Annotated in this window: 43 protein-coding genes and 1 pseudogene (2 of these 44 running past the window's edge); 31 read left to right on the forward strand and 13 right to left on the reverse strand. The window is 45.9% G+C overall.

All coding sequences use genetic code 11. From position 1 onward, the window contains the following. From mraY to mutT, 13 genes are all read left to right on the forward strand, one after another. Nucleotides 1-358, forward strand: partial view of a phospho-N-acetylmuramoyl-pentapeptide-transferase gene (mraY, locus tag IUA53_RS04835; RefSeq protein ID WP_044057848.1) — the 3' portion only. The gene continues 725 nt to the left of window position 1, outside the view; 358 of the gene's 1,083 nt are visible here — the last part of the coding sequence; the start codon falls outside the window, past its left edge; the stop codon is at nt 356-358. Nucleotides 359-373: 15 nt separating this feature from the next. Continuing rightward, nucleotides 374-1,696 carry a UDP-N-acetylmuramoyl-L-alanine--D-glutamate ligase gene (gene murD / locus IUA53_RS04840; protein WP_196898552.1) on the forward strand — a complete coding sequence of 441 codons (1,323 nt, stop codon included), beginning with the start codon at nt 374-376 and terminating at the stop codon, nt 1,694-1,696. Continuing rightward, nucleotides 1,693-3,081 carry a cell division protein FtsW gene (ftsW, locus tag IUA53_RS04845; protein ID WP_196898554.1) on the forward strand — a complete coding sequence of 463 codons (1,389 nt, stop codon included), beginning with the start codon at nt 1,693-1,695 and terminating at the stop codon, nt 3,079-3,081. Before murD ends, ftsW begins: the two co-directional genes overlap by 4 nt. Next, nucleotides 3,074-4,150 carry an undecaprenyldiphospho-muramoylpentapeptide beta-N-acetylglucosaminyltransferase gene (gene murG, locus IUA53_RS04850; protein ID WP_196898556.1) on the forward strand — a complete coding sequence of 359 codons (1,077 nt, stop codon included), beginning with the start codon at nt 3,074-3,076 and terminating at the stop codon, nt 4,148-4,150. The genes ftsW and murG overlap by 8 nt, the downstream gene beginning before the upstream one ends. Further along, a complete protein-coding gene (gene murC / locus IUA53_RS04855; protein WP_044057844.1) occupies nt 4,150-5,598 on the forward strand; it encodes a UDP-N-acetylmuramate--L-alanine ligase in 1,449 nt (482 codons plus the stop codon). The genes murG and murC overlap by 1 nt, the downstream gene beginning before the upstream one ends. Further along, entirely contained in the window at nt 5,595-6,578 is a 984-nt protein-coding gene (locus tag IUA53_RS04860) for a D-alanine--D-alanine ligase (protein WP_269748618.1), read from the forward strand. The genes murC and IUA53_RS04860 overlap by 4 nt, the downstream gene beginning before the upstream one ends. Nucleotides 6,579-6,582: 4 nt before the next feature. After that, complete coding sequence (locus IUA53_RS04865) at nt 6,583-7,332, forward strand: cell division protein FtsQ/DivIB (protein WP_044057843.1); 750 nt, start codon at nt 6,583-6,585, stop codon at nt 7,330-7,332. Between the two features lie 7 nt (nt 7,333-7,339). After that, nucleotides 7,340-8,569 (forward strand): cell division protein FtsA, encoded by a 1,230-nt coding sequence (gene ftsA, locus IUA53_RS04870; RefSeq protein WP_044057842.1) that lies wholly within the window; start codon nt 7,340-7,342, stop codon nt 8,567-8,569. A gap of 106 nt (nt 8,570-8,675) precedes the next feature. Beyond that, nucleotides 8,676-9,842 (forward strand): cell division protein FtsZ, encoded by a 1,167-nt coding sequence (ftsZ, locus tag IUA53_RS04875; protein WP_044057841.1) that lies wholly within the window; start codon nt 8,676-8,678, stop codon nt 9,840-9,842. A 302-nt stretch (nt 9,843-10,144) separates the two neighbouring features. Beyond that, on the forward strand, nt 10,145-11,056 hold the full coding sequence (gene lpxC / locus IUA53_RS04880) for a UDP-3-O-acyl-N-acetylglucosamine deacetylase (RefSeq protein WP_044057840.1): 912 nt from the start codon (nt 10,145-10,147) through the stop codon (nt 11,054-11,056). A 195-nt stretch (nt 11,057-11,251) separates the two neighbouring features. Beyond that, nucleotides 11,252-12,130, forward strand: a complete 879-nt coding sequence (locus tag IUA53_RS04885) for a M23 family metallopeptidase (RefSeq protein WP_044057839.1) — start codon at nt 11,252-11,254, stop codon at nt 12,128-12,130. 142 nt (nt 12,131-12,272) lie between these two features. Next, on the forward strand, nt 12,273-14,981 hold the full coding sequence (gene secA, locus IUA53_RS04890; protein WP_196898558.1) for a preprotein translocase subunit SecA: 2,709 nt from the start codon (nt 12,273-12,275) through the stop codon (nt 14,979-14,981). Next, on the forward strand, nt 14,981-15,361 hold the full coding sequence (mutT, locus tag IUA53_RS04895) for an 8-oxo-dGTP diphosphatase MutT (protein ID WP_044057837.1): 381 nt from the start codon (nt 14,981-14,983) through the stop codon (nt 15,359-15,361). Before secA ends, mutT begins: the two co-directional genes overlap by 1 nt. 97 nt (nt 15,362-15,458) lie before the next feature. On the opposite strand, the gene IUA53_RS04900 is transcribed toward mutT, so the two are convergent. Beyond that, nucleotides 15,459-16,331, reverse strand: a complete 873-nt coding sequence (locus tag IUA53_RS04900) for an aspartoacylase (RefSeq protein ID WP_044448348.1) — start codon at nt 16,329-16,331, stop codon at nt 15,459-15,461. 385 nt (nt 16,332-16,716) lie between these two features. On the opposite strand from IUA53_RS04900, the gene IUA53_RS04905 reads away from it, so the two are divergent. The 5 genes from IUA53_RS04905 to IUA53_RS04925 all read left to right on the forward strand — a co-directional run bounded on the left by IUA53_RS04905 (nt 16,717) and on the right by IUA53_RS04925 (nt 26,123). Then, nucleotides 16,717-19,683: a SusC/RagA family TonB-linked outer membrane protein gene (locus IUA53_RS04905; RefSeq protein ID WP_196898560.1), complete on the forward strand. Its 2,967-nt coding sequence runs from the start codon at nt 16,717-16,719 to the stop codon at nt 19,681-19,683. Between the two features lie 26 nt (nt 19,684-19,709). Beyond that, entirely contained in the window at nt 19,710-21,425 is a 1,716-nt protein-coding gene (locus tag IUA53_RS04910; RefSeq protein WP_196898562.1) for a RagB/SusD family nutrient uptake outer membrane protein, read from the forward strand. Between the two features lie 41 nt (nt 21,426-21,466). Beyond that, nucleotides 21,467-22,777 (forward strand): sugar porter family MFS transporter, encoded by a 1,311-nt coding sequence (locus IUA53_RS04915; protein ID WP_044057833.1) that lies wholly within the window; start codon nt 21,467-21,469, stop codon nt 22,775-22,777. A 63-nt stretch (nt 22,778-22,840) separates the two neighbouring features. Further along, the gene (locus IUA53_RS04920; RefSeq protein ID WP_196898564.1) at nt 22,841-24,865 is read left to right on the forward strand and encodes a glycoside hydrolase family 32 protein; all 2,025 of its coding nucleotides are present in this window, start codon (nt 22,841-22,843) and stop codon (nt 24,863-24,865) included. 25 nt (nt 24,866-24,890) lie between these two features. After that, nucleotides 24,891-26,123 (forward strand): oligosaccharide MFS transporter, encoded by a 1,233-nt coding sequence (locus IUA53_RS04925; RefSeq protein ID WP_044448344.1) that lies wholly within the window; start codon nt 24,891-24,893, stop codon nt 26,121-26,123. Here the strand turns inward: IUA53_RS04925 and IUA53_RS04930 are convergent. Further along, nucleotides 26,101-27,093 carry a LacI family DNA-binding transcriptional regulator gene (locus IUA53_RS04930; RefSeq protein WP_044448342.1) on the reverse strand — a complete coding sequence of 331 codons (993 nt, stop codon included), beginning with the start codon at nt 27,091-27,093 and terminating at the stop codon, nt 26,101-26,103. The genes IUA53_RS04925 and IUA53_RS04930 overlap by 23 nt on opposite strands. A 280-nt stretch (nt 27,094-27,373) precedes the next feature. On the opposite strand from IUA53_RS04930, the gene IUA53_RS04935 reads away from it, so the two are divergent. Beyond that, nucleotides 27,374-30,811, forward strand: a complete 3,438-nt coding sequence (locus IUA53_RS04935) for a hypothetical protein (RefSeq protein WP_231401259.1) — start codon at nt 27,374-27,376, stop codon at nt 30,809-30,811. 121 nt (nt 30,812-30,932) lie between these two features. Here IUA53_RS04935 and yacG read toward each other — a convergent pair whose 3' ends face one another. The 8 genes from yacG to IUA53_RS04975 form a co-directional block, all read right to left on the reverse strand. Beyond that, nucleotides 30,933-31,160, reverse strand: a complete 228-nt coding sequence (gene yacG / locus IUA53_RS04940) for a DNA gyrase inhibitor YacG (protein WP_044057828.1) — start codon at nt 31,158-31,160, stop codon at nt 30,933-30,935. Nucleotides 31,161-31,196: 36 nt separating this feature from the next. Then, nucleotides 31,197-31,949: a cell division protein ZapD gene (zapD, locus tag IUA53_RS04945; RefSeq protein ID WP_044448341.1), complete on the reverse strand. Its 753-nt coding sequence runs from the start codon at nt 31,947-31,949 to the stop codon at nt 31,197-31,199. Between the two features lie 129 nt (nt 31,950-32,078). Next, entirely contained in the window at nt 32,079-32,687 is a 609-nt protein-coding gene (gene coaE, locus IUA53_RS04950; protein WP_044448340.1) for a dephospho-CoA kinase, read from the reverse strand. After that, nucleotides 32,687-33,592 (reverse strand): prepilin peptidase, encoded by a 906-nt coding sequence (locus tag IUA53_RS04955; RefSeq protein ID WP_044448339.1) that lies wholly within the window; start codon nt 33,590-33,592, stop codon nt 32,687-32,689. The genes coaE and IUA53_RS04955 overlap by 1 nt, the downstream gene beginning before the upstream one ends. Nucleotides 33,593-33,691: 99 nt before the next feature. After that, nucleotides 33,692-34,903 (reverse strand): type II secretion system F family protein, encoded by a 1,212-nt coding sequence (locus tag IUA53_RS04960; RefSeq protein WP_044057824.1) that lies wholly within the window; start codon nt 34,901-34,903, stop codon nt 33,692-33,694. A 114-nt stretch (nt 34,904-35,017) separates the two neighbouring features. Then, entirely contained in the window at nt 35,018-35,449 is a 432-nt protein-coding gene (locus IUA53_RS04965; protein WP_044448336.1) for a pilin, read from the reverse strand. A 315-nt stretch (nt 35,450-35,764) separates the two neighbouring features. After that, nucleotides 35,765-36,628, reverse strand: a complete 864-nt coding sequence (nadC, locus tag IUA53_RS04970) for a carboxylating nicotinate-nucleotide diphosphorylase (protein WP_044448334.1) — start codon at nt 36,626-36,628, stop codon at nt 35,765-35,767. 18 nt (nt 36,629-36,646) lie between these two features. Continuing rightward, nucleotides 36,647-37,165 (reverse strand): retropepsin-like aspartic protease family protein, encoded by a 519-nt coding sequence (locus IUA53_RS04975; protein ID WP_044057821.1) that lies wholly within the window; start codon nt 37,163-37,165, stop codon nt 36,647-36,649. Between the two features lie 111 nt (nt 37,166-37,276). On the opposite strand from IUA53_RS04975, the gene ampD reads away from it, so the two are divergent. The 6 genes and pseudogenes from ampD (at nt 37,277) to lpdA (ending at nt 46,303) form a co-directional block, all read left to right on the forward strand. Further along, complete coding sequence (gene ampD / locus IUA53_RS04980; RefSeq protein ID WP_044057820.1) at nt 37,277-37,819, forward strand: 1,6-anhydro-N-acetylmuramyl-L-alanine amidase AmpD; 543 nt, start codon at nt 37,277-37,279, stop codon at nt 37,817-37,819. 36 nt (nt 37,820-37,855) lie between these two features. Beyond that, nucleotides 37,856-38,725 carry a beta-lactamase regulator AmpE gene (ampE, locus tag IUA53_RS04985; RefSeq protein WP_044448332.1) on the forward strand — a complete coding sequence of 290 codons (870 nt, stop codon included), beginning with the start codon at nt 37,856-37,858 and terminating at the stop codon, nt 38,723-38,725. 337 nt (nt 38,726-39,062) lie between these two features. Then, nucleotides 39,063-39,808, forward strand: a pseudogene (locus IUA53_RS04990) (GntR family transcriptional regulator). 211 nt (nt 39,809-40,019) lie between these two features. Next, nucleotides 40,020-42,695 carry a pyruvate dehydrogenase (acetyl-transferring), homodimeric type gene (gene aceE, locus IUA53_RS04995; RefSeq protein ID WP_044057817.1) on the forward strand — a complete coding sequence of 892 codons (2,676 nt, stop codon included), beginning with the start codon at nt 40,020-40,022 and terminating at the stop codon, nt 42,693-42,695. 20 nt (nt 42,696-42,715) lie between these two features. After that, nucleotides 42,716-44,749, forward strand: coding sequence for a pyruvate dehydrogenase complex dihydrolipoyllysine-residue acetyltransferase (aceF, locus tag IUA53_RS05000; RefSeq protein WP_044448330.1), 2,034 nt, complete (start codon nt 42,716-42,718; stop codon nt 44,747-44,749). A 132-nt stretch (nt 44,750-44,881) separates the two neighbouring features. Further along, nucleotides 44,882-46,303 (forward strand): dihydrolipoyl dehydrogenase, encoded by a 1,422-nt coding sequence (lpdA, locus tag IUA53_RS05005; RefSeq protein ID WP_044057815.1) that lies wholly within the window; start codon nt 44,882-44,884, stop codon nt 46,301-46,303. 235 nt (nt 46,304-46,538) lie between these two features. Here lpdA and IUA53_RS05010 read toward each other — a convergent pair whose 3' ends face one another. Then, nucleotides 46,539-47,612, reverse strand: coding sequence for a LysR family transcriptional regulator (locus IUA53_RS05010; protein ID WP_044448328.1), 1,074 nt, complete (start codon nt 47,610-47,612; stop codon nt 46,539-46,541). A 200-nt stretch (nt 47,613-47,812) separates the two neighbouring features. Between IUA53_RS05010 and IUA53_RS05015 the strand changes: the two genes are divergently transcribed. From IUA53_RS05015 to IUA53_RS05040, 6 genes are all read left to right on the forward strand, one after another. Then, a complete protein-coding gene (locus IUA53_RS05015; RefSeq protein ID WP_044057796.1) occupies nt 47,813-49,084 on the forward strand; it encodes an efflux RND transporter periplasmic adaptor subunit in 1,272 nt (423 codons plus the stop codon). After that, on the forward strand, nt 49,084-52,206 hold the full coding sequence (locus IUA53_RS05020) for an efflux RND transporter permease subunit (protein WP_044057795.1): 3,123 nt from the start codon (nt 49,084-49,086) through the stop codon (nt 52,204-52,206). The genes IUA53_RS05015 and IUA53_RS05020 overlap by 1 nt, the downstream gene beginning before the upstream one ends. A 286-nt stretch (nt 52,207-52,492) precedes the next feature. Further along, nucleotides 52,493-52,795: a DUF1289 domain-containing protein gene (locus tag IUA53_RS05025; RefSeq protein WP_044057794.1), complete on the forward strand. Its 303-nt coding sequence runs from the start codon at nt 52,493-52,495 to the stop codon at nt 52,793-52,795. A 67-nt stretch (nt 52,796-52,862) separates the two neighbouring features. After that, nucleotides 52,863-53,687 carry an HDOD domain-containing protein gene (locus tag IUA53_RS05030; protein ID WP_196898566.1) on the forward strand — a complete coding sequence of 275 codons (825 nt, stop codon included), beginning with the start codon at nt 52,863-52,865 and terminating at the stop codon, nt 53,685-53,687. A 133-nt stretch (nt 53,688-53,820) separates the two neighbouring features. Next, on the forward strand, nt 53,821-54,624 hold the full coding sequence (locus tag IUA53_RS05035) for a DUF481 domain-containing protein (RefSeq protein WP_081869510.1): 804 nt from the start codon (nt 53,821-53,823) through the stop codon (nt 54,622-54,624). Nucleotides 54,625-54,810: 186 nt separating this feature from the next. Then, nucleotides 54,811-55,554, forward strand: coding sequence for a DUF481 domain-containing protein (locus tag IUA53_RS05040; RefSeq protein WP_044057792.1), 744 nt, complete (start codon nt 54,811-54,813; stop codon nt 55,552-55,554). Between the two features lie 105 nt (nt 55,555-55,659). Here the strand turns inward: IUA53_RS05040 and serA are convergent, their stop codons facing one another. Together serA and rpiA are read right to left on the reverse strand one after the other, a co-directional pair. Then, nucleotides 55,660-56,889 carry a phosphoglycerate dehydrogenase gene (gene serA, locus IUA53_RS05045; RefSeq protein WP_044059007.1) on the reverse strand — a complete coding sequence of 410 codons (1,230 nt, stop codon included), beginning with the start codon at nt 56,887-56,889 and terminating at the stop codon, nt 55,660-55,662. A 149-nt stretch (nt 56,890-57,038) separates the two neighbouring features. Then, nucleotides 57,039-57,671, reverse strand: the 3' portion of a protein-coding gene (gene rpiA / locus IUA53_RS05050) for a ribose-5-phosphate isomerase RpiA (RefSeq protein ID WP_196898568.1). The gene runs 24 nt beyond the window's last position; the window shows 633 of its 657 coding nt (coding positions 25-657); the start codon falls outside the window, past its right edge; it ends in the stop codon at nt 57,039-57,041.

The following is a 57,671-nucleotide window of genomic DNA, read 5'->3' on the forward strand; positions in this document are numbered from 1 at the left end:
GTGTACCGCCATCGTGGGAGCCGGGTTAGGCTTTCTATGGTTTAACACCTATCCTGCCCAAGTGTTCATGGGCGATGTTGGCTCCCTTGCCTTAGGTGGCACCTTGGGCGTTTTGGCGGTGTTAGTTCGACAAGAAATAGTGCTGATTATCATGGGGGGCGTGTTTGTTATGGAAACCGTCTCCGTTATTTTGCAGGTGGGTTCATACAAGCTTCGCGGACAACGTATTTTTCGCATGGCGCCCATCCATCACCACTATGAACTCAAAGGGTGGCCTGAACCGCGAGTCATCGTGCGCTTTTGGATCATTTCCATCATTTTAGTGCTAGTGGGCTTAGCCACACTTAAACTTAGATAGAGAGACGAGTATTTAATGAGCTATAACGTGCGTGCACAAACATATGTTGTCGGTGGCCTAGGTGTCACCGGGCAGGCGTGTGTGCGTTTTTTACAGCAGCAAGGGGCGCAAGTTAAAGCCTTTGATACTCGCGCGAGTGTTTCATTACCTAACGAGATAGACGTAGAAGTGACACTAGGTAGCCTAACCGCCGCCTATTTTGATGGTGTCGACGTCTTGGTTTTAAGCCCTGGGCTGTCTCCTGCAATTGAACAGGTGCAGTTGGCGCAACGTGCTGGGGTTGAAGTCATTGGCGACGTAGAGCTATTTGCTCGGTTAAACGAAACCCCCGTTATTGGCATCACCGGCTCAAACGGTAAAACCACCGTGACCTTGCTAACGACGCATATGCTCAACCATTGTGGGCTAAAGGCCGTGGCAGCGGGCAATGTGGGCTTACCCGTACTCGACACATTAGCAAATGACTATGATGTTATTGTGTTAGAGCTCTCTAGTTTTCAGCTTGAAACAACCTCAAGCTTAGCCCTGCAGGCGGCAACTATTTTAAATATCAGTGATGATCATTTAGATAGACACCAGACCTTCGAAAACTACGTGCAAGCTAAACAACGTATATTTCTTCACTGCAACACAGCTGTAGTGTGGCGTGACACAGAACATTGCGCACCTCAAAACACAGTGAATAAACTTAGCTACTATGGGTTGTCTGATGTATCAGAAGGCATTGGGTTTAGAGATAACGCCATTACCTTGCACGGTGAACCGTTACTTGATGCAAACCAAATTCAGCTTGCAGGGACTCACAATGTACTCAATGTGATGGCTTCCCTAGCACTGTGTGAAGGGCTTAAGGCAACCATGAATGTTAATCTGATTGACGCGGCGCAATCGGTGACCACCTTTAAGTCTGCGCCCCATCGTTGTGTTGAAATTGCCAACATTAATGGGGTTCGTTGGATTGATGACTCTAAAGCCACAAACGTAGGGGCAACGCTTGCGGCGCTTCAAGGTTTGGCACCTTTGACTGAAGGTAACATTATTCTTGTTGCCGGTGGCGATGCCAAAGGAGGCGATATTAACCAGCTTGCTGATGTTGTAAAAAACGAAGTGAGCCATATTGTCGCCATGGGCAAAGACGCCCATCAGTTTGCTGCCATGTTTGAACGAACCCAGATAGTAAAAGATATGGACGAAGCCGTAGATTACGCTTATTCCCATGCTAAGCCTAACGATGTGGTGTTACTGTCACCGGCGTGTGCAAGCCTTGATATGTTCGATAACTACATTCACCGCGCGCAAGTTTTTGCCTCGGCCGTCAAACAAAGGAGCCAAGCATGAGTAATGCTCCTATCTCAACGGCTAATGCGCCAACAAAGTTAAGCGAGTTATTCGCCGCCCGTCACGATGAAAATCGTACGCAGCAGCCCTACGACACCAGTTTAATGTTGATTGCACTGGCACTGATGAGCATTGGTATTATTATCGTGACGTCGGCGTCTATGCCTGTTGCAGACAGGTTGCATGACAATCCATTTTATTTTGCTATTCGTCACGGTATTTATATCGTGGGTGCGCTCATTGCTGCCATGACAGTATTACAAGTGCCCATGCGATTTTGGCGCATGAGCAACCCCTACTTGTTGTTGGCCGCCATTGGATTGTTGGTTGCGGTATTGCTAGTGGGCCGTACGGTAAACGGAAGTACCCGTTGGTTAGCACTAGGGCCTATTACGATTCAGGCGGCCGAGCCAGCCAAGCTATTTTTCTTCGCCTATTTAGCCGGCTATTTGGTTCGCCGGTATGAAGAAGTCACGGAAAACCTAAAAGGCTTCATCAAGCCATTAGCGGTATTTTTCGTGTTAGCTATGTTACTGCTTATTCAGCCCGACTTAGGCACTGTGGTGGTGATGTTTGCGACCACTATCGGTTTATTGTTCTTAGCGGGCGCCCGATTATGGCAGTTCTTTGCCTTGGTGTTTGCTGGGCTAATGGCGGTGGTTGCACTGATTGTATTTGAAGAATATCGCTTAAAACGGGTAACGTCATTCTTAGACCCTTGGGCCGATCCTTTTGGTGCAGGCTACCAGCTTACCCAGTCGTTAATGGCTTATGGCAGGGGGAATTGGTTTGGCCAAGGGCTGGGTAACAGCCTACAAAAGCTAGAGTTCTTGCCCGAAGCCCATACCGATTTCGTGATGGCAATTTTGGCAGAGGAGTTAGGCTTTGTTGGCGTACTAACCGTCCTTTGTCTAATTTTGTGCATGGTGATTAAAGCACTGCAAATTGGCAATAAAGCTCTAGAGAAGTTGCGACCTTTTGAGGGTTATCTAGCCTACAGTATTGGCATTTGGTTTAGCTTTCAAACCGCAGTGAATATTGGTGCAAGTGCAGGTATTTTGCCCACTAAAGGGCTCACGCTACCGTTGGTTAGTTACGGGGGCTCGTCACTTATTATTATGTCAGTGGCTGTGGCCATTTTATTACGAATCGATTTCGAGCTTCGCGTAGAAGGTGTACAAGCGCTCGATCGCAATGAGCGAAAGCGCAATAAAGTGAAAGTAAAACCTGAAACCACCGCATCAGACAAGGTGAACGAAACACAAGAGGTCGCCACGCCAGCCACCAAAATTGAAAAGGTAAAGCCTGCTACCGCGGAAGAAGAAGGTAAAGCAGGTATTAAAGCCATACTCGCGAGAGTGGCGCAGGAGGCCGATAATGAATAGACGTTGTCTCATTATGGCGGGTGGTACCGGTGGTCATGTATTCCCTGGCCTTGCTGTCGCAGAAGCATTAGCCCGTTCCGGTTGGCATGTAGAATGGTTAGGCACAGCAGAACGAATGGAAGCTGACGTGGTGCCCAAACATGGCTTCCCCATTCATTTTATTCCTGTGAAAGGAATAAGAGGGAAAGGTCTGAAAGCCAAGTTAACCGGTGGCGTTGCGCTTATCAAAAGTTTGTTTTCGGCACGGCGCATAATCAAGCGCATTCAACCTGAATTAGTGATTGGTTTTGGTGGGTATGCGAGTGGGCCGGGCGGTGTGGCCGCGAAAAGCCTTGGAATTCCCCTCATTATTCATGAGCAAAATGCAGCTGCGGGTATGACCAATAAACTACTCGCTAAGCTAGCCACTCGGGTACTGCTTGGCTTTGATGATGCTAAAGACCAATTTTCAGTGCCTACCGAAAAGCTGCATACTGTAGGAAATCCGGTGCGTGCAGCCATTAGTGCTGTACCTCCGTTACAGTATCGCGAACCGCGTCCTTTAAACTTACTTGTGGTTGGCGGCAGTTTAGGCGCACAAATTCTAAATGAAACCGTACCAGAAGCGGTGAAAGGGTTATCTCATTTAGCCATCCGCCATCAATGCGGAAAAGGAAACCAAGCTACTGTTAAGGGGCTATATCAACAATGGGACGTAAACGCCGAGGTCAGTGACTTCATTGACGATATGGCCGATGCCTACACATGGGCTGACTTTATTGTATGTCGTGCTGGCGCACTGACTGTTGCGGAAGTTGCTGCGGCAGGTCGCGCAGCGATATTCGTCCCTTTGCCACATGCAGTAGACGATCATCAAACGAAGAATGCCCAATCATTGGTAAAGCATAATGCAGCCGTAATGATTGGACAGTCTGTATTAAAAAAAAATTTAGGGCAGGCAATCAGGCAGTGGACTACCCACCCCCTCGATTGCATAAAAACGGGTGAATTGGCGCGAGAACGCGCGAACACCCATGCTACTGAAGAAGTCGTTAGCCACTGCAAAGCAGTGGTGGGAGAAGGGGACTAATGGTTTTTAAAACCCCATTTGAAAGCCCGCAAATGCGTCGGGTGAGCAACATCTTTTTTATTGGAATTGGCGGCGCCGGAATGGGTGGCATTGCTGAAGTGCTACTAAACGAAGGCTATAAAATTGCGGGTTCAGATATTCAAGAAGGGCCAATGACTCAGCGTCTAGCAGAACTAGGTGCTGAGGTGAAAATTGGTCACAGAGCCGAAAACGTAGAGGGCATGGACGTAATCGTCGTGTCGAGTGCGATTAACGAGCAAAATCCAGAAATTATCGTGGCACGAGAACAGCGCATTCCTATTATTCGTCGTGCTGAAATGTTGGCAGAGCTCATGCGTTTTAGACATGGTATCGCGATAGCGGGAACCCATGGTAAAACCACCACAACAAGCTTAATTTCCACAATTTTTGCTGAAGCAGACTACGACCCCACATTTGTCATTGGCGGCCTGTTAAACAGTGCCGGAACAAATGCTAGGTTAGGTAAAAGCCGTTACCTTATTGCCGAAGCCGACGAAAGCGACGCGTCTTTTCTCCATTTGCAGCCTATGGTGTCTGTGGTAACTAACATTGAAGCAGATCATATGGACACGTATGGCGGAGATTTCTCAAAGGTAAAAGACACCTTTGTGGAGTTTTTGTCTAATTTACCTTTTTATGGTCATGCAATTGTCTGTGGCGATGACGCCAATATTCAGGAAATTATCCCCCGTATTGGGCGTAACATCACCACCTATGGGTTTAATGCACACAATGATGTTCGTGCTGACAATATCAGTTTGTCATTTGGTAAGGCGAACTTTACCGTTCATCGGCCAGATAAAGCGCCTTTGGATATTACCCTTAACCTTACCGGCAACCACAACGTACTTAATGCATTAGCGGCCATCGCCGTGGCTACAGACGAAGGTATTGATGACCATGCTATTGTGAAGGCATTGGCAAGCTTCGGTGGTATAGGGCGACGGTTTGAACAACTAGGCAGCTTTGCGACTTCAAAAGGCGAGGTCTGTTTGGTGGATGACTACGGCCACCACCCAACGGAAGTAAAAGCGACCATTGCTGCCGCGCGGGCTAATTGGCCTGATCGGCGGCTAATGATGGTGTACCAACCACACAGGTTCACTCGAACTCGCGATTTGTATGAAGACTTTGTCGACGTGCTTTCAAGCGTCGATGCCTTGCTGCTGCTTGATGTATACGCCGCCAGCGAACAGCCCATTGAAGGAGCCGACAGCAAGTCTTTATGCCGTTCCATTCGTCAGCGCGGTCAAATTGAGCCTGTGTATGTGGGCGACAAAGGCGCGTTGCCGAGCATCCTTGCCAATATGCTGCAAGACGGGGATATTGTGATGACACAAGGCGCAGGTAACATCGGTCAAATTGCCAAACAGCTCGCGCGCTGTGAAATGGAACCTAGCGAATTGCAAAAGGAAGGTAACCGGTGACTAGCTTTTCATTAAAAAACGCCATCGCTGCTGATGTATTTGGCAAAGTTGCCGTCATGTTTGGAGGCGACTCAGCAGAGCGTGAAGTGTCGCTAAGTTCGGGTACCGCTGTGCTAAATGCCTTGTTGCGCCAAGGTGTAAACGCGGTGGCCTTCGACCCCGCCGCCCAACCATTGACAGATTTACTCACCCAACAAATAGACCGCGTACTCATTATGCTGCACGGTCGGGGGGGAGAAGATGGCTCTATGCAGGGGGCATTACAACTGCTAAATGTGCCCTATACCGGCAGCCGTGTATTAGGCTCAGCACTGGCGATGGATAAAATCCATACTAAGCAAGTTTGGCAAAGCTTGGGGCTGCCCACCGCAAAATATGAAATTGCTGATAAAAGGCACTTTGAAGCTGGATCATGCGGCGCTATAATGGATAAATTGGGGAATGAAGTCATGGTAAAACCGGCCAGAGAAGGGTCGAGTATTGGCATGGCAAGAGTGACAAGCGCTAAACAACTCGATATTGCGATTCAGAACGCATTCAAATATGACAATCAGGTTCTGTTAGAGCAATACATTGACGGCCCAGAGTTTACTGTTTCTGTGATACAGGGGCAGGCGTTGCCGTCTATTCGCATGTCCACCCCTCATACGTTTTACGATTACGCTGCGAAATATCAGGATGACACAACGGAATATTTCTGTCCAAGTGGTTTATCGCAAGATCAAGAAGCCCAGTTAGCCGAATTAGCTACCCGTGCATTTGACGGAATTTCAGGTTCGGGCTGGGGGCGTATCGATGTCATGCAAGACAGCCAAGGGCAGTTTTACTTGCTTGAAGCGAACACGGTACCCGGCATGACAGAAAAAAGTTTGGTTCCCAAAGCCGCGAAAGTGGCGGGATTAACGTTTGATGAGCTGGTTATGGCGATTTTAGCAACCAGCATGGAAGATGAACAAGTAACTGTCATGGCAGGAGCATAACAGGGTGACACAGAACGCAGCCAAAACCCGTTCGAATCACGCGCTTTGGGGTGGCGTTGCCTTTTTATGTATTGTTATTGCGGCATTGGTATTTGGCGGGATTAAAGCCAATCAGTATTTGCAAGATGAGCAGCAAATGCCAGTGCAAGTTATCGATTTTTCTGGTGATTATCAATATATCGATATCACCAAACTAGAGCGCCTTATTCGAGAGGCGCAACCGGGCAGCTTTTTTGCCCTTGATGTAAACGATGTGTTTAGGCTAGTGGAAGCGCAGCCTTGGGTTTATCGAGCGTCTGTTCGTAAGAAATGGCCAAACACCTTAAAGATTTATTTGGTTGAGCAGCAGCCAGTGGCAAAATGGAATGAGGATTTGCTCCTCAACCCTTACGGCGATACGTTTAACGCTGAAGGAAAAGCACTGGTTTTACCCCGTTTATACGGGCCAGGCGGTAGCGAAAAAACCGCACTGGAAGGCTTTAACGCCATGCATGCGTTATTGGCTACCACCAATATGGATATTGCAGAGCTGTCGTTAAGTGAACGATTTGCATGGCAGGTTCAGTTAAAAAACGGCATTGAATTGAATTTAGGGCGTCAAGAATTCATTGACAGGTTACAGCGTTTTATTGATGTATACCCGTTATTGACGCAACAAGAGAAGGCAGTGAAATACGTTGACCTTCGCTATGACACTGGGGTTGCCGTGGGTTGGAAAGCGCCACGTGACAACACCACAAAAGAAGAGAGTTAAATAAACCATGTCAAAACCTGCTGAACGCAATTTGATTGTAGGCTTAGATATCGGCACCAGCCAAGTAAAGGCTGTGGTGGGCGAATTGCTTGATGATGATCAAATCAGCATCGTTGGCGTAGGCACCCATGCCGCAAAAGGCATGGATAAAGGTGGCGTTAACGACTTAAATTTGGTGGTTAAGTCGGTACAACGTGCAGTGAACGAGATGGAGTTAATGGCAGATTGCCGAGTGTCTTCAGTTTTCATGTCTATCTCGGGACGTCACGTAAAATGCCAGAATGAAAATGGTATGGTGCCCATTAACAATCAAGAGGTCACACAAGAAGACGTAGATAATGTAATACATGCCGCTCGAAGTGTGCCCATTGCAGCGGAAAGAAGATTACTTCATGTGTTACCTCAAGAGTTTACCATTGATGTGCAAGAAGGAATTAAAAACCCAATTGGCATGTCAGGCGTACGAATGGAAGCCGATGCGCATATCATCACCTGTGCCGATGATATGGCGAAAAATATGGTGAAATGCGTTGAGCGATGTGAGCTAAACGCTGATCAATTAATTTTCTCAGCGTTGGCATCGAGCTACGCGGTGCTCACCGATGATGAACGTGAGCTTGGCGTGTGCGTTGTGGATATTGGTGGTGGCACCATGGATATGGTGATTTACACAGATGGCGCTATTCGTCACACTGCGGTTATCCCTGTTGCAGGGAATCAAATTACCAGTGACATAGCGAAAATCTTCAGAACGCCAATTAGCAACGCAGAAGAGATTAAGGTTAACTATGCTTGCGCGCTAAAAGACATGGTTAGCATGGAAGACAGTATTGAGGTGCCAAGTGTAGGCGGTCGCCCAGCTCGAGTGATGTCTCGACATACGCTTGCTGAAGTGATTGAGCCAAGATACCAAGAACTGTTTGAACTGGTTCACGATGAAATTCGTGCCAGTGGACTGGAAGAGCAAATTGCCGCCGGCCTTGTGCTAACCGGGGGTACCGCCAAAATGGAAGGCGCAGTAGAGTTTGCAGAGGAACTCTTTCAGATGCCTGTAAGGGTAGGAACACCCATTAACGTAAAAGGCTTGTCCGAATACGTTGAAGATGCAGGTTTTGCCACTGTCGTAGGGCTACTGCAATACGGCAAAGTGCAATCAGATAATAAGAAGTCCAGTAAGCAGAAAACCGGTGAGAGTTTATTTCATCGCGTGCAAAGCTGGTTTAAAGGCGAATTTTAATTTATTTGGGGGCGCTAACGCTAAAACATCACGATATGCAGGATGCAGATAATCGATAGACTATGTTTTAGTGTAGTGTTAAAAGACGTACAACCGGAGAGTAAGTATGTTCGAATTAATGGATAGTCACGGCGAAGAAGCCGTAATAAAAGTCATTGGTGTTGGTGGCGGTGGTGGTAATGCCGTTGAACACATGGTTTCACAAAGTATTGAAGGCGTAGAATTCATCGCGGTAAATACCGATGCGCAGGTACTACGCAGCTCAAGCGCTGACGTTACACTGCAAATTGGTTCTAGCGTAACCAAAGGGTTAGGTGCAGGTGCCGATCCTAATATTGGTCGCGATGCAGCACAAGAAGACAGAGAAACCATTCGTCAAGCCTTAGATGGTGCCGACATGGTTTTCATCACAGCCGGTATGGGCGGTGGTACAGGAACAGGTGCAGCGCCAGAAGTGGCAAAAATTGCACGTGAAATGGGTATCTTAACGGTGGCCGTTGTCACTAAGCCATTCCCATTTGAAGGTAAAAAGCGTACCACGTTCGCAGAGCAGGGGATCGTTGAATTAGCGAATAACGTTGATTCATTAATTACTATCCCTAACGAAAAACTACTTAAAGTGATGGGCCCGGGTACGCCGTTGTTACAAGCTTTTAGTGCCGCAAATGACGTATTACGTGGCGCGGTACAAGGTATTGCTGAGCTCATTACGCGTCCAGGTTTAATTAACGTGGATTTTGCCGACGTACGTACCGTAATGTCGGAAATGGGTAAAGCAATGATGGGAAGTGGCGCCGCGAGCGGTCCAGACCGTGCTGAAGAAGCCGCTGAATCTGCGATTGCTAGCCCACTACTGGAAGACATCGATTTATCAGGCGCGCGTGGAATCTTAGTGAATATCACCGCAGGGCCAGATTTTGCCATCGACGAATTTGAAACGGTCGGTAATGCCGTAAAAGCGTTTGCGTCTGAAAATGCCACCGTGGTGGTAGGTACAGTTATCGATATGGAGATGACTGACGAACTTCGCGTGACCGTGGTTGCTACGGGTATTGGTGCTGAGCGTAAACCAGACATCTCTCTTGTGAGCTCTGAAGGTTCTCGTTTAACTACACCGGCAAAAGAATACGGTAGCAGCACCGCTGCAGAACCACGTTCAGCGGTGGGCGGCACTGAAGGCAATCAAGCGCTTAAAGCAGAAGACAGTGCGCAACCGGATAACGATTTAGAGTATCTCGATATTCCAGCGTTTTTGCGTAAACAAGCTGACTAATTCATTTTCTCTATGAAAAAATGAATTTTTAGTCTGTTTAGTTGTCGTAACTGATAACGAATCAGGCTAACAACTGTAAATTTTTATTAAATTTTAGGCTAAGTTTTTGAATTTATAATATTTGCAGTATATAAAGGCAGAGTGAACCTGTGCATATGGTTGTGGGTTTCACAATCCTGTGCGGGGGCAAAACCTTGTAAACTTTGGAAGCGTTTGTAGCCAAATTGCATCGTTTTTGACAAGTGAGTGGTAACTCACTATAATTCGCGACCGCTTTTTTTGATAGGTAAAAGCTAAAGCAGATGATTAGACAACGTACAATCAAGCACCCGGTTCAAGAAACCGGAATTGGGCTTCATAAAGGGGAAAAGGTCACAATGACTCTCCGGCCTGCGCCTGCGAACACGGGAATCGTGTTTCGGCGTGTAGACCTTGAACCTCATGTTGATATTCCATCGCGTGCAAACGCTGTGGGTAATACCATGCTGTGTACCTGTTTGAATAATGAAGACGGCGTGACAATTCAAACCGTTGAGCATTTGGCGTCGGCTTTAGCAGGTTTAGGTATCGACAATATTATTGTTGAAGTGGATAGCAATGAGTTGCCTATTATGGATGGTAGTGCCAGCCCATTTGTGTTCTTGCTGCAATCAGCAGGAATTGAAGAGCTAAATGCACCTAAACGTTTTATCCGTATCACTAAGCCGGTGCGTGTTGAAGACGGAGATAAATGGGCTGAGCTTGTGCCTTATGATGGCTTCAGAGTGGATTTTGCTATCGACTTTGACCATCCCGTTATTAGCCAGACACGCCAACATATGACCATGGATTTCGATTCATGTTCGTATGTGAACGAAGTCAGTCGCGCTAGAACCTTTGGGTTTATGCGTGACCTAGAATATATGAACGCAAATAATCTGGCGTTAGGCGGCAGTATGGAAAATGCAGTGGCACTTGATGAGTTCCGCGTCCTTAACCCAGAAGGGCTTCGTTACGATGATGAATTCCTTAAGCATAAAATACTCGACGCCATTGGTGACTTATACTTAGGCGGTCACAGTTTAATTGGCGAGCTGCGTGCTTATAAAACCGGGCACGGGCTGAACAACAAACTACTAAATGCTGTGCTTGCGCAGAAAGAATGTTGGGAATACGTCACCTATGACTCCCAAGAAAAAGCACCCATTCGCTACGCGCAACCAGTGCTGGCATAGTAGAAAAACAAGAAAATGCAAGGAAGCCGCCTCTAGGCGGCTTTTTTACAGTTAGCATTTAGTCTAATTAATGGTACAGTAGCTGTATAACAATATTAATAATTCGTTTTGCAGCAAAGATTAAAGCGAAAAGTAACCTAGATTACTTAAAGCAATACTTTTCCTGCAAACGTAAACAAGCTCCTTATTTGTGGTATGAAGCTAACAATAACTCTAACAGGCAAAAATAAGCGATATCGGCACAGTATCAGTGTACGCACTCTTGTCAGTGCCACAGTGCTGTCTTCTATTTTTATGCTTGTCTCTAGCCGTTCCACAGAATCTGTGTCTGAAGACATCGCGCGGGTGCGCCTTGCTCAATCAGAAGTGAAAGCCACTCAGCAAGACGTTGATGCGCTTAAGCAACAGACAGCCAACAAATTAAATGCTTTACTTACTCGGGTTGCAGAACTTTCTGCACAAGCGTCTATGCTTGACGAGAAAGGAAAGCAAATCGCAACAGAATTAGGTATGACTGCGACTGACCTGGACGCATTTGTACCCGTATCGATACCGGACAACCTCCAAGGTGACCCTTTACTTGATGACATTGCTAAGTTACAGCAATCTCTTGATGTAAAGTCTCAGCAGCTTTCTATGCTTGAAAGTTTGGTGCGGGGACACCATATCCACGATCAGAGCCAATTATCTGGTCGTCCGATAGAGTCGGGATGGTTGTCTTCTTATTATGGTATGCGCGCCGACCCTTTTACAGGCGAACCAGCATTGCACAAAGGTTTAGACTTTGCCGGTAAGGCAGGTGATAACGTGATTGCAACGGCCTCGGGTATTGTCACCTGGGCAGGTGAACGCTTTGGGTATGGCCATTTAGTCGAAATTGATCACGGTGATGGGTATGTATCCCGTTACGGACATAACGATACGCTAAAGGTTTCAGTGGGTGATGTGGTGACGAAAGGTCAGCCTATTGCTCAAATGGGAAACACGGGGCGTTCTACAGGTGTTCATGTTCACTACGAAGTAATAAGAAACGGTAAGCAAATCGATCCTCTGCCTTTTGTTTATAAAAAATAAAAGGTAGCAGCCAGGTAAGTAAGCAAATACGCTTACGCTCTAGAAATCGCATGGCAATACGCATACAGTATTGCCATTAACGTATTAATTCAGCTGTGCTATACCGTGCGGCGTCTCGACAAGTAGTGGAATAAACAAGCTAATGTTTTCAAGCATCCTTAGAAAAGTATTCGGTAGCCGAAACGACCGACTATTAAAAAAATTACGCAAAAACGTAGATGCCATCAATGCACTGGAAGCAGAGTATGAAAAGCTTTCTGATGAGGCGCTAAAAGCCAAAACCGAAGAATTTAAGGGTCGTATTGAAAAGGGTGAAACCCTTGACGACATTTTAAACGAAGCCTTCGCTACGGTTAGAGAAGCCAGTAAGCGTGTTTACGGCATGCGTCATTTCGACGTGCAAATGCTAGGTGGGCAAGTTCTTCACGAAGGTAAAATCTCCGAAATGCGTACCGGTGAAGGTAAAACCTTAACCGCCACGCTGCCAACTTATTTGAATGCGCTTTCAGGCAAAGGTGTTCATGTTATTACCGTGAACGATTACCTAGCTACCCGTGACGCCCAATGGAGTAGTCAACTATTTACTTTCCTAGGCATGCGTGTGGGTTGTAACGTACCAGGCATGTCGCCAGAACAGAAGCGCGATGCTTATCAAGCCGATGTAACCTACGGCACTAACAACGAGTTTGGTTTTGACTACCTACGCGACAACATGGCGTTTAGCCCGCAAGACCGCGTACAGCGCCCATTAAACTACGCTGTAGTGGATGAAGTTGACTCCATCCTCATTGATGAAGCACGTACGCCCCTTATTATTTCTGGACAAGCAGAAGACAGTTCGGAGCTATACCGTCGCATTAACACCATTATTCCTCAGCTGGTACAGCAAGAAAAAGAAGATGAAGAAGGGCAAGAAGGCGATGGCGATTACACCATCGACTTAAAGGCTAAGCAAATTCATCTTACTGAGCGCGGCCAATTGCATGTAGAAGAAATCTTACACAAAGAAGGTTTACTACCTGAAGGTGAGTCTTTATTTGCAGCCGGAAATATCTCACTTCTACATCACATCAATGCGGCACTTCGTGCCCATAAATTATATGCAAAAGACGTAGATTACATTGTTAAAGACGAGCAGATCGTCATTGTCGATGAACATACCGGCCGAACAATGGAAGGACGCCGCTGGTCAGAAGGGTTGCACCAAGCCGTTGAAGCTAAAGAAGGGGTTCGTATACAAAACGAAAACCAAACCCTTGCGTCTATTACTTTCCAAAACTACTTCCGTTTGTACAACAAACTGGCAGGTATGACAGGTACAGCCGATACCGAAGCTTTTGAATTCCAGCACATTTATGGCTTAGAAACCGTGGTTATTCCAACCAATAAGCCAATGCAGCGTAAAGATAAAGCGGACTTAATCTACTTAACGGCAGAAGAAAAATACGAAGCCATTGTTGAAGATATTAAGGCATGTGTGGAACGCGGCCAACCCACCTTGGTAGGTACGGTATCGATTGAAAACTCAGAATTGCTTTCGCGCATCCTGAAAAAATCAAAAATTCCACACAAAGTACTGAATGCCAAATTCCACGAACAGGAAGCCGACATTGTGGCGCAAGCGGGTCAACCCGGTGCGGTTACTATTGCCACTAACATGGCAGGTCGTGGTACCGATATTGTACTAGGTGGTAACTGGCAGGCTGAACTGGAAAAAATTGAAAACCCCACCCAAGCACAAATAGAGAAAGTAAAAACTGAGTGGAAGAAACGCCACGATGCAGTGCTAGAATCTGGTGGTTTACATATTATTGGTACAGAGCGACACGAGTCTCGTCGTATTGATAACCAGCTTCGAGGCCGTTCAGGTCGTCAAGGCGACCCTGGTTCAAGCCGTTTCTACCTGTCACTAGACGACGCCTTAATGCGTATCTTCGCCTCTGAAAAAATGGGCAACATGATGAAGCGTTTGGGTATGGAGCGTGGTGAAGCCATTGAGCATCCATGGGTAACTCGTGCTATCGAAAATGCGCAACGCAAAGTGGAAGGGCGTAACTTCGATATTCGTAAACAGCTACTAGAATACGATGACGTTGCGAACGACCAGCGAAAAGTCATTTACGAACAGCGTAACGAACTGTTAGATGAAGGCGATATTAGCGAAACCATTGAAGCCATTCGTGAAGACGTCATTAGCGGTGTGGTAGACGAATATGTTCCTCCTCAATCACTAGAAGAAATGTGGGACGTGGATGGCTTAGAAGAGCGATTAAGAGCAGACTTTGCTGTAGATCTTCCTATCAAAACGTGGTTGGAAAACGACGACAAGCTATACGAAGAGAAGCTAAGAGAGCGTATACACAGTGAAGTGGTACAGGCTTATAAAGCAAAAGAAGATGTGGTAGGCGAACAAGTCCTGCGTCAGTTTGAAAAAGCGGTGATGTTGCAAAACTTAGATAGTCATTGGAAAGAACATTTGGCTGCTATGGATCATCTACGTCAAGGTATTCACTTACGTGGTTACGCACAGAAAAACCCTAAACAAGAATATAAGCGCGAGTCTTTTGCATTATTTTCGCAAATGTTAGAAGCCTTGAAAGTGGAAGTGATCACCATACTTTCACGGGTAAAAGTTCAAGCAGAAGAAGATGTACAAAAAGTAGAAGAGCAGCGCAGACAAGCTGACAATGTGCCCAAGCATTTTGAGCACAAAGAAGCATCTGCCACTCCTGAAGAGAAAAGTGACAAGGTACGCACAGAAATGCGTAATGGCCCTAAAGTTGGCCGTAACGACCCTTGTCCATGCGGTTCAGGCAAAAAGTACAAGCAATGCCACGGTAAGCTTAGCTAATGAAGCAAGTGCATGTTGCCGTCGGCGTTGTAACGCGCGGCAGCGATATCTTTATTACTCGTAGGCCAGACCATGCTCACCAAGGTGGGAAATGGGAATTCCCAGGCGGAAAGGTTGAGAGCGACGAAACCGTCACTCAGGCGCTGGCCAGAGAGCTTGCAGAAGAGATAGGCATTACCGTCGGTGAAAGTCAGCCATTAACCGTTATCGAGCACGATTACGGCGATAAACGGGTAAAACTTGACGTTCATACGGTTGAGTTGTTCGACGGCGAGCCTTATGGCAAAGAAGGACAGGAAGCCAAATGGGTAGCAATAGGTGCGCTAAATGCGTCTGACTTTCCCGCTGCGAACGTTGCCATTATCGACGCGTTAAAGTAGCTAACCTGTGCGGGCTTAAGGCAATTAACCGCGAAAAGTTCGAACCAACAAAAAACGGTCATGAAGACCGTTTTTTTGTGCCTCACGCTCGGGCATGTTAAAGCGTGAATCGCTCTGCGGTAGCAAAAGCCACATCCAGCTTATGATAGGCCGCCTCATTAATGAAATGAGGGTAAGTCTCTTTATCACCTTCCCAATTGATATCCTTGCCATCAAAGGTTCGAAACATAGGCATGCCAGGCAACAAAGGGGCGAAATCTGAATCCTGAAAACTGTGATGAATCATTGCGGTACGTTGGCCTTTTTCAGATAGCGGGAAAGAGATATTTTCACCTAATCGAAACGCTTCGCATGGGGGCAGTGCATCGGTGCTAATATCGCCTTGATTATAGGCCACGCAGAAGTCCAGAATCACTTCTGCCATGGTTTGCGTGAGTAAGTATACGTCTTCACGTAACACACCTTGTGGCTGACCACCCACCTCTATCATCACACCTTTTTTGCCAGTTGTGCACAAGTAACCATGCTCTAAATACGGTTTCTCGTCTTCAACCAGTATATTTGCTTCTGGCATATGTTGTTTAACATAACGCCCCAATTGTGTGTGAAACTCATCGGCTTCAAGCAGAATCAATGTTGCGCCCATCGCACTGGTTGTGTTGTGGATATCAATAACAAAGTCCGTTGCTGAATTGCCCTTTGGGCCAAATTTCTGGTTAAGTGTTTTAGCCAGCACAGCTTCTTTAGACGTATTAGACGACGCTAAACCATCAAAGGTGAACTGGCGATTCAAATCTTCTTCAACAAAGCGAACATTGGCCTCAAGGGCGGCTTCATTGGCAATATTCAAAGAAACGTTTAATGCACTGAATCGCGAAGGTAATCCGAACGCTTGCCAATTTCGGATAAGTTGAATACCGCTGGTTTCGTTGCCATGGGTACCACCAACAAGCGCGATCTTATTAAACATTCATCTTCCTTTTTTACATTGAGTTGAAAATAGAGGTATTAAAAAGCAGCCCTGATATTACACTACCCAGCGATATCCGAGAATACGTTTAACCTCATTATTAAAACGAAATTGCCATAAGGCATGACGACCTTTCAATCACGTTGCTATGTACAACGTTAGTATCTATTAAGCTCCATTTAACCACCTAATCCGTCCATAGTTTAGAGATTATTAAGCGTACTTTTATTTGCAAAATACTCACTTGATAAAGGTTTGGATGGAACAGAATTGTAAATTCTTTTGTTAATTATTTGTTGAATAATAAATTAAGAACGCGTATAACATAAAAAGACAACGTTGTTTATTTGCTGGAATTACACCACTTCAACTATCGGGACGCGATATGAAAGACTACAAATTGAACCCATTAGCTCGTCAGCTACGTGCGGCTTTTACGCCAGCGCCTCTGGCTTTAATGCTAATGGCAACGTCGTTACAGGCACAGGAAACTGAGTCTGACGCAGTACAGGCGGAGACGCCGAAAGAAGTAGAAGTAATAGAAATTTCCTACGGTTACAGTGCTGTGGAGAAAACAGATTTGACGGGGGCTATAGCCACGGTTGATATTGAGGATGTTATCGACTTACCCGCTGGTAACATAATGCAAAACTTGCAGGGTAGGGTACCAGGTCTTCAAATTACCACTACGGGAAACCCGAGCTCCACCGCCACAGTGAGAATACGTGGACAAGGTTTAGGCCCATTGGGCAATAATGACCCGTTATATATTATCGATGGTATACCTACCAAGTCGGGTTTACACGAGATTAACAGTAACGATATTGCTGATGTGCAGGTGTTACGAGACGCTGCTGCCGCCAGCATATACGGGGCTCGCTCGGGAAATGGTGTCATTGTCGTCACGACGAAGAAAGGGCATAAGGGGTTAGACTTTAATTTTCGTTTCAATCAAAGCATTGAAGAGTACGACTATGACCTCCAACCCCTAAACACGCTAGAGCGTGGAGCGGTTGTTTGGCAAGCCGCGGTAAATGATGGCTCGAACCCAAACTCAGCAAGCCCTTTATACACCTTTGACTGGAATCAAGACTTCGAAAACCCAGAGCTATACTCAGTCATATTGCCTACCTATACCGATCCGGAAAACGTGCAAAGACCTGCAGATACACAATGGTTCGATGAAGTGACCAGAACGTCGAAAATCTCTGACATGAATTTCTCTGTAGCTGGCGGTAATGAGGTGTCTCAATTCTATACCTCTTTAGGCTATTTTGACGCTGAAGGCATCGTCGATGGCTCTAAGTTTGAACGATTGGCGTTCAGGTTTAATTCTGAGCATGATGTCATCGAAGACAAGCTAAAAGTTGGCCAGACGTTTCTTATTACTGATCAAAAAGCCAACTTGATCAACGATTTAGCTGGACAAATTCTAGGGTTATCAATTGAACAGCAGTCTATCGTCCCCGTTTACAATGATGTTGGTGGCTGGGGTGGGCCAGTCCCAGGTATCACTGATAGAGACAACCCTGTCCGCATCATCGAGCAAAACCGCGACAACGGCCATACTTACAATAAGGTAATGGCTAACTTTTTTGTTGAATACTCGCCCATTGAAGATTTAACCCTAAGAGGGAACGTGGGTCTCGATTACAGCCAATTCTATTTTCGTAATTTTACGCGTGCATTTACCGCAGGATCGCTAAGTAGCGGAGATCGTTTAACAGTAGAAGATAATTGGAATCAAAGCATTATTACCGGCGCTACGGCGACATATAAGTGGGTAGTTAATGATTTACACAAGTTCAACTTCCTCGCAGGTGTTGAGCAAATTAACTACGAACGAGAGTTGTTCAGAGGGATTGGATCGGGTTTCGCTTCTGATGACCGTTCGTTTGCCTATCTATCTCAAGCGACGTCAGATGTACGTGTTGAGGGTGAGGGAGAAACCTGGTCACTCGATTCTCAATTTGCTCGCGTAGATTATAACTACGATAACCGTTATTTAGCATCATTTACTATTCGTCGTGACGGCTCCTCACGGTTTGGTGATGCTAACGAGTACGGTAATTTCCCGGCGGCTTCTTTTGGATGGGTAGTGAGTAACGAAGACTTTTTCGACGTTGAATTCATTGACACGCTGAAACTTAGGGGGAGCTGGGGAGAAACCGGTAATCAAGAAATACCCACCAATGCCACCGTGACGACGTATGTACCACGTTACGCCACCCAGTCACTTTTCACGAACGAACAAGATGAAGGTACAGCCTACGACATAACCGGCTCGAATAGCGGTACACTGCCGTCTGGTTTTGTACGAGCTCAAACCGGTAATGCTGACCTTAAATGGGAAACCTCAACTCAAATAAACTTGGGTGTCGATTTTGAACTTTTCCGCAACACTGTTTACGGGAGCTTCGATTGGTATGAAAAAGAAACCCGCGACATTCTTACGTTAACCCAGCCTATAGCAACACTGGGTGAAGGCGCGCAAAAGTGGGTTAATGGCGGCACGATAGAGAATGCGGGTGTAGAGCTGGTATTGGGCTATGAGAAGTGGATTGAAACTGGCTTACTGGAAGACGAATTGCTGGTAGATATCAACTTTAATATTTCATCTACGGAAAACACGGTTACAGCGCTACCAGAAGATGTGGTGAACTCTTTTGGAGGGAATGGGCAAGACAAAACAATTTTAGGTCGCTCCATTAACTCGGTGTACGGATATGTCGCTGACGGTATCTTCCAAAGCCAAGAAGAAGTTGAAGAACACGCAGTACAGTCTGGCGCTGCACCAGGGCGTATCCGCTGGCAGGATCTCGACGGAAATGGCGTAATTGATGAGAACGATCAAGACTTCTTCGCAGACACTGACCCCGACTTTATTTATGGCATGAACTTTACGTTTAAATATAAAGCTTGGGACTTCAATATGTTCTGGCAAGGAGTGAAAGGCGGGCAAATTCGTAATAACTGGAGACTGTTTACCGATTTCACATCATTGAACATTGGCTCAAACTATGGCGCGCGCACCCTCGATGCTTGGACGCCAGAAAACGCCAACAGTGATGTACCTGCATTAACCCTTATTGACAACAATGGCGAAGGCCGTCAATCCAGCTTTTTCTGGGAAGAAGGAACGTATCTCAAGCTGCGTAATATCAGTGTAGGTTACACACCAACACTGGATTTTATCGAGCGCATGGGTCTTAACGATGCACGCATCTATTTACAGGCTCAGAATCTTTTGACCATCACCCCAGATGGAACCTTAAGTGAAGATCCCGAAACCCCCAACGAAGTATTTCCTGTCCCGCGCCGAATTACTTTCGGACTGGAATTTTCTTTTTAAGCTAACAGGATAATGGATTTAATATCATGAATCGTATAAGCAAATTTTTAACTAGTAGTCTTGTGGCTCTGTCGGTTGCTTCCTGCGGTGGCAGTGGAGAGTTGGACAGTGAACCTCAAGCTGTTTTGACAGAAGATCAAGTGGCAACCACTGAAAATATTGACGCTTTGGTCATCGCTACCTATTCATACCTTGGAAACGACCACTACACCGCGCCTAATTATCTTTGGCCCACGGGGAACCTGCGTGCAGGAGATGCGCATAAAGGCGGTAACGGTCCGTCAGACATTTTTGCCTATCATGCATTATCCATGTATGAGCCACTCGTGCCTGACATGGAGTCTTTCCCACCGGATTTGATTGACCTGAATAACAAAAAGTGGACACGAAACTACACGGGTATTTCACGGGCTAATTCGGCACTTAACGTTATTCAAGATACACCCGCTGACGAGCTTGCCACTGCTGACGAAAAGTCTGCAGAGTTACGCTTTCTCAGAGCTGTTTTTTATTTCGACCTGAAAATTCATCATAAGCATATTCCTTGGATTGATGAGACGATGACACAGGAAGAGATATTAGCTACCACCAACCGTGACCTTACTGATCAGCAGTTATGGGATAAGATAGCGGCGGATTTTCGCTTCGCTTCTAATAACCTTCCCGCTGTTCAACAAGACGTTGGGCGTGCCTCGTCGCTCTCTGCAAAAGCCTATTTAGCGAAGACTTTGCTATATCAAGCGTACGAGCAAGATGAGTTACATAATGTCGTTAATATCAATCAACAAAAACTGGAAGAAGTAGTGCGTTTGGTTGATGAAATTGAGGCTAGCGGAGAGTATGGGCTGTATGATGATTATGCTGAAAACTTTCTCGCTGAATTTGAGAATGGTCGCGAGTCTGTTTTTGCAATCCAACGTTCATTAAATGATGGCAGTCCAGATGGGCGAGGAGCCTGGTCTAGTGCGTTGAATGCTCCAATGTCAGGAGGATTTGGTTGCTGCGGTTTTCATGTTCCCACTGAAAATTTTGTGAATGCATTTAAGACTGACAACTCGGGACTGCCCCGCTTCTCTAACTTTAACGAGAGTGTGTATAACGTAGCAAATGACTATGTTGACCCTCGCCTTGATCATACAGTCGCCATGGAAGGAAAGCCGTTTAAGTATGACCCTGATCTTATTCACGGTGGCGATAGCTGGGCGCGAGCACCAGGAATATACGGTAACTACACTGGCATGAAAGACTTAGAACACCCTGACTGTGATTGTCGAGGAGAAAATGGGCCCTTCCCTATTTTTTCATTAAACACCGTGCTTGTTCGCTATGCCGATGTATTACTGTGGAAAGCTGAAGCGCTTATAGAACTTGATCGCTGGGAAGAAGCTACCCCTATCATTAATCGTCTAAGAGCACGTGCCGCGGCAAGTACTGGCAGACTTAATGAGGCGAGTATGTACCGTATTGGTACCTACGACACTTTCGCTAATAAAACTGAAGCTCGCCAAGCATTGCGCTGGGAACGACGGGTTGAATTAGGTTTAGAGGGGCATCGCTTCTTCGACTTAGTTCGATGGGGCGTGGCAAAAGAAACCATTGATGAGTACCTCACAACCGAGCGCGGCAGAAAGCCTTATCTAGAAGATGCTGCATTTACCAAAAATAAACACGAATACCTGCCTATTCCTAATCAACAGATTAATTTGAGCGGCGGTATCTATGTACAGAACCCGGGCTACTAAGCCCGGCGTTTCGAGAGTGTCCAAGAGGTAACTTACACATCATGAATAAAATAGTTTATTGGTCTTTCACTGTTGCTATCGCCGGGTTCCTGTTCGGTTTTGATACAGCGGTGATTTCTGGGGCCGACCAGTCCATTCAGGCATTGTGGGAGACGCCACCGCTCTTTCACGGTCTCTTTGTTATGTCTTCAGCGCTGTGGGGAACAGTATTAGGCGCGTTAATGGGGAATTGGCCTTGTGACCGCTTGGGCCGCAAAAAAACGCTAGTGCTTATTGGCGTGCTTTATTTACTCTCTGCGCTAGGCTCAGCGTTGGCTCAAGACCCTTATACGTTTGCCATTTTAAGGTTTATTGGAGGTGTGGGGGTAGGGGTGTCCTCCATCGCTGTACCTGCTTATATTTCAGAGATTGCGCCGGCGAAAATAAGAGGTCGTTTGGTAGCAACTTACCAATTTCAAATTGTATTTGGCATATTGGTCGCGTTCCTTTCCAATTATCTACTATCTGGCGTCATAGTTGAAGACTGGCGCATGATGCTAGGCGTAGAAGCGTTACCTGCTCTGGTTTACTTTTTGATGGTGCTTAAGGCACCGGAAAGCCCGCGTTGGTTGCTTTTACACCGCAACGATGAAACAGAAGCAAGACGGGTGTTTCTCGAGCTGCAAAGTGAAGATATTGAGCAAACGATTAATGCTGTTAAGCGTGATAGCAGCAGCCAAAGTAAAGAGTCATTATTTAAACCAGAATACCGTTTTCCAGTGGTATTGGCATTTTTACTTGCGGCCTTTAATCAACTCTCAGGTATTAATTTTATTATTTACTATGCACCGCGTGTGTTCGACATGGCTGGGCTGGACGGCAGTGCAGCGCTACTTTCTACGGCAGGGGTTGGGCTAGTTAATCTAATCTTTACTATGCTTGGTGTCAGCTTGATTGACCGTATAGGCCGTAAATCACTGATGTATATAGGCTCATTCGGTTATTTGCTCTCACTCGCCACAGTAACTTGGGCCTTTAGTAGCCAAATGGGAGGTACAGTGGTGGTGGGTGCCGTGTTTGTCTTCATCGCGGCACATGCCATTGGTCAAGGGGCTGTTATTTGGGTTTTCATCGCAGAAATTTTCCCTAATTCAGTGCGCTCAAAAGGCCAATCTTTAGGGAGCGGCACCCATTGGGTTTTTGCTGCATTAATTACCTTAATAATGCCACAAGTCTTGGCCAGTTTCTCCGCTCCCCAGGTCTTCGGATTCTTCACCTTTGCTATGTTCTTACAACTACTTTTCGTTCGCTTTTTGATGCCAGAGACGAAAGGGAGAACCCTCGAAGATGTTTCCGCAGCGTTATCAAAATAGAGGCACTTTTTTATGAAGTCAGTGTTAAGTCTTATTATTTCTACAGCTCTTGTTGGATGTTCCATGAATCAAACTAGTCCACTCCCCGTTAGTCCGACCTCTACTGTCGAGGCAGATCGTAACGAAGATTATCGCCCGCAAATTCATTTTTCCCCTAATGAAAAATGGATGAATGATCCCAACGGCATGTTCTACTTGGACGGTGAGTATCATTTATTTTTTCAACATAACCCAGACGCGTCAGTGTGGGGGCCTATGCACTGGGGGCATGCCGTCAGCAAGGACCTAGTGCATTGGGAAGAGCGCCCAATCGCACTTTATCCAGATGAGCAGGGTACAATATTCTCAGGAAGTGCCGTGGTAGATTGGAATAATTCTAGTGGGCTGGGAAGTGATAACAACCCTCCCATAGTCGCGCTGTTTACCTATCACAATGCAGAAATGGAAAAGCAGGGCCGCATCGACTATCAGACCCAAGCATTGGCGTATAGTTTGGACAAAGGTCAAACCTGGCAAAAATACACAGGTAACCCGGTGATTGAAAATCCTGGTATTAAAGACTTTCGCGACCCTAAAGTCATGTGGCACGAACCCACACAAAAGTGGGTGATGGTGCTAGCACAAAAAGATCATATTGGTTTTTATAGTTCCGATAACCTTATTGATTGGTCTTTAGAGAGTACATTTGGCGAAGAGATAGGCAGTCATGGCGGCGTGTGGGAGTGCCCAGAATTATTACTTATGCCAGTTGAAGGGACCAATGAGTCTCGCTATGTACTGCTGGTGAGTATCTCGCCTGGCGGGCCGAATGGTGGCTCGGCAACGCAATATTTTGTTGGAGATTTTGACGGTAAAACCTTTGTATTGGACGCCGACTGGGAAACGGAACTTGCGCCTACGGTAGCAAAATTTCCTACCGGTAAGGTATTTGATGATTTTGAAAATGGTGTGAATCAGTGGCGTGCCGAAGGCAGTGCTTTTTCTTCTGCGCCAACCAATGGCGGTCATACCAACCAGCCTCCACCTACAGGGTATACAGGTGTCAGTTTAATCAATAGCTTTGCTGATGAAGACCGTGCCACCGGTTCACTGACTTCTCAGTTATTTACGATTACAGAGAAGTTTATAAACTTCAGAATTGGCGGCGGCCATCACCCCGACAAAGTGGGCATTCAACTTATTGTCGATGGCGAAGTAGTAAAGTCGGAAACCGGGCTTAATCGTGAAACACTTCATCATGCAAGTTGGGATGTCAGTGAATGGATGGGTGAACCTGCATTGTTGAGAATTATCGATAAAGAGGCAGGAAGCTGGGGGCATACCTATATTGATGATATTGTGTTTGCTAACGAGCCTGCCGAAAATCGATTAGAGCCCGCCATTTGGCTAGATCACGGCACCGATAATTATGCGGGCGTGACGTTCTTCAATACACCTAACAGTAATGAAAGACGGCATATTTTCATGGGATGGATGAGTAATTGGTTATACGCCAACGAGGTACCGACAAATAAATGGCGTAGTGCCATGACGTTACCGAGAGCGTTAAAGTTATTAAACACCCCGAAAGGACTGCGAGTTCAAAGCCAATTAGTCGAAGAACTTGATTCACTTGTTGAAGCCACTGAGCAAGCCACGTCACTGGCGCCAGGTGAAACTATAAGCTTATCCTCGCTGGATAGCTCAGGAAGAATGTCAGCTTTACGTTATTCTTTTAAGGTTGACGCTGAACTGGCATCACCTGTGTTAGTGGGTTTTGAAAATGATCAAGGAGAGTTCGTAGATATTGAAATTGATCACAAAAGGTCGGTGGTTTCCTTAGATCGCAGCCAGTCAGGAAAGGTTGGGTTTAATGAGCAGTTTAGCAGCGTACAAGAGGGCACTTTAACGACGATTAATACGCAATACTCGGTTTCGATTGTGATTGACAGGTCTTCACTCGAGTTATTTATCGATGATGGTACCACCGTTATGACATCGTTAATATTTCCGGCATCAGTGTACGACACGATGAGCGTCAAGACCGATAGCCAACCTCTTAAGCAGGTTTCTGTAGAGCGATTAGGATCTATATGGTCGGCTAAATAGCGTCATTTAGGCTTAGGGTATTATTATGAAGTGTCAGCTAAATTCGGCGTATTGGTCATCAGCGATAACATTTTTTTCGTTCTTTCTGACCTGGTCGTTTTGTTACTCGTTGTTTCCTCTATGGTTAAACCAAACACTGGCGTTAACCGGAAAAGAAACAGGTGTAGTATTCGCCACCAATGCGTTAGCGGCTCTTATAATAATGCCCGTTTACGGTATTTTGCAGGACCGGTTGGGAACGGGCAAACAGCTATTATTTATGCTGGGACTATTAATGGCTGGCGTAGGCCCTTTCTTTATTCTGATTTACCAACCCCTATTAACGTCTTTCTTCATAGTGGGCGCTATCGTCGGCGCACTATATAGTGCGCTCACCTTTGGTGCTGCAGTAGGCACACTTGAGGCTTATATAGAGCGTCTAGGTCGTAAACATGATGTCGAATTTGGCAAGGCGAGGCTATGGGGCTCGCTGGGCTGGGCATGTGCTACTTTTGTGGCTGGTGTAATATTTAACATTAATCCTAAGCTTAACTTTGTTTTAGCGAGTGCCACGGGAGTCGGCTTCATTCTCTGCCTATTCTGGCTGCCAGCGTCTACGAAAACGCCACGCACAAAAAAGAAAAAAGTGGGAGTGAGCGATGTGCTTTCGCTCTTTAGTCAGAGCCGATTTTGGCGTTTAAGCCTCTACGTGATGGGGGTTTCTTGTCTCTATCAAATATATGATCAGCAGTTTCCTATTTATTTTTCTTCGCTTTTTCCAACCCCTGAAGAAGGCAATAGATTTTATGGATACTTAAATTCACTGCAGGTGTTTATCGAAGCTGGAATGATGTTTATCGCTCCGTTTATCGTTAACAAAATAGGGCCAAAGAATGGACTATTGCTAAGCGGCGCAATCATGGCCCTTCGTATGCTGGCTTCGGGCGTTGTTGCCGACCCTGTTTCTATTTCGTTGGTCAAATTACTTCATGCCCTAGAATTGCCTATTTTGCTAGTGGCGATTTTTAAATACACTGCAGTTAACTTTGATACTCGGCTCTCTGCAACGATTTACCTGATTGGGTTTCATGTATTCACCCAAGTTGTTACCACACTGTTATCGTCAGTAATTGGTGAACTTTACGATGATCTTGGATTTGCCGACACTTATTTACTGCTTGGTACAGTAGTGACGGTTAATCTTATCTTTTCGTTTTGGATATTAGAAAACAACAAACCGAAAAATGATGTAGCAGCTAGAACGACTGGCGGCTATTAAGGGTAAACCGTGCAGTTTCTTTCACCGGCTCGGTGCGCTCCTCAAGTAGGCAGTTGAATGCCCATTGGCCCATTTCGTAGTGGGGGAGTGCCATGGTTGTTAACTCTGGTTGCAATAGGGTAGGAATGATATCCCAGTCATCGAAACTGCCGACGCCGATATCTTTACCTACTTTTAATCCTAACGCCTGAACGACAAAATAAACCTCAACAGCCATAGGATCTTGCCCACAGAGTATTGCATCGGGCTTAAAGTTCTTAATAATATTTTCTGCCCTACTGCGGGTGACAGAACGTTCATTATTCTCTTCTCCGAAAATAACGGATTCTACTAGGAGATTATCAAGGTTTATATTGGCGTTGATAAAGGCTTGTTCTACGCCTTCTTTGCGCAGTTTTGCAGCAATGATATTCTCATTCAGGTTTAAGAATGCAATACGCTTATAGCCTTTACCTATAAGACTTGCCGTGATTTCTCTGGCCGCCTCTTTTTCGTCGGGAACAATAGAAGGATACCTTCCATAGCTGTCATAACAGTTTGCTAACACTGTCGGTACTTCTTTAAATTGCAAGGGAAGAGAAACTTCACGATGATACATAGCCGCATAAATTATGCCTTCAACGCGATGCTCAAAAAGATGATTGACTGCGCCTTCTACACTGTATTTATTGACGTTTACGTTCAGCACCATCAATTCTTTATTGTGTTTCCAAGCGAGATCCTGCGCGCCTCGAATAAGGTCAAAAGTATAAGGTACACGCAATAGTTCGTCGGCGATAAATCCAATTACGCCAGACTTTTTGCGACGTGTCATTTGGGCGGCTCGGTTTGGGCGGTAGCCAAGCTCCTCAATGGCTTTAAGTACCTTTTCTCTGTTTTTAGGCTTGACGGTAGGGTCATTGTTCACAACCCTTGATACAGTTTTAAACGCCACACCCGCGTGCGCAGCCACGTCCTTTATTGTAACCATTCCATATGATTCCTAATTTACGTACTTCATTTAATTGCCTAAAGCTACACACTTTTACCAAATTTTGCCATACGCCCGCCCGAGTACGCGATAATTACTTTCATATCAAAAATGTAAAATAAATGTTGTATTTGTGTTTGTATAACTCTAATCTTATTAAAAGACAACGTTGTTTAATTTGGGTTTCCCAGTAAAGCGTGTCGAAAACTGGTCGTGTTTTTTCGGCATACTCAATTAAAAAATTACAACATAGCGCATTTAGATGCTATGGAGGATAACTATGAACACTTCACATCCATCTCCTCTACGGGGACGGCTTTCGGTCATACTTTTACTGGTGAGCGCCTCCCTTATGGCGTGCTCAGACGATGATACACACAAAAATAAAATCGAAGCAGAATTGATTGTTTTGCAAGAGGGGCAAAGTCCTTCTGATGTTATTGGAGAGGGCAGCGAGCCCATCGATGAAGAGCAAGAAGAAGATATTACTCTGACCGAAAATCCTGAAAGTGCAGGCTTTCCTCTGTTTAATAACCCTGAAAATAGTGATCAAACTTTATCTGGGTTCGAGTTTTGTTGTGGCCAATACAACACCTACGCAGAGCACGGTTTTGAAGACGTCTCAGGAGATTTTGCTAAGCTTGATGGTGGATGGTGGGGCGCAGATGTGGGGGGCGTAGTAGGAGAGCGCGTGTTTTCTAGCTTCGGGGATGGCTTTGACAATGAAGACGAAAGCTTAGGTTGGGTAGGGTTTAGCGCTGTTGGTATGATGGACAGCCCTGCTTTTGAAATAACAGAACGTTATATCAACTTTCTCATTGGTGGGGGAAGCAACGGCTTTACAGAGCCAAATACGACAGCATTGGTATTGGTTGTTGATGATGAAGTCGTATTGCAGGCCAGCGGAGATGACACTGCGATGAGTATGCGGTGGGTAACGTGGGACGTCACTAATTATGCTGGAATGACCGCAAAAATTCGCTTCATAGACAACCATCCGGAAGATAACTCAGATACTGCTCTGCCTTACTTACTTGTCGACGAGATACGGCATGCAGGCGAAGCTGCTTCAATGCCTGACGAAACTAGTCACTTGCAGATAACAGCAAGTGCGTCAATTGAACCAGAATCGGATGGCATACCTGCTTTTACTCGTGTTTCTGACCAGGGACAACATATTGCTGGGTTTGAGTTTTGCTGCGGACAATTTAATACCTATGCCAACCACGACTTTAGAGCTACAGGTGATTTAGATAAGCTCGACGGCGGCTGGTGGGCTGCAGATATAAGCAATCACCAAGGTGAGCGAATTTTCACAAGTCGTGGCGACGGTTTTAGTGCAGATGGCACGTCGCTGGGTTGGATTGGCGACGAGGCGACAGGAACGCTAAGTTCTCCCCCTTTTACCCTTAGCCACAACTTTTTAAACTTTTTGGTGGGCGGTGGTACTCAAGATTTTACGTTAGATAATGCTACGGCGGTGGTATTGCGCGTAAATGGCAAAGTTGTTCGTCATGCCGTGGGAAATGGAGAAGAGTCACAGCTAGATTGGCACACATGGGATGTGAGTGCATTAAAGGGAAAAACCGCAGTGTTGGAAGTTATCGACTATCACGAGGGGGGACAAGAGAATGGACTTGGCTTTATTATGCTTGATGAAATTCGCTTAGCAGAGCATCCGGCTGCGACGCCCAATAACGCTGAAGTGGTGAGTGTGCCTGATGGCCATGATATTCCTTTGCCTTTAGTCATGGCAGATCCGAACCCCTATTATCATGATGGCGAGTTTTATCTTTATTACTTAATTGATACGGCGTTCCACGACTGGTATCTCACCAAAACCAGTGACCTGCAAAGGGGGAGCTTCCCACAAAGAATTCTTGAAGCCACCGGTGATACGAATACACAAGACCAATGGACCGGCTCAGGAAGCGTCATAGAAGATGCAGAAGGCCAGACACATATCTTCTTTACCGGTCATAATGCAGACTTTAACCCTGTTGAAGCGGTAATGCATGCGACCGCCACAGACGGCACGCTAACTGAATTTACCAAAATACCTGAAGATACGTTTACTGGAAGCAACGGCTATAGCGACTTTGATTTTCGAGATCCTAAAGTATTTTGGAATAAAGAAACCAATAATTATTGGATGTTGATTACTACCCGTTATAACGGTCAAGCGGCTATAGGGCTTTATGTTTCGGAAAATCTTACCACCTGGTTACCTCAGGAACCCCTCTTTGTTATGGATGCTCCTCTTAATTTAGAAGTGCCGGATTGGGTAGATTTTGGTGAAGCGCAATACATGCTATTTTCCGATCAGAATGACGGAGAACGGGATATTAAGTATCTTCGACAAAACGGCGAGGGTTGGCAACTGGCAAACTTCACTTCCCTTGATGGCAAATTTTATTATGCTGGACGCACAGCCGCTTCAGAAGAGTCAACGTTATTATTTGGATGGGTGCCACATAAGATAGGCAGAACTAATGCTGGCGTAGGGACCTTTGGTGGCGATCTGGCCATTCACCAACTCGATACCACAACATCGGGAGAGTTGGCTGTGCATATTCCGCAGAAGTATAAAACCGAATTCGCTAGCGCTATTGATACTACCTTTCAAAGCCAACAGGGTTCAGTTTCTGGCGAGTCGCCTATTACTATGATGGCATCATCTGCTATTACACTGGAAAAGCGCGGCGACAAAAATCGCCTATCGCTGTCGGTTACCAGTGAAAACGCGACTGGCAGATTTGGTATCTACTTTCCTACCGAGGTTGAAGGAGAACAGGTCGCGAGGCTTGAACTGGATACCAATAGCAATCAAGCCTCTTTTTACTTCGGTGATACCCCACCTACCGGCGGTGCAAGCGTCACGCCCACACCTGCGCTAGCGGGCGAGCCGCTTTTCTCTCGCGAGAATGAACCTGAACAGAATGTATCGGGTTTCGAATTTTGTTGTGCGCAATACAACACCCTTACTGCACATGAGTTCACGAACGTAAGTGGCGATTTTTTGAAGCTAGATGGAGGCTGGTGGGGCGGCGATATTGCGAACAATGTTGGCGAACGCGTGTTCTCCAGTTTTGGAGATGGATTTGATGAAGACGGCACTTCCCTTGGCTGGATTGGTTATAACGCCACGGGATCCGCTGATAGCCCTTCATTTGAAATTAGCAAACCCTATATTAATTTTCTCATTGGAGGTGGGACGAATCCTTTCGACAGTGCTAATGCGACAGCAGTCCTGTTAGTGGTAAATGGTGAAGTTGTGAGAAGCCAATCTGGTAGAGATGCTGAAAAATCCGCTGACGATAAGTTTGTCATGGATTGGGTTACATGGGATGTCAGTGAGCTTATAGGACAAACTGCGGTGATAAGGTTTATTGATCAGCACCCTGATGACGGTTCGGATTCCGCATTGCCTTACTTGCTTGCTGATCAATTTAGAGCAGCTGACTTACCCGCTGTTAGTGAGGGAGAAGACGTGGACGCGGGTAATTTAGATGCACAAGTGGCGGTACCTATGAATCTAACTGAAGGGGTAAATCTAGATGTTTGGTTAGATCCTGAGGCAGGTATAGGGACTTTGTATATAAACGAATTTAGAGCACTCAGTTTCAGGCTCTATGACCTCAATCAGCGCCCGGTGGGTATTTACGCACGAGACGTGCCACTATCAGTGAGTGAACTTCAGAGGTTTATTCGACAGTAGAACGGGTAATGAAACAGCAGGCCACTTCTATGTGGTCTGCTATTTTTATTTAGAACGCGTTAAGCAATCTTGAAAGAGTGATACATGTACACGTGAATCTTTCCATTAGCCATAGCTCTAATTAATGCTTAAAAAAATCTTCTGACTGCTCGGCAAGCATGGCTTCAATATCTTCCACATCGATATCTTGAGGGGTTTCATTTTCTGCAGGTTTTGCGGGAATAGTACGTTCTTCCGAGGCCCATTCGCCAAGGTCGATAAGCTGGCACTTTTTACTGCAAAAAGGACGATACTCACTTTGTGGGCCCCATGGCACCGATTTAGAACATATTGGACAAGTGACTTCCATCATGGTCTCCAGTTAACGCTAAATAATGGGGGAAGTTTAACAGGCAGCGAGTCTAAACGATATGTCTGTTTCTACTGAAGCGGTTTGCCCTTCATTAGGAGAAAACAGTAAGAAGCGTAAGGCATAGCGGTATTTATTTCCGCTTAAGGTGGGGTAATAGCCTTCGTGTACTTTACAACGAATTCGAATTAACTCGTTTTTGTCTTCTGCTACGCCTTGATAAAAGCCGCCTTGCGCCACCACCGTTTGAAACTGCCCCCGCTCGCGAATAAATGACAAACTGACGGCTAAGGTATCGTCTAACAAGCTTAAGGTTTGCAACCAGCCATTAATTTCTGCTTGGCGTTCAGCAAGCGGTTGTTGCAGCCAAAAATACAAATTGGGTAAATCGAAGCTACAGGCGCCGCCAGGAATAGCAAACCGTTGTCGAATAGCATTGAGAAACTTATCTTCTTTAAGCGCACTACCAAAGCGGCGTTCGGTTTTCAGTTTTTGCTTTAAGGTGACAATGGTTTTTAGAGCCTGCTCTAACGCAGCACTGTCAATTTTAGGATGTTGCGACCAGTAAACCAGGTTTTTTTCATGGGCATCTAAGTCTTTGCTCATGTCCGACCGCAAATCAAGCCGCTCAATCAAATCGAGTAGTTCAAACAGCTGTTCAAAAAACACCGTTTGAAGTTGGGGGCTTTCGGAGGAAGCGCTACTTTTTAGTTGGCTAAGAAGCTGCTCTACCCGTAGGTAGTTTCGCACTTTCTCCTTTAATGGAAATTCGAATACAGCTTCGCTCATGGATATCCTTGGAACACAATTACTTAGCATTAAAGCCTAATGCATGAATAGCGCTAAGCCAAGTACAGTGAGGCATACAATTGAGGATTTTGACACTTTTTGAGCAAAAAAGTTGCCGGTGATGCTTTATTAAGCACTTAAGTTAAAATGTTTAACATACTGCTGATGCAATAAGGCGACTTGTTCGTGCAACTCATCCAATGAGCCGGTGTTATTAATTACATCATCCGCCTTTTCAAGACGCTCACTGCGACTGGCCTGAGACGCCATAATACTTTCAATGGTTTCCCGTGAGCTGCCATCACGCTGCAAAGCTCTGCTAAGTTGTAGCGATTCAGGGCAATCAACCACAATCACTCTATCACACAGGTTTTCCATGTTGTTTTCTATCAACAAGGGCACAGACAAAATACAATAAGCGCTGGGAGCGGCACCGATATCAGCCAGCATTTTTGCGCGAATTAGCGGATGTAAGAGTTGGTTTAGCCAGTGTTTGTCACCTTCATAACTAAACACTCTTTCCCTTAACGCTGGACGGTTTAATTGACCATCTTCAAGCAATATACCTCTGCCGAAACGGGCAACAATATGCCGTAAGCCTTCGCTACCCACCGCGACGACATCGCGGGCTACTTCATCAGCATCAACGATACTAATGCCCAATGATTTAAAGGCCTCTGTAGCCGCTGATTTTCCGCTGCCAATACCGCCAGTTAACCCGATTACATGCTTTGTCATCAACCTAATATCCAATCTAAGTAGGCTTGAGTAATGTGTGATTTAAACAACAAAGTTATCCACCCTGCAACGGCTAAGTAAGGGCCAAATGGAATCGCCACCGACTTACCTTTGTTTTGGAACACCATAATTGCCACACCGGCAATGGCGCCCACTAAAGAAGAAAGTAAAATAATGATAGGTAAGCCTTGCCAGCCTACAAAGGCGCCCAGCGCTGCCAGTAGCTTAAAATCGCCATAGCCCATACCTTCTTTTCCAGTGGCAATTTTAAACATCCAGTACACTAACCACAAACTCACGTAGCCAATGGCTGCGCCCCAAATGGCTGATTGCACATCAACAAAGACAGAGTGTGTACTTAAGAGTAACCCTAACCATAGCAAGGGCAGTGTGAGCTGATCCGGTAGCAGCATTTTATCTAGGTCAATAAATAGCATGGCCACCAAAAAGTAAGTCAATACCATTGCCCAAAGCGCTTGAGGAGAAGGGCCGAAATAAAAAGCCGCGAATGTACAGGTGAGGGCAGTGAATAACTCAACAAAGGGATAGCGCAACGAAATAGGGGTTTTGCACGATGCACATTTTCCTTTCAAGCATAAATAACTGATAACGGGAATGTTCTCCCAAGGGCGAATTTTATGTCCGCAGGCAGGGCAGGTGCTATCAGGCTTAACTAAATTGAAGGGGGCAGAAGCGTTAGTCGCAGGGGGGGCAGAAACGTCGTTTTGGGGGGTGTTTTCATTCGTAAAATAAGCGCTATATTCTTGCTTCCAGCTATTTTCCATCATGATAGGCAGGCGATGAATCACCACATTCAAAAAGCTTCCCACCATCAAACTGACGAGAAAAACAAGGCCATAAAAGAAAGGGGGATAAAGCTGGCTTAGTGATATAAGCGCTTCCATAGAATACAAATCTCTTTATTTTTAATTATGATGGCAAAGAAAGCTAATGCAGCGCAACCGAATTTTCAATTCATCTGACCGGGGTAACAGCCTAATGGTTCACACTACATTACCCATTTCAAATATAGGCAGGTACATGGCCACAATTAAGCCCCCAATAACGACACCCAGCACCGCCATAATAATAGGCTCAAGTAAACTTGTTAGTCCATCAACCATATCGTCGACTTCAGCCTCATAAATAGTGGCTATTTTGCTAAGCATGCTATCTACCGCGCCAGACTCCTCGCCAATCGCCACCATTTGCGTCACCATATCGGGGAATACATTGGTGGCGCGCATGGCAGTATGCATCTGCATGCCGCCCGCTACCTCTTTGCGCATAAATAAAATGGCATCGCGAAATACCGCATTACCTGAAGCGCCTGCGGCAGACTCTAATGCGCCAATCAGTGGAACACCAGCAGAAAAGGTGGTGGCCAACGTTCGGGTAAAACGCGCAATGCTGGCCTTTTTCAGTATTTCGCCCACTACGGGGGCTTTGAGAATGGCCTTATCTACATTGTCTCTTAGGGATTGGCTTTTTTTATGGGCACGCACAAATAGCATGCCTGCGCCTACCGCAGCAATGGCCATCACGAATCCATAATCTTGCACAAAACGGGAAATGGCTAATACGAATTGGGTAAAGGCAGGCAACTCTGCACCAAAGCTACTGAAAATATCTTCAAATTGTGGCACCACAAATATTAAAAGAATGGTGGTTACCACAAATGCAACCACTACCACCGCGATGGGGTAAAGCATGGCTTTTTTTATTTTTGATTTAAGGGCTTCGGCCTTTTCTTTATAAGTGGCTATACGGTCGTAAATGGTTTCAAGGGCACCCGATTGCTCCCCTGTGTAAACCAAATCACAGTATAGATCATCGAAATAATCAGGGTGTTTGCGTAACGCGCCAGACAAAGGGTTTCCCGATTTAACTTCGTTAGATATTTCGTGAAGCAGCTTACGCATAGACGCTTTAGCATGGCCTTGCGCTATCATGTCTAATGATTGAATTAGGGTAACACCGGCCCCTAACATGGTGGCAATTTGCCGAGACATCACAGAAATATCGGCAGCTACTATCTTTTGTGCGCCTCTGCCAAATAGCGGTGTAGCCAGCTTTTTCACTTTATTGGCAGAAATGCCCTGGCGTCGCAAAAGGTTTTTAGCTTCGGCAAGGCTAATAGCAGAAATTTCGCCTTTTCTGCTGTTACCTCGGCGATCTTTGCCTTGCCAAGTATAGGTGGTTGCTGCCTTCGCCATTAAATACCTACTCCGCCAAAAAGAAAATCAATATTGCGCTGTGTGAAAATGCAATGTGGAAAGACAAAAAAGCCCAGACATTGCTGGGCCTTTCTACACACTAAGCACGGCGACTTAACATAGTGTGGCTGGGGTACATGCTGCAGCCCAAGTTACACGACCATTTGCCAAAGTTGGCGTTAGCACGTAAGTTGCTGCGTTACCTGAATCATCTTCGATACCTGAATCACCAGAAGCGGTCGCTGTGATAACGCCGTTAGCGGTAGTTAGGCCAACAAGGCTAGTATCAGACGAGTTATCAATATTAGATGGAACACCGTTTGAGCCGCCGTCACAGTTGGCCAAGGCACCGGTGGTTTGTGCGCAAATCTCTACCGCTGTTTTCGCTGCTGCGGTTGAGTTAGTCACTTCAGTGAAGCTGGCTTTCTCTGTGTAGTTTAAATATGAAGGCAGAGCAATAGCGGCAAGAATACCGATAATAGCAACCACAATCATAAGTTCGATTAGAGTGAAACCTTTTTGATTTAACGCATTCATGTTTTTCATATTTGTTCTCCGGGAGCTGTGTGTCACGCAATAGTAAAGTCGTGTTCAAATTAACATTTATACCCGAGACGTGAATGACGACCCCGGTACTTGATACTCAGTATAGATTTCAATTTCTAACTGACAAGTATCGGAAATTATACCGGTGTGTTGCTTTCGCAGGTTATCGCACAGCTAGCGCCCAGCACCTATGATGCATTTAATCTTTTGTATAATAATCTTGTAGTTACAAAAGTTATGGCGAACAATACGTGTGTGTTAACTGGCGCTGATAAGTAAAGAGCGAGGGAGAGAACTCCCTCAATTAGGATGGAATTATTTATCGCTATCTATATTAATACGAAGCGAAAGATCTATGGCTTGAACATGTTTGGTTAATGCGCCAGAAGAAATGTAATCCACACCCAATTTACTTAACGAAGCAAGACGTTCATCGGTAATGTTTCCAGACACTTCCAGTTTACTGCGCTTATTCGTGAGCGCTACTGACTCTTGGATCTGTTCGTTAGTGAAATTATCTAACATAATAATGTCAGCGCCAGCCTCTAAGGCCAGTTTTAGTTCGTCTATTGACTCCACTTCAACTTCAACTGGCGCGCCTGGCATCATCGCCTTAGCGCGTTGAATGGCAGGGCGAATACCTCCGCAAGAAAAAATGTGATTTTCTTTTATCAAAAACGCGTCAAAAAGCCCTATTCGGTGATTTTGTCCGCCGCCGCAGCGTACAGCGTATTTTTGCGCCATACGTAGTCCAGGCAGGGTTTTTCGCGTGTCGAGGATCTTCGTTTCGCTATCACTGAGTATGTGTGCATAAAACGCGGTGGTGGTCGCAGTGCCTGACAAGGTTTGGAGAAAATTGAGCGCCGTACGCTCTGCCGTTAAAATGGCGCGCGCCGACCCAGATAAGCTAACAAGTACTGTATCGCCATCCACCTTGTCGCCGTCATTCACATGCCAAGTGACAGACACATTAGGGTCGACAAGGGCAAAAGCTTGGTTTACCCACGCGACGCCACACACCACACAGGGTTCTCTGGTAATAATTGTTGCGGTGGCTTGAGTGTCAGCATCAATAAGGTTAGCGGTAATATCCTTCGCGGCGTTTAACTCGCCGCCTAAATCTTCAATAAGCGCTTGCGAAACCTGTTCGCGAATTGCCTGTATATCGGGTGATGTCATCTTCATCGCAGTCATTTTTCAAAGGGTACGCAATATTAACCATTCTCCGCGCTGAGTAAACTCTAATTGCTTTAAAACACTCATGCCTAAAAGAATATGGTCGTCTTGCATACCTGGGTTTAAATTGGCCTTAACGTTATGCACAACAATGTCGCCAATACGCAAGGTGTTAATTCGAGATTCGGCCACCCGTACCACGCCATTGGCCGTGCTTGCCAGTCCTTCTCGGCCCGCCTGCAATTGTAATTTCGACGCAAGGTGCGCAGGCACGGCGACGTCCGTAGCCCCAGTATCTACTAAAAATACAACTTCTTCGCCATTGATGTAGCCGCTAGTAACATAGTGTCCTTGCCTATTTTGCTTTAAGCGAACTTCTGTCTGAGTGCCAATCCGTTGAGAGGCTGGTTCGGTATTTGGGTTAACTTGTTTTTCCAGTAAATCCGAAAAAACAAAGACCAGAAGGCCAAGGCCGCAAATCCATGCAAGGGCTACCATCCACTTACCCGCTGAACGGGTATCCTGGTGTTCGTTGTTCATGTTATTAACTACTCTGTTATTTTGGTTTTGTTCTTGGCTTTCCTTGATTTCGCAAGCAAGGCAATGTCACACTTTAGAGAATGTAGACGATTGCACGAAAAATCAAACATAATGGTGCTATACGACAACGCCACGCAAATTAAAAGCACACACTACGATGCGCGACCCAACGCCGATGATGTGAGCTTATTGGTCATTCATAATATTTCTCTTCCTCCTGGCGAGTTCGCCACTTCTGGTATTCGAGATTTATTCACCGGTCAGTTAAACCCCCATGCTCACCCCTTTTTTAAAGAGATTGCTCACATCCGTGTGTCGGCGCACTGCGTTATCTACCGAACAGGCGTGATTGAGCAATTCGTGCCTTTTGATGCGCGGGCTTGGCATGCGGGCATTTCATCATTTCAGGGGCGGCAGCGCTGTAACGATTATTCTATTGGTATCGAACTTGAGGGAACTGATACCTTGCCTTACACAGACGCACAGTACTTAGCACTAGAGAACCTCTCTAAATTTATCATTCTGCGCTATCCTCGGATCACTATCGGGCGTATTGTGGGTCATAATGATATTGCACCAGGGCGAAAAACCGACCCAGGATACGAATTCGATTGGCCAAGGTTTCGACAAAGCCTTTTTACTGTTGAGCCCTAACACTTTCATTTATTTAAAAAGGAAGCGCGTAATCTCATGATTTTAATGACTTTGCTATTAGTATTGAGCCTAGAGCGTGTGGTGAGTAAAGACGCGAATTGGCATATCGAAAGGTATGCTGCTCAGTATCGAGCTTGGCTAGAGAAAACCCAGTGGCTGTCTGACAATACCGCGCCTATTTCTTTGTATGCCGCTTTGCTTCTACCGCCAGTGGTATTGGGGTTAATTGAATATTGGGTATTAGGTGCCTTCTTTACCTTTATAGAACAAAGTATCGTGCTTTTTGTTTGTATTGGCTGCCCTACGTTACGCGCTATTTATAAGCGCTTTTTAAATGCCGCAGAACGCAACGACTTGCAAGCCTGTAGCATGTATACCGATCAACTTGGCCACTGCGCTAGCACAGCGCAGAGCGATGGCACAGCAAAAGGTGAGGGGAAAAGTTTTGGCCAACATCTTACATGGTTGAATTATCAGCACTATGCTGCGGTTATGCTTTGGTTCATTGGTTTCGGCGCACCTGGCGCGTTATTTTACTGTTTAAGCCGAAGTGCTACTGAAGCCCTGTGTAACGCTGAGCATCCATTAAAAGATGGCGCTGGACGGCTTATGTTTGCGTTAGATTTTATCCCAGTAAGAATTACCGCTTTTGGTATGTTAATGATGGGGCACTTTTCGCGAGCACTACCCGAGTGGATTAAGTTCGCCATTAAATTTGACGTACCCGCTTACGATGTTTTAACTCAGATTTCCGCAAAAGCAGAAACACTTTCGCCGGAAGAATATGCACAGCAGAGCGAAAATGCAGCAATTGAACCCAAGGTGTTAGTAAAATTAGCAAAACGTAATGTTGTTTTCTTGCTGGTGGTGACCGCTTCTTTGACACTCGTGGGTAGCCTCGCATAACCACTATTTTTTACATTTACTGAAAACGTCAGCACTGGTCTGCAAAGAAACCATTTGTAGATCAGTTGCTTTAGCACACTTTCCGCAGTTGCAAACCTCATCAGACCAGTTGTGGTTCGATAACTTTTCTTAACAAATTCAACAATAAAGCTTAACACCAAGCAAACTGCATTAGGTTTGCTATGCTTGAGAGTATTTACCTCGAAATCGATCTGCCTTAAACTGTATAGGTAAAATGGTATTACCAATTTTATGAATGTTTAAATTAACCCCGATTATTTTTTACATTCATCAGAGTAATATTCAGCGCGTACAATAAGAAGGATAGATACAACGCATGCGTCAGCAGCGAAAAAAACTCTCTGATGTGATTACCGAGCAACTCGAGTCTATGATACTTGACGGTACATTATTGGCAGGGCAAAAGTTGCCACCAGAAAGAGAGTTAGCGCTAGAATTTGACGTGTCTCGTCCTTCATTAAGAGAAGCCATTGGCAATTTACAGGCCCGTGGGCTTGTCGAGCGTAAACAAGGTGGCGGTACCTTCGTAAACCGCAACCTGAACGCGGCGATGAAAGACCCATTGATGGACCTTGTGAGCCAACGCCCTGAAACCCAATTCGATTTACTTGAGTTTCGTCATGCCCTTGAAGGTATGGCGGCATACTACGCGGCGCTACGTGGCCAGCCAGAAGATTACGAAGCGCTAAAGCAAGCGCTTAATGAACTGCCAACGCCTAAAGCCAGTGAAAGTAAGCGGGCTCAGGCTGAAGCCTTAGGGCAGTTTTATATCATTATGGCACGAGCATCACACAATATGGTGCTATTACACGTAATGAGCACCATGCAAAGTATGCTGGTAGACAACATTGAACGAAATTTTGACATGCTGAGCGCACCCTGAAAGCGGTGGAAGACATTGCTAAGCAGCGTCGCGAAATTGTAGAAGCAATTGCAGCACGTGACCCTGAATCTGCGCGTCAGGCATGTAATACGCATTTGGCGTTTATTGAAAAAACGCTATTAACCATTAATCAGCGTGATACTCGCGTACAGCGTGCGTTACGTCGATTAGAAATTTAGTTATTCAGCCACCGTTAAATGATAAAGGTTTGGATAGCTATTCATTCGCAGCGGCCGGTCAGGTGAAAACCTGTGCCAATGCAAAAGCAGGTGAGCCAGATTGGGTCACTGTGAGTACAACGTAATTTAGTTTTCCTTCTTTTAGCGCTTTTAAGTTTAGGGGCAATGCTAAGGGAGGATTTTCTATATAAGCAAAAAATAGGATGGCACCATGTCTGATATGATGCACCAAGATGTAGATCCTCAAGAAACTAAAGAGTGGATTGATGCGCTTGAGTCGGTTTTAGAAGAGGAAGGCGTAGAACGCGCCCATTATTTACTCGAAAAACTTATTGATAAAGCACGTCGCAGTGGAGCGCATCTACCGTATGACGCAACCACTGCCTACATCAATACTATCCCTGCAGCGCAAGAGCCAAACATGCCTGGCGACTTGACCATCGAAGCGCGCATCCGTGCGGCAATTCGTTGGAACGCATTAATGATTGTATTGCGTGCATCTAAAAAAGACCTTGAGCTTGGCGGCCACATTGGTAGCTTCGCGTCATCTGCTATGCTTTACGATGTAGGTTTCAACCATTTCTTCAAAGCGCCTAATGAAAACCAAGGCGGCGACTTTATTTTCGCTCAAGGCCATATTTCTCCAGGTATTTACGCCCGTTCATACATGGAAGGCAACTTAACTGAAGAGCAGTTAAATAACTTCCGTCAAGAGTGCGCAGGGGAAGGTTTATCTTCATACCCACACCCTCACTTGATGAAAGATTACTGGCAGTTCCCAACAGTATCTATGGGCTTAGGGCCACTTCAAGCTATCTACACAGCCCGCTTCCTTAAGTACCTAACCAACCGTGGCATTAAAGACTGTTCAGGTCAGCGCGTATACTGCTACATGGGCGACGGTGAGTGTGATGAGCCAGAAAGCTTGGGTGCAATAGGTCTTGCGTCTCGCGAAGGCCTAGACAACCTAACGTTTGTTATCAACTGTAACTTACAGCGCCTTGACGGCCCGGTACGTGGTAACGGCAAAATTATCCAAGAACTTGAAGGTACGTTCCGCGGCGCAGGCTGGGAAGTCGTGAAAGTCATTTGGGGGAGTTACTGGGATGAACTGCTTGCCCGCGATAAATCTGGCAAGCTAATCCAGCTTATGGGTGAAACCGTAGACGGTGAATACCAAAACTGTAAAGCCAAAGGCGGCAAGTACACCCGTGAAAACTTCTTCAACAAGTACCCTGAAACCGCGGCACTTGTAGCCAACATGTCTGACGATGACATCTGGCGCCTAAACCGTGGTGGTCACGACCCAGTTAAAGTATTTGCGGCATACCAAAAAGCCATTGATACGAAAGGTCGCCCAACGGTAATTCTTGCTAAAACCGTTAAAGGTTTTGGCCTTGGTGCATCGGGTGAAGCGCAAAACGTGGCGCACAACGTGAAGAAGATGGACGTTGACTCTATCAAGCAGTTCCGCGACCGTTTCAACATTCCAATCGCCGATGAGAAGATTGAAGAACTACCTTACTTCAAATTCGACGAAGACAGCGAAGAAATGAAATATCTTCGTGCACGTCGTGAAGCACTTGGTGGTTACCTGCCTTCTCGCCGCGAGCAGGCTGAAGAACAGCTTGAAATTCCAGAGCTAAGCGCCTTCGATGCTATCTTGAAAGGTTCAGGCGACCGTCAAGTATCGTCCACCATGACCTTCGTGCGTGTACTTAACGCGCTATTGAAAGACAAGAAAATTGGTAAGCGCATTGTGCCAATTATTCCTGATGAAGCCCGTACTTTCGGTATGGAAGGCTTGTTCCGTCAGGTAGGTATTTATGCTAACGAAGGCCAAAAATACGTGCCTCAAGATGCAGACCAAGTGGCTTACTACCGTGAAGACAAGAAAGGTCAGGTACTGCAAGAAGGTATTAACGAATTAGGTGCAATGGCATCATGGGTGGCGTCGGGTACGTCTTACTCAACCTGTAACGCCACCACTATTCCGTTCTATATTTACTACTCAATGTTTGGTTTCCAACGTGTTGGTGACCTTGCATGGGCAGCAGGCGATAGCCAAGCACGCGGTTTCCTACTAGGTGCAACTGCAGGTAGAACCACACTTAACGGTGAAGGTCTACAGCACCAAGACGGCCACTCACATGTTCAGGCGAACCTTATTCCTAACTGTATTACTTACGATCCAACGTACGGTTACGAAGTCGCGGTTATCGTTCAAGACGGTCTGCGTCGTATGTACGGTAACAACGAGAACGTGTTCTACTACCTAACGCTGATGAACGAGAACTATCAGCACCCGGCAATGCCAGAAGGTGACGATATTGCTGAGCAAATCATTAAAGGTATCTATAAGCTAGAGCGTGTTGAAAACGACAAGTCTACGCTTAACGTTCAGCTAATGGGCTCAGGTACTATCTTGAACGAAGTGCGTAAAGCGGCACAAATTCTGTGTGAAGACTACAACGTATCGTCTGACGTGTACTCGGTAACCTCGTTCAACGAGCTAGCCCGTGAAGGTCAAGACGTAGCACGTTACAACATGCTTAACCCAGAAGCTGAGCAAAAAGTCCCTTACATTGGTCAGGTTATTACGAAAGATGCAGGCCCTGCAATTTCTGCCACTGACTATGTGAAGAACTACTCAGATCAAGTACGTGCGTTTATCGATACTGAATACCGCTGCCTAGGTACAGATGGTTTCGGTCGAAGCGATAGCCGCGAAAACTTGCGTACGCACTTTGAAGTTAATGCGTCATACATTGTGGTTGCATCACTTTACGAATTGGCTCAACGTGGTGACGTTGAGAAGAAAGTGGTAGCAGAAGCGATTAAGCGTTTTGATATTAACGCTGAAAAACTTAACCCACTTTACGCGTAGCCAAAGAAGGTATTTTACATATGTCAGATATTCAAAAGATTATCGTACCCGATGTAGGCGGTGACGAAGTTGAAGTTATCGAGCTATGTGTTGCCGTAGGCGACACCATTGAGGCAGACGAAGGCGTTGTGACTGTAGAAAGTGACAAAGCGTCGATGGACATCCCGGCACCGTTTGAAGGTGAAATCGTAAGCTTGTCTGTCGCTGTCGGCGATAAGATTAAAGAAGGCGATGTTATCGGTGAGATGAAGGCCGCTGGCGGTGAAAGTGCATCAGAAGACACTGCTTCTGATGATGTGCAAGAAGCGCCGAAGCAAGAAGCTCCTGCTCAAGAAGCCCCTGAAGAGGAAAGCAAGTCAGATGCAGCGCCTGCTGCTTCTGGTACCAGTGAAGTGATTGAAGTTGCCGTACCGGATATCGGCTCTGATGACGAAGTAGACGTTATCGACGTGTTGGTTTCAGTGGGCGACACCATCGAAAAAGAAGATGGTCTTATTACCCTTGAAACTGATAAAGCGACGATGGACGTACCTTCAACACACGCGGGTACAGTGAAAGAAGTTCTTATCAGTAATGGTGATAAGGTAAAAGAAGGCACGGTAGTGATTAAGCTTGAAATAGCTGGTGAAGGCGGTTCAAGCGAATCGTCTTCAAGTGCATCGTCTTCAACTGAGAAAGCTGAAAAATCAGAAGCGTCTTCTAACGAAGCGTCGAGCCAACAAGAATCAGCACCTAAAGCAGAAGCAAGCAGCGAGACTATTGAAGTTGCTGTACCTGATATTGGTGAAGACGGTGAAGTTGACGTTATCGATGTACTTGTATCGGCTGGCGATACGGTTGAAAAAGAAGACGGCCTAATTACGCTAGAAACTGATAAAGCCACCATGGATGTACCTTCAACACATGCAGGTACCATCAAGGAAGTCTTTATTAAAGCAGGCGATAAGGTTAAGCAAGGCACTTTGGTTGTTAAGCTTGAAACCAATGGCGGTGAGGCACCGGCACCAGCGTCCGAAAAACCTGCGGAAAAGCCAGCTGAAGCGCCTAAGAAAGAAGCGCCTAAGCAAGAGGCGTCTGCGAGTCGCTCTCCTGTGCCTCCAGCGCCAGAAGCGAAAAGTACAGGTAAAGCACACGCGTCACCATCAGTACGACGTGTTGCCCGTGAGTTTGGTGTAGCCCTAACTCAGGTTAAAGGCTCAGGCCCTAAAAACCGTATTTTGAAAGAAGACGTTCAAGCCTATGTGAAAGCGGAACTGGCTAAGCCTAAAACTGCTGCCGCGTCAGGTAATGCCCCTGCGGGTGATAACGTACTTCAAATTGTGCCAGTTAAACCTGTTGATCACAGCAAGTTTGGTGAAATTGAAGAGCAGAAACTTTCGCGCATTCAGAAAATCTCTGGTCCGTTCTTACACCGTAACTGGGCGACTATTCCCCACGTTACCCAGTTCGACGAAGCCGATATCACAGACGTTGAAGACTTCCGTAAAGAGCAAAATGCTTACCACGCGAAAATTAAGTCTGGTCTTAAGATCACACCACTTGTTTTCGTTATGAAGGCAGTCGCTAAAGCGCTAGAAAAGTACGAAGTGTTTAACTCTTCACTGTCTGATGATGGCGAGAGTTTAATCATTAAGAAGTTCATCAATATTGGTATTGCGGTAGAAACACCGGGAGGCCTTGTTGTTCCTGTTATTCGCGATGTGAATAAGAAAGGTATTGAAGAACTTTCTCGCGAGCTTATCGAAACGTCCAAGAAAGCCCGCGAAGGTAAACTTAAAGCTGCAGACATGCAGGGCGGTACATTTACTATCTCTAGCCTAGGTGGTATTGGCGGTACGGCGTTTACGCCTATTGTAAATGCACCAGAAGTCGCCATATTAGGTGTGTCTAAGTCTGAGATGAAGCCTAAGTGGAATGGTAAAGAGTTCGAGCCGCGCTTAATGGTGCCGCTAAGCCTGTCTTACGACCACCGAGTAATCGATGGTGCGGTAGGTGCAAGATTCTCTACCGAGGTGGCTGCAAACCTAACTGACTTACGCAGAATCATACTTTAAGTAAAAGGTCGAAAAAGTTTACAATATCAGTAACATTTTCGACGATTTTATCAGCCCATTTGGCGGCATTTAGGTTATGCTATTACACAAAAGTAATAGCATGACCCTACAAGAACAGGATTGAGGTTCACAATGAGCGAAATAAAAACGCAATTGGTGGTACTGGGCGGCGGCCCTGGCGGTTATTCAGCAGCTTTCCGTGCAGCTGACTTAGGTATTGAAACAGTTATCGTAGACTCTCGTGACACCCTAGGTGGTGTTTGTCTAAATGTAGGCTGTATTCCTTCAAAAGCCCTTCTTCACGTTGCTAAAGTAATGAAAGAAGCAAAGCACCTTGCAAGCCACGGTGTGACTTTCGGCGAGCCTACCATCGACTTAGACAAAATCCGCGAATACAAAGACAGCGTTGTTAGCCAACTAACTAACGGTCTTGGCGGCATGTCAAAAATGCGTAAAACCAAACACGTTAAAGGTTACGGCAAGTTCACAGGCGCTAATACCCTAGAAGTAAAAGATGGTGACGACGTTACTACTATTACTTTTGAAAAAGCGATTATTGCTGCGGGTTCTGAGCCAGTAAGCCTTCCGTTCATCCCTGAAGATGACCGTGTAATTGATTCAACTGGCGCTTTGGAAATGAAAGACATTCCAGAGAAAATGCTAGTACTAGGCGGTGGTATCATCGGTCTAGAAATGGGCACAGTGTACGAAGCACTAGGCTCAAAAATTGATGTAGTAGAGTTCTTAGACCAGCTAATTCCAGCAGCTGACAAAGACATCATGAAAGTATTCATGAAAGACTACAAAGACAAGTTTAACATCATGCTAGAAACCAAAGTAACTGCGGTTGAAGCAAAAGATGATGGCTTGTATGTGACCTTTGAAGGCAAAAAAGCGCCTGCTGAACCCGTTCGTTACGATAAAGTATTGGTTGCTGTTGGTCGTAAGCCAAATGGCAAGCTAGTTGGTGCTGATACTGCTGGCGTAAACGTTGACGAGCGTGGCTTTATCAATGTTGATAAGCAAATGCGTACTAACGTTGACCACATCTTTGCAATCGGTGACCTTGTAGGTCAGCCAATGCTTGCACACAAAGCGGTGCATGAAGGCCATGTTGCAGCAGAAGTTATTGCTGGGCAGAAGCACTACTTCGACCCACGTGCTATTCCTTCAGTTGCCTATACTGAGCCAGAAGTCGCTTGGGTGGGTTTAACTGAAAAAGAAGCGAAAGAGCAGGGCGTAAGCTATGAAACTGCAACTTTCCCTTGGGCTGCTTCAGGCCGTGCGATTGCCTCTGATGCAACTAACGGTATGACCAAGATGATCTTCGAAAAAGAAACTGGCCGCGTTATTGGTGGTGCAATGGTAGGTACCAACGCGGGCGAAATGCTCGGTGAAATTGGCCTAGCTATTGAGATGGGTGCTGATGCAGAAGATGTTGCATTAACTATTCACGCTCACCCAACACTTAACGAGTCTATTGGCTTAGCGTCTGAAATCTTTGAAGGAAGCATTACAGACCTACCAAACCCAAAAGCAAAGAAGAAAAAGTAACTGAGTCTTTGTGATGAAATTTAAAAACCCGCTCAATGAGCGGGTTTTTTTATACTATATCTAAATCTCGACGAGTATTTTCAAAATGCCCGTGCTGGTAGATGTCAAATACGGCTAAACACGCTATAAAGGCAAAATCAAAATATGGAGAATATCAAATAGAGTTAATGGGCAATATAGCGCGTGTGGAAGGTAGAGGCCTAGTCACCAAACAACGGCTTCAGCAATACCCTCACTAAGCCGGCTTTTTGTGCTCTTCATTTTCCTTGTTAATCTCATCGTTACTTGGCACGTTTAAGTGGGCTGGCGAAAATTCGCTACAGTCCATATTTCGCTGATCCATAAATCGTTTTACGGTATCTGCGCAATAGGCTTTTCGGCAACACTGGGAAAGCAGCATTTCATGGCGTTGGGCGCGTTCCCGAATAAATTTCACCACTAAGCTACGCAACCACTGCAAGCCTGCATCTTGATCTTGACGTTTATGCCACATAACAGAAAGGGGAGAGCTGACGATTTCAATGGGCGTTTCAAACACCGCTAATTCGCCGGAAAATATTTCTCTTTCCAAGACAAGAGAAGGCGCCACGCAAATGAGATCGCTTTCTCTCAGTAGTGGTGTGGCGTTATAGAATTGATTAACCGACATGGCCACGCGGCGCTTTAAACCAAGGTTTGCAAGCACTTGATCGGTAGGGCCAGTTACATCGCCGGTAACCGACACCAATAAGTGATCGGCAGCCACAAAGTCTTCTAAAGTGAGTTGCGATTTTGCCAGCGGGTGATCGGGGCGCATTACCACCACCCAGCTTGGGTCGAGCACGTGTTCTGCGCGAATGACTGAGCCAGGTTCAAGATATTTTGAAAACGTAAGCTCGGCTTCAGCATCTTTGAGAATTTTATGGCTTTCCATATCGTAGTTGGGAATAGCGTGGATGTTGATACCCGGTGCTTCGTTTTCAATCACTTTACGAAGGGGTCCCCACACAATAGAAACGATACTGTCGGTGGCGGCAATACGAAAGGTACGTTTAGCGGTAGCAGGGTTGAAGTCGGTAGGGTTGACGGCCACTTCAAGCTCACCTAAGGGACCTTGAATTTGGCTCCACAGGTTTTTAGCAAAGGAGGTGGGTTGAATACCGCGACCGTCTTTAACAAACAGCTCATCGTTCCACGCTGTACGCATGCGCGAAAGGGCATTAGATACAGCAGGCTGTGTCATCGACAGTCTATCGGCAGCGCGCGTAATCGCACCTTCTGTCATGATGGCATCAAATATCATGAGTAAATTTAAATCATGTGGACGCATCTTCGTCTCCTTTGGTCAAAACGTGGCGTGGACGTAACGCATTGATACCACGAACGGTGAGTTGTTCATAACTTCATCTGCTTCCTAATATATAACATCATGTGATGTGTTGCATATTAAAAGATAATTATTTTTATTGTTTGAGGGTGTGCATAATGCACGGCATCAAACTTTAGTTCAATTTTTAAGAGTATCTTGCAATGAAAACTTTTACCCGTTTATTGGCAATGGTAAGCCTTACTTTGCTGGTCGCTGCATGTGGCGGCGATGAAAAAGGGCCAGCTCAGACCATGCAGGCAAATACTGGTGTGCCTGTTGATGTGGCAAAAGTGGTATCTCAGCGGTTAACCGAATGGGATAACTTTACAGGTCGTTTAGAGTCTCCACATATTGTTGCGTTGCGTCCTCGCGTGTCCGGCTATATCGATTTTGTGGCTTTTGATGAAGGTGAATATGTTGAACAAGGTCAAACCTTGTTCCTTATTGATAACCGTACGTTTAAGGCTGAAGTTTCTCGTTTAACTGCGCAACTTGAAGAAGCGAAAAGCCGCGTTCAACTTGCTGAGCAGAACTATAATCGCGCCTTCAAACTTCGCAAAACCCAAGCGGTGTCTGAAGAAGTGCTAGATGCCCGTTTAGCAGAAAAGAATCAGGCGTTAGCCAGTTTAAATCAAACCCAAGCGGAGCTTGACGTAGCGCGTTTAAACCGTGGTTTTGCCCGTGTTGAAGCGCCAATTTCAGGGCGTATTTCTCGCGCGAATATAACCGAAGGTAACTTCGTCACGGCAGGGCAAACCGAGTTAACGCGTATCGTGTCAACAGATCGTCTTTACGCGTACTTCGACATAGATGAGCAAACGTATCTTAACTACCTATCGTCTACTAATAAGGCGTCAACGGCCGTTAGTGAGCAGCCTGTTGCTATGCGTTTGGCAAATGAGTCTGACTATCATCACTGGGGGCAAATTGATTTTATCGACAATCAAGTGAATAGCAGTACAGGCACGCTTCGCGTGCGCGCCGTATTTAACAATGACGAGGGTCGTTTAATCCCCGGTTTGTTTGCCCACCTTAAACTGGCAGGCGACACCCAGGAGCAAGGCATTCTTATTAAAGAAAAAGCCATAGGTACAGATTTAAACAACAAGTTTGTCCTTGTAGTAAATGAAGAAAATAAAGTGGAATACCGCCCAGTAACATTAGGCGATAAAGTGGGTAGCATGCGTATTATTAAACGTGGCTTAAACGCTAACGACAGCATTGTTGTGGACGGCTTGCAGCGTGTTCGCCCTGGTGCGTTGGTGGCAGCAAACGAAGTGCCTATGGGTGATGAAGACGCTTTGGCTAATTTGTCTAATTGGCAGTCTCGTGTGGATAATGCCACCGAGCTGACACAAAACATGGCGCAGTTTGATGATGTGCTTGCTGGTGGTTCAGTGTCAGCGCCTACGGTTACGGCAGGTCTTAAGTAATGAACATTTCGCAATTCTTCATTAGCCGCCCGATATTTGCGGGTGTGCTGTCGTTGCTTATTTTCATCGGCGGGGCCATTGCGGTGTGGCAATTGCCTATTACAGAATACCCTGAAGTGGTGCCGCCCACCGTTGTCGTGACGGCAAGTTACCCTGGTGCCAACCCAGAAGTTATCGCAGCTACTGTTGCAACGCCGTTAGAGCAAGAAATTAATGGTGTTGAAGATATGCTGTATATGTCGTCGCAGGCAACCAGCGATGGCACCATGACCCTTACTATCACCTTTGCTATCGGCACCGATCCTGATGATGCCACTACGCTCGTTCAAAATCGTGTGAACCGCGCCACGCCCCGCTTGCCCGAAGAGGTACAGCGCTTAGGGGTTGTTACCGAAAAATCATCACCAGATTTAACCATGGTGGTGCATTTAACCTCGCCAGATAACCGTTACGACATGCTGTATTTGTCTAACTATGCTGATCAGTTTGTAAAAGACGAGCTGGCTCGTATTAACGGAGTAGGGCAGGTGCGTATGTTTGGCGCCGGTGAGTTCAGCATGCGTGTGTGGCTAGACCCGAATAAACTTGCCGCGCTACAACTAAATCCTGGCGATGTGGCCGCAGCTATTGCCGATCAAAACCAGCAGGCGGCAGCAGGAAGCTTAGGCTCTCAACCCACGGGTAAAAGCGAATTTCAGTTACTGATTAACGTTCGCGGGCGATTAAAAGATGAAACCGAGTTTGAAAATATTATTGTCAAAACCGGCGAAAATGGGGAAATAACCCGTCTTAAGGACGTGGCCCGTGTGGAGTTAGGGGCAGACAACTATTCATTGCGCTCGCTGTTAAATAATAAACCGGCCGCGGCTTTACCTATATTTCAAGCGCCGGGTTCAAATGCTATTCAAATTTCTGATGACGTGCGCGCCCGTATGGCTGAGCTGTCGACAATGTTTCCCGACGGTTTGGAGTACGACATTGTTTACGACCCCACGGTGTTTGTTCGAGGCTCTATTGAAGCCGTAGTCGACACCTTGCTGGAAGCCGTATTGCTGGTTGTATTAGTGGTAGTGCTGTTCTTACAAACCTGGCGTGCGTCTATCATTCCCCTTGTTGCAGTGCCTATTTCATTAGTGGGAACCTTTGCGTTCATGCAGCTTATGGGCTTTTCACTTAACGCTTTATCATTGTTTGGTTTGGTGTTGGCAATAGGTATTGTGGTAGATGACGCTATTGTGGTGGTGGAAAACGTAGAGCGAAATATTGCAGAGGGTAAGTCTCCTTTTGATGCCACCGTGCAAGCCATGAAAGAGGTGACTGGCCCTATTATTGCCACAACTTTAGTGCTTGCCGCGGTATTTATTCCTACTGCATTTATGAGTGGCTTAACCGGGCAATTCTATAAGCAGTTTGCCCTTACTATCACTATATCCACAGTCATATCTGCGATTAACTCGTTAACCCTTAGCCCGGCACTGTCTGCGCTATTGCTTAAGCCTCATGGTAAAGCCAATGATTGGTTAACCCGTGGCATGGACAAAGTGTTTGGCCGTTTCGTGTTTGCCCCGTTTAACCGCGTATTCGAGCGAGGCTCAAAAAAATACACCGGCGCTGTGGGTGGGTTAATTCGTAAAAGCGGTATTGTATTGGTGTTGTATGCAGGTTTAATTGCGCTTACCTATAACCAATTTGCGTCTACGCCCACCGGTTATGTGCCAGGGCAAGACAAGCAATATTTGGTGGCGTTTGCACAGTTACCCAATGCGGCAAGCTTAGACAGAACCGAAGAGGTCATTCGTGAAATGTCACGGATTGCCATGGCGCACCCAGGTGTGTCTGACGCCGTGGCGTTTCCCGGGCTTAATATCAACGGTTTCACTAACAGTCCAAGCTCAGGTATTTTGTTTACGCCACTTAAACCCTTTAATGAACGCCAGTCACCCGAGTTATCAGCAGGGGCCATTGCAGCAAAGCTAAATCAGCAGTTTGGCGCAATCAAAGGGGCTTACGTGGCTATATTTCCGCCTCCGCCAGTGATGGGGCTAGGGACTATTGGCGGCTTTAGACTGCAAATTGAAGATAGAGGCAATCTTGGCTTTCAAGAACTAGAGCGGGTCACTCAGGAAGTGATTGGCAAAGCGTGGGCACACCCAGCCTTAACCGGGTCGTTCACCAGCTTTACCGTGGCGGTGCCTCAGCTTGATGTAGACGTAGACCGCGAAAAAGCGGTAAGCCAAGGAGTAAACATAGACACCTTGTTTACTACTATGCAGGCGTACCTAGGTTCGTTGTATGTCAACGACTTCAACTTATTTGGCAGAACATACCAGGTGAACGTGCAGGCCGATGCGCAATATCGACAGGAAATTGGCGATATTACGCAATTTAAAGTGCGTAATTCACAAGGCGAGATGATCCCCTTAGGCTCATTTTTAAATGTTGAGCACAGCGCCGGCCCAGACCGTGTTATGCACTACAACGGGTATGTGACGGCGGAAGTGAATGGCGCGCCAGCAGCGGGCTATTCCTCTGACCAAGCCAAAGCGGCCATTGAAGAAATTTTGGCAGAAACCCTACCACTGGGTATGACCTACGAATGGACCGAACTAACCTACCAGCAAATACTGGCGGGTAATGCCTCAGCCTTTGTTTTCCCGTTGGTGGTGCTGTTGGTGTTCTTGGTGTTAGCGGCGCAGTATGAAAGCCTACGCTTGCCATTGGCTATTATTCTTATTGTACCTATGACCCTGTTAAGTGCCCTTATTGGTGTGCAAATTTATGGCGGCGATAACAATATCTTTACCCAAATAGGGCTGATTGTATTGGTTGGGCTTGCCACCAAAAACGCCATTCTTATTGTGGAATTTGCCAAAGAGCTACAAGACAGTGGTATGGATGCTCTGTCGGCGATTAAAGAAGCCAGTCGCTTGCGTTTACGCCCTATTTTGATGACCTCTATTGCCTTTATTATGGGGGTATTGCCAATGGTTCTCTCAACCGGAGCGGGGGCGGAAATGCGTCAAGCCATGGGGGTTGCCGTATTCTCCGGCATGATAGGTGTGACCTTCTTTGGCTTAATTCTTACACCGGTCTTCTACTACTTGCTAAAACGCAAAGGTTAACTCTCCCGTCTACCCAAGCGTTGCCCTCTTAAGGGGCATTTTTAGGCCACTCAATAGAGTGGCCTTTTTTTGTTTGGCCTATGTTTTTGCCACCTACAATGCGCCAGCGCCTACGTGGGAAATGGTCATGACACACCAATGGTTTATACCCGTGTATAGATACAGAGTTGATATTTACCGGTAAATCCACCATATAGAGTACAGCTGCGGCTAATGTCTACTGGCACAAATACGTGACCTGGGGTTTAATTGTCCCTAAGCACATTCATTACGGCACTAATGAACGATGACGGATCATTCAAATCAAGGGCAACAACTCGAGTTTTTTGCTATCCCTAGCCCGTGCATTGGTGTGTGTGAATCAGGCCCCCGAGGATTTTGTAAAGGCTGTTTTCGTAGTCGTGAAGAACGCTTGTATTGGCTAAAAATTGACGATGGTACCCGTAGGAAAATTATCTCTGCGTGCCATAAACGAAAAGCGGCGGCCTACGCGCGGGCGCGCCGTAAAGACAAAGAGCAGCAAAACGCCAGTGGAGTGGGTGAGCAGCTAGGTATGTTCGACGGATCCGACGATACAGGCTCAACCTAATAGCAGATAAGCCGGGTACTCACGGTAGCCTCTGTAGTTGATTATTAGAAATTAAGTAGGTCTATTCATGACGTTAAATAAGTACGTGGCCTTGGCAGCTAAATCCTTTGCTTTGCCTGAGGTTTGTATTCGTATTAGAGCCGTATTAGACGACCCGCGTTCTAGCGCGGAGGATTTAGGTGCGCTGATCAGTGTAGATCCATCCTTAACTGCCAAAGTGTTAAGGCTTGCCAACAGTGCCTTGTTCCGTTTTCCCTCGCAGGTAGAGTCAATTTCTAAAGCCATAAGCGTGATTGGTGGCGAAGCGTTGTACAATCTGGTGGTTGCAGAAACTGCTAACTCTGCATTCAAGTCTTTCAATACCCCTCATATCGATTTAGATAAGCATTGGTATCAAGCTGTATATTGCGGCATGGTGGCTAAATGCCTTGCACGTCACCTTGGCATTCGCGGCAGCGAACGATTCTTTGTCATGGGGATTTTGCAGAACTTGAGTGAATTAGTTGTAGCTAAACATTCTTCAGATCTTTATAAGATTTACCAAGATGATAAGGTTTGTGAACTGCCCTATGTAAGGCAAATCAGACACTTCGGATTTACCTTTTCAGAATGTAGCGGTACTATATTGGAAAATTGGAAGTTGCCGCTTGTGCTTTACTACCCTGTAATGAACGCAAACGACCCTACCAAACAGGATGCAGACACTGACATCGGCATTTTAGCATTGGCCTCACGCATTACCGCCATGCAGCACAATAAAGAATGTTACGGTGAAATTGAACTTTTCTCTAAAGAAATAGCCAATAGTGTAAGTGCCGATATGGATGCTATTTCAAATGCGATCACTTTTGCGGATATTGAAACCACAAAAGTTGCAATGTTGATACACTAAGCAATAAGGTACAAACTTAGCTAAAAGCTGCGTGCAGCGAATGTAGCGCCTCCCACGGAAGGGCATAATAAGGTGTTTATTGACCCCGCTCAGTAAACAAAACCAATTAAATAGACTAAACCTAATTTAAATTATGCTTAATACGTTTTCCCGTGGCTGGTTGTTTTTCACGCTGATGAGTGTTTCTTTTGGTGCCTTGGCCACCGATAGAGACCTCATTCAAACGCTATATCATGCCGATTTTACGCCAGATACCGATGATGAAATTCCCCGCTTTTCGTTAGATGGAGAGCTTGGGGTATTGGTGAATACGGGAAATACTTCTGCTGCCAGCGTTAAAGCGGGCGTCAATGCCGATCACGAAACGGAAAACTGGAGCAGCTTATATTTTGCCGAAATGCTGTACAAAGAAAGTACCGTTGATTCAGGCGAAAGAGAAGTGACCGCAAAGCGTCTTTATGGCAGTGCTCAGTTCGATTACAAACTCAACATACCCGGCCGTCGCCTTTTCATGTACGGCGACTATGAAGATGATGACTTCAATGGTTACGATCAACGAGCCTCATTGGCGGCGGGTTGGTCGCAACGCTTATGGCGTGACGAAGAAAGTGAGTTCAGGTACAGCATTGGGCCTGGCTACGCATTTGTTGAACCTGAAGAAGAAACCACCGACTCGGTGAACGACGGGGTGATTGTTCGCGCCTCCGCCGAATATAAATATCATTGGAATTCAGGGGCCAAGCTTCGTCAGTTTTTAAGCACAGAAGCGGGCGCTGAAAATACCAAATCTCGCTCTGAAACGTCGTTGTCGGCCAATGTCTTTGGCTCACTTGCGATGAAATTGTCGTTTATTTTAAGTCACGAAAGTGACACGGCAGAAGATATTGACCCGTTAAGCACCGAGACATCGGTGGCGTTGGTATACCAGTTTTTTTAAAACAGCCCGATTTATCTTATCTTTTAGTGTAAATATTGCGTTTTTTGGCGATTTTTTAGGCTAACCTTCATTGACTGAGAATGTGAGGTAGGTACTATTGCCCGCAGTAAATTTGCGCCGTACAGCCCGTGTGTAACAGTTCACTGGCCTGCTACGGTAAAGGATAGTAAACCACTAGGATTGCCAATGAATAAACAGCTTCTTGCAACACTTATCGCCTTATCAGCTTCTTCAGCAGCCTTTGCGCAAGACGAAATAAAGCCTTTCACAATGGACGGTGAGCTCGGCTTTATCTCTACAACAGGTAACACCAAGACTACCTCAATCAGTGCAGGCATTACTGCTCACCAAGAGCTTGAGAAATGGAGCAACGATTACGCAATCGAAGGTTTGTATAAAGAAGAAACGGTAGATAATGACGATGGTACAGAAGAAGAGTACACATCAGCACAAAAGTTCTACGGTTCTGCACAGGGCAATTACAAGCTAGAAAACCCTGATAACCGTTTGTTCGGATTTGCTTCATACGAAGACGACCGTTTAAGTAACTTTGATTACCAAGCAACCCTCGCAGCGGGTTGGAACCAAAAGGTGCTAGAAAACCAGCGCCACACGCTTGAGTACTCAATTGGTCCTGGTTATTCATGGGCTGAAACACAAGACGGTGAAGACCAAAGCAGTGCCATTGTTCGTGCATCAAGTGCTTATACGTGGAAAATTTCAGACACAGCTAAATTTACCCAAACGGTAAGTACAGAAGTAGGGTCTGAAAACACCAAGTCGCGTGCTGAATCAGCACTTACCGCCACCATTAGTGGCAACTTGTCTATGCGTTTGTCGTTCAAACTTGATCACAACACCGACGTAGAAGACGATGTAGAAAAGCTAGATACTGAAACAGCGGTTAGCTTAGTGTATAACTTCTTTTAAACCCTGCGAGATAAAGCTAGGTTCTAACACCTAAGCGCAGGCAAAAAGCAAAAAAAACGCTGCACATTGCAGCGTTTTTTTATGCCTAATTAGTCGGCTTTTTGCTTAGTGCAAAATGCGGGTTTTAATTGTGCCGTCAATTTGCTGCAGCTGGGCTAAGGCGTCGTAAGCTCGGTCTTGTTGAACATCAACCACCACATAACCAATTTCTGCAGTCGTTTGTAGATACTGGGCTTCAATGTTAATGCCTTTTTCCGCAAACGCTTGGTTAATTTGAGTAAGTATACCTGGCTGGTTTCTGTGAATGTGCAGCAAGCGAGAACGTGAGATATGCTCAGGTAATGATACCTCAGGGAAGTTCACCGCAGACAGGGTAGAGCCATTATCGCTGTACTTCGCCAGTTTTCCGGCCACTTCAATACCAATGTTTTCTTGCGCTTCTTGGGTGCTTCCGCCCACATGAGGAGTAAGAATACAGTTATCGAATTTACGTAGAGGAGATTGAAACTCTTCTTTATTCGATTTTGGCTCAACAGGGAATACGTCAATGGCGGCGCCGTTTAATTGGCCGCTTTCAAGCGCGTCTGCCAGCGCGTCTATGTCTACCACTGTTCCGCGAGAAGCATTAATGAATATGCTACCTTTCTTCATTTGTGCAAATTCTTTAGCGCCAAACATATTCTGTGTCTGCGGGGTTTCAGGTACATGCAAAGAAATAACATCAGCGGTGTTTAACAGCTTTTCTAGCGACTTAACTTGCGTAGAGTTACCTAATACTAGCTTGTCTTCAATATCAAAAAACTGCACGCGCATACCAAGGTGCTCTGCCAGAATGCTAAGCTGCGTACCGATATGACCGTAACCAATAATCCCCAGGGTTTTACCACGGGCTTCGTATGAACCATCGGCAGTTTTTTCCCACTCACCACGGTGTGCTTTCGCGTTTTTGCTTGGCACTTGGCGAAGTAGCAGAATGATTTGTCCCAGCACTAATTCGGCGACAGAACGCGTGTTAGAAAAAGGGGCGTTAAAGACAGGGATACCACGACGTTGCGTGGCTTCTAGGTCTACTTGGTTTGTACCAATACAGAAGCAGCCAACGGCAACCAATTTCTTCGCTGCATCCACCACTTTTTCAGTAATTTGTGTACGAGATCGAATTCCAACAAAGTGAGCATCTTTAATTTTCTCAATTAGCTCGTCTTCGGGCAGAGAGGTTTTGAGATACTCAATATTCGTATAACCGTTATTCTCTAGGGTTTCCAGCGCACTTTTGTGAACTCCCTCTAACAACAATATTCGGATCTTATCCTTCTCTAGTGAAACTTTGCTCATGGATTCGCTATCTCTTAAAAAATTAGTATTTACAGAGCGAAAGGTGGGCATTCCATCTACCGATGCACACTCCACCTTTAGCTCTCAAAAGGCCATCTAGACGTCTAAACGGAAGTTAACAGAAAATGGGCTAACTTAAAAGCAGAATTTTACTTAAAGGTATCTACCCCAGTGTTGGTGGCAGAAAGTACAATGTCTGCGCCCCGTAAGGCAAATATACCGTTTGTAACAACGCCTGGAATGTTATTAATGGCTTGTTCTAACTCACGAGGATTCAGTATTTCTAAGTTGTGCACGTCAAGTATGACATTCCCGTTGTCAGTGACTACGCCTTGGCGGTACTCAGGGTCTCCGCCCAGCTTAACTAACTCTCTGGCTACAAATGAGCGTGCCATCGGGATAACTTCCACCGGTAGTGGAAATTTGCCTAACACGGGTACCCGTTTGCTCTCATCGACAATGCAAACAAAGGTAGTTGCTGCGCCGGCGACTATTTTTTCGCGCGTCAGCGCTGCGCCACCGCCTTTAATCATATGTTTGTGCTCGGTCACTTCGTCCGCACCGTCGATGTATACTGAAAGCTGGCTGATTTCATTGAGTTCAAATACCTCAATGCCAAGTGCCTTCAGCCTTTCAGTAGATGCTTCAGAGCTAGACACGGCACCTTCAATTTTATGCTTAATTTTACCAAGCTCGTCGATAAAAAAGTTCACGGTAGAACCTGTACCTACGCCCACAATGCTGTCGTTTTCAACGTATTCAATAGCGGCTTTAGCTACGGC

It is taken from the genome of Alteromonas sp. B31-7 (assembly GCF_015767655.1).
Lineage (GTDB): Bacteria > Pseudomonadota > Gammaproteobacteria > Enterobacterales > Alteromonadaceae > Alteromonas > Alteromonas australica.

Bases quoted from the DNA above. Each gene is read 5' to 3' on its own strand.
- secA (WP_196898558.1), top strand. From the start codon at position 12,273: ATGTTTTCAAGCATCCTTAGAAAAGTATTCGGTAGCCGAAACGACCGA.
- IUA53_RS04960 (WP_044057824.1), bottom strand. From the start codon at position 34,903: ATGGCGAAGGCAGCAACCACCTATACTTGGCAAGGCAAAGATCGCCGA.
- IUA53_RS04910 (WP_196898562.1), top strand. From the start codon at position 19,710: ATGAATCGTATAAGCAAATTTTTAACTAGTAGTCTTGTGGCTCTGTCG.
- ampE (WP_044448332.1), top strand. From the start codon at position 37,856: ATGATTTTAATGACTTTGCTATTAGTATTGAGCCTAGAGCGTGTGGTG.
- ftsW (WP_196898554.1), top strand. From the start codon at position 1,693: ATGAGTAATGCTCCTATCTCAACGGCTAATGCGCCAACAAAGTTAAGC.
- nadC (WP_044448334.1), bottom strand. From the start codon at position 36,628: ATGACATCACCCGATATACAGGCAATTCGCGAACAGGTTTCGCAAGCG.
- lpxC (WP_044057840.1), top strand. From the start codon at position 10,145: ATGATTAGACAACGTACAATCAAGCACCCGGTTCAAGAAACCGGAATT.
- lpdA (WP_044057815.1), top strand. From the start codon at position 44,882: ATGAGCGAAATAAAAACGCAATTGGTGGTACTGGGCGGCGGCCCTGGC.
- murD (WP_196898552.1), top strand. From the start codon at position 374: ATGAGCTATAACGTGCGTGCACAAACATATGTTGTCGGTGGCCTAGGT.
- ampD (WP_044057820.1), top strand. From the start codon at position 37,277: ATGGTGCTATACGACAACGCCACGCAAATTAAAAGCACACACTACGAT.
- coaE (WP_044448340.1), bottom strand. From the start codon at position 32,687: ATGACAAAGCATGTAATCGGGTTAACTGGCGGTATTGGCAGCGGAAAA.
- IUA53_RS04900 (WP_044448348.1), bottom strand. From the start codon at position 16,331: ATGTTTAATAAGATCGCGCTTGTTGGTGGTACCCATGGCAACGAAACC.
- zapD (WP_044448341.1), bottom strand. From the start codon at position 31,949: ATGAGCGAAGCTGTATTCGAATTTCCATTAAAGGAGAAAGTGCGAAAC.
- IUA53_RS05035 (WP_081869510.1), top strand. From the start codon at position 53,821: ATGCTTAATACGTTTTCCCGTGGCTGGTTGTTTTTCACGCTGATGAGT.
- ftsZ (WP_044057841.1), top strand. From the start codon at position 8,676: ATGTTCGAATTAATGGATAGTCACGGCGAAGAAGCCGTAATAAAAGTC.
- aceF (WP_044448330.1), top strand. From the start codon at position 42,716: ATGTCAGATATTCAAAAGATTATCGTACCCGATGTAGGCGGTGACGAA.
- murG (WP_196898556.1), top strand. From the start codon at position 3,074: ATGAATAGACGTTGTCTCATTATGGCGGGTGGTACCGGTGGTCATGTA.
- IUA53_RS04935 (WP_231401259.1), top strand. From the start codon at position 27,374: ATGAACACTTCACATCCATCTCCTCTACGGGGACGGCTTTCGGTCATA.
- IUA53_RS04885 (WP_044057839.1), top strand. From the start codon at position 11,252: ATGAAGCTAACAATAACTCTAACAGGCAAAAATAAGCGATATCGGCAC.
- aceE (WP_044057817.1), top strand. From the start codon at position 40,020: ATGTCTGATATGATGCACCAAGATGTAGATCCTCAAGAAACTAAAGAG.
- IUA53_RS04920 (WP_196898564.1), top strand. From the start codon at position 22,841: ATGAATCAAACTAGTCCACTCCCCGTTAGTCCGACCTCTACTGTCGAG.
- IUA53_RS05010 (WP_044448328.1), bottom strand. From the start codon at position 47,612: ATGCGTCCACATGATTTAAATTTACTCATGATATTTGATGCCATCATG.
- murC (WP_044057844.1), top strand. From the start codon at position 4,150: ATGGTTTTTAAAACCCCATTTGAAAGCCCGCAAATGCGTCGGGTGAGC.
- IUA53_RS05015 (WP_044057796.1), top strand. From the start codon at position 47,813: ATGAAAACTTTTACCCGTTTATTGGCAATGGTAAGCCTTACTTTGCTG.
- ftsA (WP_044057842.1), top strand. From the start codon at position 7,340: ATGTCAAAACCTGCTGAACGCAATTTGATTGTAGGCTTAGATATCGGC.
- IUA53_RS04905 (WP_196898560.1), top strand. From the start codon at position 16,717: ATGAAAGACTACAAATTGAACCCATTAGCTCGTCAGCTACGTGCGGCT.
- IUA53_RS05020 (WP_044057795.1), top strand. From the start codon at position 49,084: ATGAACATTTCGCAATTCTTCATTAGCCGCCCGATATTTGCGGGTGTG.
- mutT (WP_044057837.1), top strand. From the start codon at position 14,981: ATGAAGCAAGTGCATGTTGCCGTCGGCGTTGTAACGCGCGGCAGCGAT.
- IUA53_RS04925 (WP_044448344.1), top strand. From the start codon at position 24,891: ATGAAGTGTCAGCTAAATTCGGCGTATTGGTCATCAGCGATAACATTT.
- IUA53_RS04955 (WP_044448339.1), bottom strand. From the start codon at position 33,592: ATGGAAGCGCTTATATCACTAAGCCAGCTTTATCCCCCTTTCTTTTAT.
- IUA53_RS04915 (WP_044057833.1), top strand. From the start codon at position 21,467: ATGAATAAAATAGTTTATTGGTCTTTCACTGTTGCTATCGCCGGGTTC.
- serA (WP_044059007.1), bottom strand. From the start codon at position 56,889: ATGAGCAAAGTTTCACTAGAGAAGGATAAGATCCGAATATTGTTGTTA.
- IUA53_RS04965 (WP_044448336.1), bottom strand. From the start codon at position 35,449: ATGAAAAACATGAATGCGTTAAATCAAAAAGGTTTCACTCTAATCGAA.
- IUA53_RS05040 (WP_044057792.1), top strand. From the start codon at position 54,811: ATGAATAAACAGCTTCTTGCAACACTTATCGCCTTATCAGCTTCTTCA.
- IUA53_RS05030 (WP_196898566.1), top strand. From the start codon at position 52,863: ATGACGTTAAATAAGTACGTGGCCTTGGCAGCTAAATCCTTTGCTTTG.
- IUA53_RS04975 (WP_044057821.1), bottom strand. From the start codon at position 37,165: ATGAACAACGAACACCAGGATACCCGTTCAGCGGGTAAGTGGATGGTA.
- IUA53_RS04930 (WP_044448342.1), bottom strand. From the start codon at position 27,093: ATGGTTACAATAAAGGACGTGGCTGCGCACGCGGGTGTGGCGTTTAAA.
- IUA53_RS05025 (WP_044057794.1), top strand. From the start codon at position 52,493: ATGACGGATCATTCAAATCAAGGGCAACAACTCGAGTTTTTTGCTATC.
- yacG (WP_044057828.1), bottom strand. From the start codon at position 31,160: ATGGAAGTCACTTGTCCAATATGTTCTAAATCGGTGCCATGGGGCCCA.